Origin of the sequence: Methylobacterium sp. 174MFSha1.1 (assembly GCF_900116815.1) — a bacterium.
Classification (GTDB): domain Bacteria; phylum Pseudomonadota; class Alphaproteobacteria; order Rhizobiales; family Beijerinckiaceae; genus Methylobacterium.
The window spans coordinates 1-57,671 of record NZ_FPCB01000024.1 but is presented as its reverse complement, the minus strand read 5'-3'; the positions used below and the strand labels follow the sequence as shown (position 1 = coordinate 57,671).

Annotated in this window: 25 protein-coding genes; 14 read left to right on the top strand and 11 right to left on the bottom strand. The window is 69.4% G+C overall.

What is annotated here, in order from left to right; translation table 11 throughout:
* Positions 1–118: 118 nt before the first annotated feature.
* Complete coding sequence (locus tag BM430_RS20955) at positions 119–1,198, bottom strand: amidohydrolase family protein (RefSeq protein WP_244539590.1); 1,080 nt, start codon at positions 1,196–1,198, stop codon at positions 119–121.
* 204 nt (positions 1,199–1,402) lie between these two features.
* Positions 1,403–2,575: an MFS transporter gene (locus tag BM430_RS20950; protein ID WP_093569188.1), complete on the bottom strand. Its 1,173-nt coding sequence runs from the start codon at positions 2,573–2,575 to the stop codon at positions 1,403–1,405.
* A gap of 115 nt (positions 2,576–2,690) precedes the next feature.
* Here BM430_RS20950 and BM430_RS20945 point away from each other — a divergent pair, with 115 nt between their 5' ends.
* From BM430_RS20945 to BM430_RS20920, 6 genes are all read left to right on the top strand, one after another.
* The gene (locus tag BM430_RS20945) at positions 2,691–3,575 is read left to right on the top strand and encodes a LysR family transcriptional regulator (RefSeq protein WP_093569187.1); all 885 of its coding nucleotides are present in this window, start codon (positions 2,691–2,693) and stop codon (positions 3,573–3,575) included.
* A gap of 120 nt (positions 3,576–3,695) precedes the next feature.
* Positions 3,696–4,928, top strand: a complete 1,233-nt coding sequence (locus tag BM430_RS20940; protein WP_093569186.1) for an FAD binding domain-containing protein — start codon at positions 3,696–3,698, stop codon at positions 4,926–4,928.
* Positions 4,929–4,971: 43 nt separating this feature from the next.
* Positions 4,972–5,271: a DUF485 domain-containing protein gene (locus BM430_RS20935; RefSeq protein WP_093569185.1), complete on the top strand. Its 300-nt coding sequence runs from the start codon at positions 4,972–4,974 to the stop codon at positions 5,269–5,271.
* Positions 5,268–6,935, top strand: a complete 1,668-nt coding sequence (gene actP, locus BM430_RS20930; RefSeq protein ID WP_093569184.1) for a cation/acetate symporter ActP — start codon at positions 5,268–5,270, stop codon at positions 6,933–6,935. The genes BM430_RS20935 and actP overlap by 4 nt, the downstream gene beginning before the upstream one ends.
* Before the next feature lie 13 nt (positions 6,936–6,948).
* Entirely contained in the window at positions 6,949–7,392 is a 444-nt protein-coding gene (locus BM430_RS20925) for a cupin domain-containing protein (RefSeq protein ID WP_093569183.1), read from the top strand.
* Positions 7,393–7,507: 115 nt separating this feature from the next.
* The gene (locus tag BM430_RS20920) at positions 7,508–8,218 is read left to right on the top strand and encodes a TetR/AcrR family transcriptional regulator (RefSeq protein ID WP_093569182.1); all 711 of its coding nucleotides are present in this window, start codon (positions 7,508–7,510) and stop codon (positions 8,216–8,218) included.
* Here BM430_RS20920 and BM430_RS20915 read toward each other — a convergent pair.
* Entirely contained in the window at positions 8,215–9,108 is an 894-nt protein-coding gene (locus tag BM430_RS20915; protein ID WP_177303122.1) for a helix-turn-helix transcriptional regulator, read from the bottom strand. The two genes, BM430_RS20920 and BM430_RS20915, sit on opposite strands and share 4 nt — an antisense overlap.
* Positions 9,109–9,299: 191 nt before the next feature.
* Complete coding sequence (locus BM430_RS20910; RefSeq protein WP_093569180.1) at positions 9,300–10,196, bottom strand: helix-turn-helix domain-containing protein; 897 nt, start codon at positions 10,194–10,196, stop codon at positions 9,300–9,302.
* A 191-nt stretch (positions 10,197–10,387) separates the two neighbouring features.
* Here BM430_RS20910 and BM430_RS20905 point away from each other — a divergent pair, with 191 nt between their 5' ends.
* From BM430_RS20905 to BM430_RS20895, 3 genes are all read left to right on the top strand, one after another.
* A complete protein-coding gene (locus BM430_RS20905; protein ID WP_143132085.1) occupies positions 10,388–11,929 on the top strand; it encodes a sensor histidine kinase in 1,542 nt (513 codons plus the stop codon).
* On the top strand, positions 11,911–12,294 hold the full coding sequence (locus tag BM430_RS20900) for a response regulator (RefSeq protein WP_093569178.1): 384 nt from the start codon (positions 11,911–11,913) through the stop codon (positions 12,292–12,294). The genes BM430_RS20905 and BM430_RS20900 overlap by 19 nt, the downstream gene beginning before the upstream one ends.
* Before the next feature lie 87 nt (positions 12,295–12,381).
* Complete coding sequence (locus BM430_RS20895) at positions 12,382–13,005, top strand: response regulator transcription factor (protein ID WP_093569177.1); 624 nt, start codon at positions 12,382–12,384, stop codon at positions 13,003–13,005.
* Positions 13,006–13,012: 7 nt separating this feature from the next.
* Here BM430_RS20895 and BM430_RS20890 read toward each other — a convergent pair whose 3' ends face one another.
* The 3 genes from BM430_RS20890 to BM430_RS20880 form a co-directional block, all read right to left on the bottom strand.
* A complete protein-coding gene (locus BM430_RS20890) occupies positions 13,013–13,669 on the bottom strand; it encodes a hypothetical protein (protein WP_093569176.1) in 657 nt (218 codons plus the stop codon).
* 64 nt (positions 13,670–13,733) lie between these two features.
* The gene (locus tag BM430_RS20885; protein WP_093569175.1) at positions 13,734–14,798 is read right to left on the bottom strand and encodes an MBL fold metallo-hydrolase; all 1,065 of its coding nucleotides are present in this window, start codon (positions 14,796–14,798) and stop codon (positions 13,734–13,736) included.
* A complete protein-coding gene (locus BM430_RS20880; RefSeq protein WP_093569174.1) occupies positions 14,795–15,388 on the bottom strand; it encodes a carboxymuconolactone decarboxylase family protein in 594 nt (197 codons plus the stop codon). The genes BM430_RS20885 and BM430_RS20880 overlap by 4 nt, the downstream gene beginning before the upstream one ends.
* Before the next feature lie 863 nt (positions 15,389–16,251).
* Between BM430_RS20880 and BM430_RS34125 the strand changes: the two genes are divergently transcribed.
* The 3 genes from BM430_RS34125 to BM430_RS20875 all read left to right on the top strand — a co-directional run bounded on the left by BM430_RS34125 (position 16,252) and on the right by BM430_RS20875 (position 18,318).
* Positions 16,252–17,091, top strand: coding sequence for a hypothetical protein (locus BM430_RS34125; RefSeq protein WP_143132084.1), 840 nt, complete (start codon positions 16,252–16,254; stop codon positions 17,089–17,091).
* Between the two features lie 336 nt (positions 17,092–17,427).
* Entirely contained in the window at positions 17,428–17,907 is a 480-nt protein-coding gene (locus BM430_RS34120; RefSeq protein WP_143132083.1) for a hypothetical protein, read from the top strand.
* A gap of 171 nt (positions 17,908–18,078) precedes the next feature.
* Positions 18,079–18,318 (top strand): hypothetical protein, encoded by a 240-nt coding sequence (locus tag BM430_RS20875; RefSeq protein ID WP_093569173.1) that lies wholly within the window; start codon positions 18,079–18,081, stop codon positions 18,316–18,318.
* Positions 18,319–18,540: 222 nt separating this feature from the next.
* On the opposite strand, the gene BM430_RS20870 is transcribed toward BM430_RS20875, so the two are convergent.
* From BM430_RS20870 to BM430_RS20855, 4 genes are all read right to left on the bottom strand, one after another.
* Complete coding sequence (locus tag BM430_RS20870; protein ID WP_093569172.1) at positions 18,541–20,526, bottom strand: preprotein translocase subunit SecA; 1,986 nt, start codon at positions 20,524–20,526, stop codon at positions 18,541–18,543.
* Positions 20,519–22,666: a hypothetical protein gene (locus tag BM430_RS20865; protein WP_093569171.1), complete on the bottom strand. Its 2,148-nt coding sequence runs from the start codon at positions 22,664–22,666 to the stop codon at positions 20,519–20,521. The genes BM430_RS20870 and BM430_RS20865 overlap by 8 nt, the downstream gene beginning before the upstream one ends.
* A gap of 4 nt (positions 22,667–22,670) precedes the next feature.
* Complete coding sequence (locus BM430_RS20860; RefSeq protein ID WP_093569170.1) at positions 22,671–24,572, bottom strand: efflux RND transporter periplasmic adaptor subunit; 1,902 nt, start codon at positions 24,570–24,572, stop codon at positions 22,671–22,673.
* Between the two features lie 72 nt (positions 24,573–24,644).
* Complete coding sequence (locus BM430_RS20855) at positions 24,645–24,944, bottom strand: DUF3467 domain-containing protein (protein ID WP_093569169.1); 300 nt, start codon at positions 24,942–24,944, stop codon at positions 24,645–24,647.
* Positions 24,945–25,404: 460 nt separating this feature from the next.
* Here BM430_RS20855 and BM430_RS20850 point away from each other — a divergent pair, with 460 nt between their 5' ends.
* Positions 25,405–26,367, top strand: a complete 963-nt coding sequence (locus BM430_RS20850; RefSeq protein WP_177303121.1) for an efflux RND transporter periplasmic adaptor subunit — start codon at positions 25,405–25,407, stop codon at positions 26,365–26,367.
* A gap of 396 nt (positions 26,368–26,763) precedes the next feature.
* On the top strand, positions 26,764–57,671 hold a 30,908-nt coding region (locus BM430_RS20845), incomplete at its 3' end, for a CARDB domain-containing protein (RefSeq protein WP_093569167.1).

The following is a 57,671-nucleotide window of genomic DNA, read 5'->3' as shown; positions in this document are numbered from 1 at the left end:
CGCGGTCGCGAAGCCATACCGGGGCCGATGCTCTGGATCCGGCCGCCGCCCCTTCGGGCGGCGCGATCGTTGCCTTTCGTCCGGAGGCCAGCCCGCGTCGCGGCCAGGATCCGCCGCGTCAGGCACAGGCAATCCGCAGGGCGTTCCGGCCGGCGACGAGAGCGATGTCGTCCTGGGATAGGCCGCGCACCGCCCTCAGCGTCGCGACAGGACCGGCATCGGCCATGTCGAAGGGTACGTCGGACCCGAGCAGGACCCGGTCGGCCCCCATGGTGCGCACGAGGTAGCCGAGGGCCTCGGCATCGTGCATGATGGTGTCGAAGTAGAACCGCCGCAGGAGCGCCTTGGGCGAGGCCTGCGTCGTCTGGGTTTCGCGCCGCACGTTCCAGCCATGGACGAGCCGGCCGATCTGGTAGGGCAGGAAGCCGCCCCCGTGCGAGAGGCCGATCCTGAGCGCGGGAAGCTCCTCGAGCACGCCGCCGAAGATCAGGTTCGCCGCCATGACGGTCGTGTCGAGAGGGTTGCCGATCAGGTTCGTCAGGTAATACTGCTCGAGCCCGGGCTTCGGGCCGAAATACATCGGATGCGTGAGGACGAAGACGCCGAGCTCGGCGGCGCGGCGCAGCACCGGCCGGACTTGCGGGGCCGAGAGCTGGACGCCGTTGACGTGGGTCCCGATCATCACGGCACGCAGCCCGAGCCCGTTCACGAGATGATCGAGTTCCGCCACCGACGCCTCGGGCGATTGCAGCGGGAGCGCCCCCATGCCGTGCAGGCGTCCGGGCGCCGCGCGGACGAACGTCGCCACGGCCTCGTTGAGGGTGCGGACGAACGCGGCGTTCCGGGCCGCCTCGGCCCCGTAGAAGAACAGCGTCGGCGACGGCGAGACCACCGCCCGGTCGATCCCCGCCCGGTCGAGGGCACGCACCTTCGCCTCGGGATCGGTGAAGCCGGCGGAGAGCGGATAGGCGAAGCCCTCGCGGTGGACGAGCCAGGGCGCGCCGTCGCGTCGCTCGACCGAGACGCCGAAGGCCTCGGGATCGGCCGCGAAGCCATCGACGACCGCTTGAGGAATGACGTGGTTGTGCGCGTCGACGATCGTCGTCGACGCGCCCTCGGCGGCCATCGGCCGTCGCAGCGGCGTTGCACTCGCGGCCAGCCCGGCCAAGCCCCCGACCATCTCCCGGCGCGACGGCATCGGCACCTCCCGTTATTTATCGTATGATAATGATAGACATCCGTGCGAGCCGCCGTCAACGGCCTGATCGTACATCCGTCTGGCAGAGGAAACGGGATGGCGGTATCGAGACAGGGATCCGTCGATCCAACCGATCAATCGTTTTCGGACCCGATCGGCCGCGCGCCGGACCGGGGCGCGCGGCCGGGCGCTTCCGCCGCTGCCTCACCGGCCGACGCGCTCGGCCACCTGGAGCGCAATTGCGGCGGCTCCCAGCGCGAGGCCGAGGGCGACGACCGCCTGCCAGCCTCCGGCCTGCCAGGCCGAGGTGCCGGCGGCCGAGCCGAGGGCGCCGCCCAGGAACATCGCGCCCATCAGCACGGTGTTGAGCCGGGCGCGCGCCTCCGGCGCGAGGGCGAACACGATGTGCTGGTTGGCCACCAGCGCCGACTGCATCGCGAAATCGAGCAGAACAATGCCGGCCAAGAGCGCGGGCAGCGCCGCCCACAGGCCGAACACGATCCAGGAGGCCAGGGTCAGGATCGCCCCGATGAGGACGACGGGCCGCGAGCCGTAGCGGTCGGCGAAGCGCCCGGAGAGCGGGGCCGCGACGACGCCGACGGCGCCCACGATGCCGAATAGCCCGGCGATGTCGGCGCCGTAGCCGTAGGGCGGCTCCCTTAGCCGGAAGGCCAGCACGGTCCAGAACACCGTGAAGGCGGAGAAGACCAGCGCCTGCGTCCCGGCCGCGCGCCGCAAGGCCGGGTGGCTCCGCCACAGACCGGCGAGCGAGCGCAGGAGCGCGCCGTAGCGCATCGTCGCTTCGGGCCGCTGCCGGGGAAGGGCCAGTATCATCGCGGCGCCGGCAACGACCGCCAGGGGCGCGCCGAGCCAGAACATCGCCCGCCAGCCCGCATGAGTGGCGACGAAGCCTGCCAGGGTCCGGCTGAGCAGGATCCCGGTCAGGATGCCCGACAGGATCGTACCGACGGTGGCGCCGCGCCGCTCGGGCGCGGCGAGGTGGGCGGCCAGGGGGACGATCTGCTGGGCAACGGTAGCCGACAGCCCGACGACCAGGGAGGCCAGCACGAGCGCGGTCGCCGTCGGGGCGAGCGCGGCGAGGACGAGCGCTGCGGCAAGCCCGCCGAACTGGATCGCGATCAGCGACCGCCGCTCAACGACGTCGCCGAGGGGCACGAGCAGGAACAGCCCCGCGGCGTAGCCTGCTTGCGTCGCCGTCGGGACGAGGCCGGTGACCTCCCCTGGCAGGTCCTGCTCGATCAGGCCGAGCATCGGCTGGTTGTAGTAGATGTTGGCGACCGCGATCGCCATCGCGAAGGTGCGCCAGCGGGCGTCGGGAGTCGTCGCCGGCCTCTCGGCCACGGCTTGAGCGGACATGGTCCTTCTCCATCGGCCGGCCGATCCGTCGTGCCGGTTCGCCGACAAGCTATTTCGTCACGTCGGACGGTGTAGTAGCGTCTCGTGATATGCGATTGTAACGTGGCGCGTTATTTTGGACTTTCTCGCCCTCGCCGTCCTGACCGAGGCGGTCTCCGCCGGCAGCCTCGCGGCGGCGGCGCGGCGCCTGCACATCACCCCTATGGCCGCGACCCGCAGCCTGTCGGGTCTCGAGCGCGCGCTCGGGGTGCGCCTCCTGCACCGCACGACGCGCTCGCTCTCCCTCACGGATGAGGGGCAGGTCTTCCTCGCTCACGCTCAGGCCCTGCTGGAGGAGCGCGACGCGGCGCTCGCCAGCGTGCGTCCGGCCGACGCCGGCGCGACCGGGCGGCTGCGGCTGACCGCCTCGACAGCCTTCGGCCGCAAGGTCGTCGCCCCGGCCCTCGTCGGCTTCATGCGGGCGCAGCCGGAGGTCCGGGTCGACCTCGTCCTCACCGACCGCGTCGTCGACCTGGTGGGGGAGGGGCTCGACCTCGGGATCCGCATCGCGACCCTGAGCGAGTCGAGCCTGGTGGCGCGCCGATTGGCGACGAGCCCGCGCGGCCTGTTCGCGACGCCCGGCTACCTTGCCGCCGCCGGCACACCCGCGAGGGCGGCCGACCTCGCCGCCCATGAATGCCTGGCGCTGGCGGGCGCCGACCACTGGGCCCTCGGCCCGGCCGGGCAGCAGACGAGCGTGAGGGTGGCGGGCCGCTTCACCGCCAACACCATCGAGGGCCTGCACCAGGCCTGTCTCGGCGGCCTCGGGATCGCGCTCCTGTCGCGCTGGGACGTGGCCGAGGAGGTCGCGCGCGGGCTCCTCGCGGAGGTGCGGTTGGAGGAGGGCGAGCCAGAGCCGCTGGCGATCTGGGCGGTCTACCCGACGCGCCGGATGGTCCCGGCCAAGGTGCGGCTGTTCATCCGGTTCCTCGCCGAGCGGCTGGAGGCGTCGGGCTACTGATGATGTTCGATTGATAAATAGAACTTGACGAGCCACCAGGCCGCCTGCAAGTTATCCATCGATAATTAGTGAGCGAGACGGGCGGCCCCGCGGCGCGCCCGGCCGCCGGGGAGGACCATCATGACAGTCGAGGCGAAGCCCGCAGTCAAACGGGCGATCATCGTCGGAGGCTCGCTCGGGGGGCTGTTCGCGGCCCTGCTGCTCCGCCGATCCGGCTGGGAGGTCGAGGTGCACGAGCGGGTCGCCGGCGACCTGTCGGGGCGCGGTGCCGGCATCGTCACCCATCCGGAGCTGTTCGCGGTGCTCGCCCGCGCCGGCATCGGGCGCAGCGAGGCGGAGGTCGGCGTCGCGGTGAGAGGCCGCCGGGTTTTCGCCGCCGACGGCGCGCTCGCCGGTGAGCGGGCGCTGCCGCAGGTGCTCACCGCCTGGGGTCACCTCCACGGCCTGCTCCACCACGCGCTGCCGGCGGGCGCCTATCGCTCCGGCGTCAGCCTCGTGCGGGTCGAGGAGGCGTCGGACGCTGTCACGGCGCATTTCTCCGACGGCAGCACCGCCCGCGGCGACTTGCTCGTCGGCGCCGACGGCATCGGCTCGACTGTGCGGGCGCAGCGCCTCCCCGAGGTGGCGCCGCTCTATGCGGGCTATGTCGCCTGGCGCGGCCTCGTCGATGAAGCAGATCTGACGGCGCAGACCCGTGCCGCGCTCTGCGACCATTTCAGCTTCTCGCTCCCGCCCGGCGAGCAGATGCTGGGCTACCCGGTCGCCGGGGAGGAGAGGGGAGGGCGCCGCTTCAACTTCGTCTGGTACCGTCCGGCCGCGGCCGGAGCCGACCTCGCGGCTCTGCTCACCGACATCGACGGCCACGCCCAGCCCCTCTCGATCGCCCCGAACCGGATCCGCCCGGAGGTGATCGCCGGGATGCGCTCGGACGCGCGCCGGCTGCTCGCACCGCCCTTCGCCGAGGTGGTCGAGCGCACCGCCCAGCCGTTCCTGCAGGCGATCCAGGACCTCGAGACGCCGCGCATGGCGCTCGGCCGCCGGATCGCGATTCTGGGCGATGCCGCCTTCGTGGCAAGGCCGCATGTCGGCATGGGAGTGACCAAGGCGGCCGGCGACGCCGACGCCCTGGCCCGCGCGCTCGCGGCGAACCCGCACGATTTGCCCGCCGCGCTCGCGGAGTTCGAGGCCGCGCGCCTCGCCTTCGGCCGCGCCGTGGTCCGCCGGGCGCGGGAGCTCGGCGCCTACATGCAGGCGCAGATCCTCACCCCCCGCGAGCGGGCGCTCGCCGAGCGCCACCGGGCGCCCGAGGCGGTGATGGCCGAGACGGCCGTGGCGACCGGCCTCGCCGCCTGATCCCCGAATCGACGACCCCAACGAACATCAGGAGGACGACCCCATGGAGATCGAGCGGATCGAGGGCCATCCAGCCTTCCGCCGCCTCGCCTTCGAGCGCAGCTGCCTCGGGCGGGTGCTCGCGACGGCGATGGCCGGCGCCTATTTCGCCTACATCCTCACGATCGCGTTCCGCCCCGGCCTCCTCGGCCGGCCGGTGGCGGAGGGCGCGGTAACGACCTGGGGCATCGTCGCGGGGGCGGGGCTCCTCGCCCTCGGCTTCGTCCTGACGGCGATCTACGTCGCGGTCGCCAACACCCGGCTCGACGCCCTGAGCGACCGCCTGCGGGAGGACCTGCGATGATCGCCCGCCTCCGCCACTTCCTCGTCCTGCCGGTTCTCGCTCTCGCGGGACCGGCCGCCGCCGATGCCCTGTCGGGCCCGACGAGCCGCCAGGCCCTCAACCCCATCGCGATCGGACTCTTCCTCGCCTTCGTCGCCGTCACGCTCGGGATCACCGCGAAGGCCGCGCGGCGCGGCACCCGTACGGCCAGCGACTTCTACGCCGCCGGCGGTTCCCTCGGAGGCGTACAGAACGGGCTCGCCATCGCGGGCGACTACACCTCGGCCGCGACGTTCCTGGGCGTGACCGCCCTCGTCTACGGCTCGGGCTACGACGGGATGATCTACGCCGTCGGCTTCCTGGTCGGCTTCCCGATGATCCTGTTCCTGATCGCCGAGCCCCTGCGCAACCTCGGCCGCTACACCTTCGCCGACGTGGTCGCCTACCGCCTGTCCGAGGTGCCGGTGCGGCTGGTCGCGGGTCTCAACACCCTCGTCATCGTGCTCCTCTACCTGATCGCCCAGATGGTCGGGGCCGGCAAGCTGATCGAGCTCTTGTTCGGCCTGCCCTATGCCACCGCGGTCGCTCTCGTCGGCGTGCTGATGATGCTCTACGTCGCCTTCGGGGGCATGCGGGCGACGACCTGGGTGCAGATCATCAAGGCGGTTCTGCTGCTTGCCGGCACCGCCCTGATGGCGGGGCTGATCCTCGCCCGGTTCGGCTTCAGCCCGGAGGCGCTGTTTGCCCGGGCGGTCGCACTGCATCCGAAGAGCCACGCCATCATGGCACCGGGCGGCCTCGTGCGCGATCCGGTCTCGGCGCTGTCGCTCGGGGTGGCGCTGATCTTCGGCACCGCCGGCCTGCCGCACATCCTGATGCGCTTCTTCACCGTGGCGGATGCGCGCCAAGCGCGGCTCTCGGTGCTGGTCGCCACCGGCTTCATCACGGTGTTCTACACCCTGCTCTTCGTCCTCGGCTTCGGGGCGATCGCGCTGGTGCTCGGCGAGCCAGCCTTCACCGATGCTGCCGGTAAGCTGATCGGCGGGTCCAACATGGTGGCGCTGCACCTCGCCGACCGGCTCGGCGGCGCGCCGCTGCTGGGCTTCATCTCGGCGGTGGCCTTCGCCACCATCCTGGCGGTGGTCTCGGGGCTCGCCATCGCCGGGGCCTCCGCGGCGAGCCACGATCTCTACGCCCGGGTGCTGCGCCGCGGCCGGGCGAGCGAGGCGGAGGAGGTGCGGGTGTCGAAGGGCGCCACGGTGGTCATCAGTCTGTGCGCGATGGCGCTCGGCCTCGCCTTCGAGAACCAGAACATCGCCTTCCTGGTTGGGCTGGTCTTCGCCATCGCGGCGAGCGCCAACTTCCCGGTGCTGGTACTCTCGGTCTCCTGGCCGGGGCTGACGACGCGGGGCGCTGTCGCCGGGTCGCTGGCCGGGCTCGTCTGCGCGCTCGGCCTGATGATCCTCGGCCCCGGCATCTGGAGCACGGTCCTGGGTCTCGGCGCCGCGCCGTTTCCTTACGACAACCCGGCCCTGTTCTCGGTGCCGCTCGCCTTCCTGACGGCGGTTACGGTCTCGCGCCTCGACCGCAGCCCGGCGGCGGCCGCCGCCCGCGCCGCCTTCCGCGCCCAGCACGTCGCCGCCCAGACCGGCAGCGACCGGCCCCACCCCGTCGCCGCCCATTGATGAGGAGGATCCCATGACCGTACCCCAGAACACCGCATCCCAGGACGTCGCGTTCTACGCCTGGCCGGCCCCGCCCGAGGCCTGGCCCGAGCCCCTGCGCCGGGAATTCGCCGACCGCGCCGGCAACGGCGAAGTCGGCAGCCGGCTCGTCTCCGAGACGGACCGCGTCCGGGTCTGGCTGCTCAGCCTCGCGCCGGGCGAGCGGATCGCCTTCCACACCCACGTGCTCGACTACTTCTGGACGGCGGTGACGGGCGGGCGGGCGCGCTCGCACTACGCCGACGGCCGGGTCGCGGAGGTGACCTACGCCGCCGGCGACACGCAGCACCACCGCTACGCGGCGGGCGCTTTCATGATCCACGACCTCGAGAATATCGGCGACACCGAGCTCGTCTTCACCACCGTCGAGTTCCTCGACAGCGCCAACCCGCCCCTGCGGCTCGACCGCGCCGCGTGAGGGCACCGGCGAAGTGATCGCACGATCACGCCGCCGTCCCGTCCCCGGTCCGGGCATCGCAGGCGGCCGCGGCGCCCGGTGGCCAATCCGCGAGGCCGCGTGATAAGGGGCGCGCGTGGATGCGACGACGAAATTCGTGACGGCCCCCCGCCTCACGCCCCGAGGCCCCGCGAAGCCGTCCGAGATGGCGCGGCGGCGCCTGACTCCCGCCCAGCGCGAGGAGGAGATCGTGCGCGAAGCGGTCGGCTTCTTCGCCGAGTTCGGGTTCGAGGGCCAGACGAGGGAGCTCGCCAAGCGCCTGAACGTCACCCAGCCGCTGCTCTACCGCTACTTCCCGACCAAGGAGGCGCTGGTCGAGCGCGTCTACCAGGAAGTGTTCCTGCGCCGCTGGAACCCGTTCTGGGAGGAGACGATCCGCGACCGATCCCGGCCCCTGCGCGAGCGGCTCACCGCGTTCTACACCGACTATGCCGGCGTGATCCTCACCTATGAGTGGATCCGCCTGTTCATGTTCGCCGGCCTCAAAGGCCTCGACTTCAACACCCGCTACCTCGACCTCCTGAAGGAGCGCGTCTTCACCCTGATCATCGCGCAGATCCGGGACGAGCTGGGCCGGCCCCCGGTCGCCGAGCTGCCGGTCACGCCGCTCGAGATCGAGGCGATCTGGAGCCTGCATGCCGGCATCTTCTATCTCGGCGTGCGCAAGTTCGTGTACAGCATGCCGGTCGACGACGTGCCGGGGATCGTCGCCATGAAGGTGCGGCTATTCCTCGACGGGGCGGGGTCGGTGATCGGCGTCGCGGAGGCCGGGCCGCGCATTCCTTAATGCGGGATGCCGCCCTCCCGGTGCGTCCGCCGCCACTGCCCCGGGCTCGCCCCCACCGCCTGCGAGAAGGCCCGGGTGAAGTAGCTCTGGTCGCCGAAGCCGCAGAGCAGGGCCACCTCGGCCAGCGGAAGCGCGGTCTCGCGCATCAGGCGCTTCGCTTCCGTGATGCGGAGATCCGACAGGTAGCGGTGCGGGGACTGGCCGGTGCTGCGCCGGAAGGCCGCCGCGAAGTAGCTCGGCGACAATCGGCAGGCCTGCGCGACCTCCGCTATGGTCAGGGCGGTGGCGAAGCGGGCGTGAAGGATCTCCTGGGCGCGGCGCTCCTGCCAGGGCGAGAGGCCGCTGCGGACCGCCCGCGCCGTGGCGGCGCCGCCGCCGCCGTAGCGATCGAGCGCGTGGGCGAGGAAGGCCATGGCGGTGTGCTCGACGAACATCGCCCGCGCCGGATCGGGCTCGGCCAGCCCCGGGAGCAGCAGGGCGACAAGCCCTGCCGCGACCGGGTCGCGGTCCGCCCGCGGCCAGGCGAGGTGCGAGGGCGGCGGGACGTCGTTCTCCCGCGCAACGGTGTCGACGAGGGCGTGCGGCACGTAGAACTGGACCGCGTCGAGAGGCCCGCTCATGACCGAGCGCGGGCAATCGGCGAGGCTCACCACGCTGACGGCATCGGCCGGCACGGCGCCGGCATGAATCTGCCGCCCGCCCACGGTGAAGGCGTGCTGCTGCAGCGGCCGCACTTGCACCACGATGCTGTAGGCGGCTTCCTGCTTGAGCGGCGGGGTCTCGGTGCCGGGTGCGAGCAGGCCCTGGAGACGGGTGACGACCAGGGAATGGCCGGTCCGGTGCGCGGCCGTCAGCGTCCCGCTCGCGCGAACCCCGATGTGGTCGGCCATGCGCGCGCCGTTCAGGCCCGACATCCGGCCGGGGGACGCGCGCCCGGTCCGCGCCGGCAGCAAGGGCGCACGAGACGATGAGGAGATGTAATCGAGAATCATTCCAGCACCCGGAGGCTACGGGTGCATGATCCCAGATGTGCGGACGACCGTCTTTTCGAATCCTGCTCTGGTCTTTGCAGCGCTTGCTGTTACGCGTTCTGCTGTCGCCGATAGTCCCCCGGCGTGCAGCCGGTCGCCCGCTTGAAGGCAATATTGAATGCGGATTGTCCGGAGAAGCCCGAACGATGGGCAATCTCGCCGAGCGGCGTCGCGGTCCGGGACAGGAGGCGCCGGGCCTCCTCGAGCCGCGCGGCGCTGACGAAGCTGTGCGGCGTGCTCCCGGTGACCGCCTTGAACAGCCGCGAGAAGTGGAACGGGCTCAGGCAGGCGACGTCGGCGAGTTCGGCCACGGTGAGGTCGCGGTCGAGGTTGTCGCGGATGAACTCGGTCACCCGGCGGATCCGGGCCTGGCAGGTCGAGCCGGTCTCCGTGTCAGCCCGCTCCGGGCGGTCGTGCCCGTACCTCTGCGCCACCCGCGCCACCAGCGACAGCGAGGCCGCCTCGACCAGCATCCGGCCGGCGGAGGTCTCCGCCTGGAGCTCGCGGCCGATCGCGAGGCCGAGCTGGCGCACCAGGTCGTCGTCGACATCGGCGAGGTACCGGACCGCGTCGGCGCGGATGCGAGGGTCGCCGTAGAGGTCCGCCATATGGGCGAAGCGCTCGACCGGCAGGTAGACGTGCAGGATGTCGTGCAGGGCGCCGGAAATGCCGATGTCGTCCTCGGCCACGCCGACCGGGCAGAACCACACGGTTCCCGCCTCCACGGCGGTGCGCTGGCGTTGGCCCGCCCCCTTGCGGCTGACATAGGCGCCGGGGCTGCGCCGCGTCGCGATGGTGATCTCCATCTGCGTCGGCACGATCGCCGGCAGCTCTCCGGGCGGATGGCAGCGCAGCTCCGCCGCGACGCCCGACCAGCCCCGCCCCTGCGAGGAGGCGATGAGGCCTGCATTGGGAAACTTGAACGCGCCGTGCCGATGCAGATCCATGCGCGACAATGTCCAAGCCGAGGCACGGCTACGCTATTATACACCCGTATCGGCGACACGGGCGCCGGGTTCGCCTAGAGCCTCGCCGCTCATGACCGCCACAATAGGGCCGGCGCGCGCCGACGGTGGTCGGACGTCGCCGAGGCGGCATCGGAGGAGGCCCAGGAACCGGACCCTGGGCGGAGGACCGCATGAGTCAAGGCTTGGGGCATGGAGGCTCGGGGCAGGAAGGCTTCAGGCGGGGAAGCCTGGGGCAGGTCTTCTCGCGATGGCCGAGCCTCGCCTCCGCCAATGACGGCTCCCCCGCTGCCGACGCGCTGCCGGCCTGGATGCTCTCGGCCCCCCCCCGCCGCTGGCCGGACCTCGTCGAGGACGGCGCGAAGGCGGTCCTGGTGGTCCTGGTCCCGGTGCTCCTTGTCGGGTGGGGTCTGGCCGCCGGGCCGCCGACATCCGTCGCGATGGCGGGCCTCCTCGTCGCGGGCGTCCTGGCTGCGTTCCTCGGTACCTTGCACGTCGCGCGGCTCCGGCGCGCCCTGCGGGCGAGCGAGGCGCAGTTCTCCGCGATCTTCGAGCGCGCCGGGATCTCGATGTGGCGCGAGGACTGGAGTGCGGTGGGCGAGGCCATTGCCGCCTTGCGCCTCGCCGGCGTCACCGACATCGAGGGCTACTTCGCGGCGCGGCCCTCGGAACTGCGTGAGCTCTGCGGCCGGGTGCTGATCAAGGACGTCAACGCCTTCACGCTGGAGGAGACCGGCGCGCCGGACAAGGCAGCCTTCGTCGGCCCGCTCGACCGGCTGCTGCCGGAGACCGACCAGACCTTCGTGCAGTGGCTCGTCGCGCTCGGTCGCGGCGACCGCTTCTTCCGCTCGGAGGCCCATATCGTCCGGGCGGACGGCCAGCAGAGCGACGTGCTGTTCACCGCCATGCTGCCGCGCGAGCGCGCCGAGTTCTGCGACCTCCTCATCACCTCCCTCGACATCACGGCCTACAAGCAGGCGCAGGCGCGGCTCGCTGCCGCCGAGGGCGACCTCGCCCGGGCCGCCCGCTCGATCACCGTCGGGGCGGTGAGCGCGTCGATCGCCCACGAGGTCAACACGCCGCTCGCGGCGATCGCCGCCAACGCCCAGGCTTCCTTGCGCTGGCTGAAGCGGCCGGAACCGGACCTCGCCGAGGTGACGGCTGCCCTGGAGGATGTCGTCTCCGAGGCACGGCGGGCCCGCGACGTCGTCGCCCGCACCCGCTCGCTGTTCGGAACGGCCTCCCTCGCGCTCGCGCCCGTCGACCTCGTCGAGGCGGCTCGCGAGGCGACGCTGCTTGCCGAACGGGACTTGCGCGCCAACGGCGCCACGGTCCTCATCACCGCCGATCCCGACCTGCCGCCGGTCACCGGCGACCTCGTCCAGATCGAGCAGGTGCTCGTCAACCTGCTCGTCAACGCCGCCCAGGCGATGGCAGGGTCGAGCGGCCGCCGTGACATCGCGATCACCGTGCGGGGCGATCCCGGCGCGGTGCGCGTCACGGTGAGCGATACCGGGCCGGGCGTGCCCTCGGAGCAGCGGGCTCGCATCTTCGAGCCGTTCCACTCGACGAAGCCCGGCGGCATGGGCATGGGACTGGCGATCTGCCGCAGCTGCATCGACGCCCATGGCGGCGACCTCTGGCTCGACGACGCGCCGGGTGGCGGGGCCGCCTTCCACGTCCGGCTTCCGACCGCATGCCGGTCTCCGGCCTGACCCCCCGCTCCGTCGCGATCGTCGACGACGACCCGGCGATCCGCCTCGCCCTGACTCGGCTCGTCGGGTCCCTAGGCTACGCCGCGATGCCGTTCGAGACCGGCGGCCACCTGCTCGCCGCCCTCAGTGCCGTCGAACCGGGCTGCGTCGTCACCGACCTGCAGATGCCGGGCCTCTCCGGCCTCGACCTTCTGCGCCAGTTGCGGCTGCACCGTCCCCGGCTGCGGGTCATCCTCGTCACGGCCTATCCGAGCGACGCGAACCGCCGGCGCGCGCTCGCCTGCGGGGCTTTCGCGTATCTCGCCAAGCCGTTCGAGGCAGAGGAGTTGGAACGCTGCCTCGCTAGCGTGTTCGACACGCCCTGATTTCGTGTTAGACCCCGACGGCTCCGCTTCCGGCGCGAGCTCGCGATCGACGGGCCTTCCGCCGGCGACGCGCTCACCCCGATCCCGATGCAGACCGGCACTGTTTACATCGTCGATGACGACGCGGCCCTGCGAACGGCCCTCGTCCGCCTCTGCGGCTCGGCCGGGCTCAAGGCCGTCGGACGCCCCGACGCGTCGGGCCTGCTCGCCAATCCGGACGTCGAGCGGCCGGCCTGCATCCTCCTGGACGTTCGGCTGACGCACGACGACGGCCTCGACGTCCAGGCCCGGTTCCAGGCGTCGGGCACCACGATCCCGATCATCTTCCTGACCGGCTACGGCACGATCCCGATGACCGTGCGGGCGATGCGGGGCGGCGCGGTCGAGTTCCTGACCAAGCCCGCGGAGGACGACGACATCCTCGCGGCCATCGACCGCGCCCTCGCCCTCGACGCGGCGTCCCTGGCCGCAGAGGCCGCCCGGGGCGCGCTCGCCGGCCGGCTCGCCTCCCTCACGGGCCGCGAGCGCGACGTGTTCGGCCTCGCGATCGGCGGCCTGATGAACAAGCAGATCGCCGCCGAGCTCGGCGTCTCGGAGATCACCGCCAAGGTGCACAAGCGGCGGGTGATGGAGAAGATGGAGGCCCGGTCGCTCGCCGATCTCGTCCGGATGGCGGGCGAGCTCGGCATCGATGCTCCACGCCAGCGCTGAGTGGCCCTCATCCGGCGGCCCGCGGGCTCCCGGCAGGGCCGTGATGACTCGGCCCGCAGGAACTGTCGAGGCCATCTCCGTGAGCGCTTGCCCGTGCAAGGACACTGCCCGCCGCAGCCCGGGCCCGGCGCCTCCGCCCTGCGCCGCGACCCAGCCCCCGAAGACCGTCGGCGAGCGTCGGCGGCAATTCCCGCCGCAGCGACCGGGTGAGCGCCCGCGTCCGGGAGCGGGTGCGGTGGATGGCCTCCCGCTGGCCGGCGAGCCAGTCGGGCAGACCGTTCGTCCGTGCCATCGAGGCGTCGAGTTCGGTTCCTCGCTCCTCGAGCCAGCGGACTTGGTGGTAGAACTCGATGAGCTCGACCGCGGTGCGCGACGAGAACAGCCCGATGCGCCCGGAGTTGTTGGCGAAGACCGCGAGGTCATGGCGCCACAGGCGTAGGGCCGCGGCTTCCCGGCCCTCGACGATGGTCCCCGCCCGGTTCAGGCGTGCCTCGTAGCGCAGCAGGCTGCGCTGGATTGACTTGATCTCAGCCAGCAGGGCGAGTCCGTAGGTGCGGCGCTCCTGGCGCCGGACCCAGCCCTGGCTGAGCAGCGCGCCGAGGAAGCCGGTGACGATGCTGATCCCGGCGGAGAGCAGGACCGTCGTGAAGGCGAGGTCCGTCATACCCGCTCATCCTCGACCGAACCGGGGCTCCGGACCGATGCTGGGAGCGGGGACTCGCCTACCGTCACCGCGTGGCTCCGGGCGGCTGGGCATGGAACACGGTAGTGTAGTTGGCCGGGATCCAGCTGAACCGTCCGTCCTCGGCCCGGATGTGGCCGAGCCCAGGGAAGGAGATGTGGGCGGCGCCGATCCAGGCGCCGGTGCGGGCCGCCTCCGAGAAGAGCGTCTCGCGCCGGGCCTCGGCGCCCGCGCCGTCGGTATCGTAGGTCACCGTGACCTCCGGATCGGGGAACTGGATCGGCGCCACGTGGACGATGTCGCCCCAGACCAGCAGCGTCTCGGTTCCACTCGTCACGCGGTAGGAGTTGTGCCCCGGCGTGTGGCCCGGGGTCGCGACCGCGACGAAGCCGGGCAGGACTTCGCTCTCGCCGTCGAAGGGAATGAGCCGTCCGGCGTCGCTGTAGGGCTTGAGCGCGGCCTGGGCGCCCCGGAACATCGGCAGCAGGAACGGCGGAGCCGCCGCCTCGTTGGCCGGGTCCAGCCAGTAATCGGCGTCGCGGCGGCTGACCCGGATCGTCGCATGCGGGAAGACGGCCTTGCCGTCGTGCATGATCCCGCCGACGTGATCGGCATGCAGGTGGGTCAGCAGCACCTCGTCGACCGCCTCCGGCGCGTAACCGGCGGCGCGCAGGTTCGCGACGAGCCTGCCGCAGCAGGATCCATAGAGGTCGCCCGCGCCCGCATCGATCAGGACGAGCCGCGCGCCGGTATTGATCAGGAACGCGTTGATCGAGCCCTCGAAGGGCAGGGCGAGGAAGTCTCGCGCGAGCCGGCTCTCCGCCTCGCCCGGCCGGACCTCGGAGAGGAGGGCGCGCGGGCCGCCGTCGCGGGGCCGCTGGAGCACGGTCGGGATCGGAAAGGTGTGGGTGCCATCGAGGAGAGCCGTCACCTCGAAGCGCCCGAGCATCATGCGGTAAAAGCCCGGTGCCTGCTCTGCCACCCGGGGCGCCGCCGCGCGCGGGCCGCCGGACGGTCCTCCGACCAGGACCAGGCAGAGAGCCAGAGCGCAGGCGCCGCCGAGGCCCCGGAATTTGCCGGTCGACGCACCGTGGCGGCGAGGCCGGGTCATGCCCGCTCTCCCGTACCAGCAGGGTCTTCCTCAGGAACCAGGATCGCGAAGCCGTTTAGGGTCACCGAGACGAAGCAGTAGTGACCGACGAGGTAGATCAGTTCGTTGGCACCCGCCTGGCCGAACAGCGCCACGGCACGCCGGTAGGTCGGCTCCGGTAGGATCCCGCCGCCGGTGAGCGCGCGGGCGACGTCGAACGCCGTCGCCTCCTCGTCCGTGAGATCCGGCGGCCGCTCGCCCGCGGCCAACGTCGACAGGCGCTGGTCGCTCATCGCGTGGCGAGCCTGCGCGACCGCTCCATGCGCGTAGATCTCATAGGCCGCGCCGAACCGTGCGCCGACCGCCAGGATCGCGACCTGCCGCACCGCATCGGGCAGGATCTTGAACGCGGTCATCGCCTGGGTGACGGTCCAGAAGGCCGCGCCGACCTCGGGCTGGTGCAGCCACGCATTCCAGGGCCCGAGGAGTGCGCCGTCTGCCCGCGCGGTGGTGAAGAGGTCGTACTTGGCGCTCACACCCGACCTCATGTCGTCATAGAGCGGTCGCTGTAACGGGGAAAGGTCGGCGGGGGCGATCGGCGGAAGGCGCATCCGTGGACTCTTCTCGTCAGCGGCCGTGAGCGCGACCGTCCTCGTGGTCTAGCGGGGCTGCCACGAGCTGACTTGTACGGGATCGCGCTCGATTGGACGTTTCGATGGATGCCGGACGCCGGAGACATTGGCTTGGAGGAGAGGCGAGCCACCGGTCGTGAGGTGAGTCTGATACCGCCGGGCCTTCGAACGGATGCGTTCGATGGCGCAAGGCAAGCCCGAACGGACGTCGTCGCTGATGCGCCCAACACCTTGGCATCGACGTGCCGATGCCATGGCGCGACAGTATGAGGCGGCATGTCGCTAGAATTCGTGCGATCAGGCGTGCCAAGTGTCAGACCCTTGGCAGGGCGTAGACTGTTTGCGGAGGTGCGGAGGCTGCCGCGCTATCGGTGAATTTTGAAGGTCCGATGTTGGGCTAAAGGCGGCCATTCAGGCGTCCTCGCTTGAAGGTCCGCAATTGGCGCTATGCAGGCGGTTCGATCAATAAAAGCTCCTGCTCCGCGGCGAGATCGTTCCGGCCCTTTATGCGGCGGCGGGATCGCTGCCCGGGCGGGGGAGGGGGGACTGAAGACGACGAAGGGGTCCGGCAAACAGTGACGGTTGATCAGGTTGCATGCCGCCTACGTAGTTTACGCGGTTGCAGTGCGTATCCCAGAGATATAACACGATTTTGAGTTCCATGCGTGGGGCTCTAAGTGGTAGCTGCGCAAATCATTTCCGCCGCGTGATGAGAGATAGAAGCTCTATTGCGCACTGAGTGATGAATGCGTAAGTTGACAGGCCGTTCTATTCAGGACAGGCCCTGCGGCCACACGGTTTGATCGTTCAGCGCTTTCGCGCGCTGCCAATCCGTGGGACGCATGACCATGAAGACATCCATAACCCTGCAAATGGCAGCGCTGTCGCCTAAGCTGCGCAGCATTGTTCTTGATCTGGCCAATCAAAATAGGCCAGCTCTGCGCAAGGATGCGTATAACGCGCTTATCAATATTTCATTGAAAGAGCGCGGAGGCCTTTCTCTGGCAGAAGGGAGGAAGCGCCTTGCAGATTTGGCAAATGCGGTGAGATATTATCGAGTTAACCGGCAGCATTACTACCAGCGAAATCATGATCGTGGATCAAGATCGCCGCGAGCAAATGAGCGTGCAAAATTTGCTGATCGGCTCTCATCGTCGATTGCCGAGCGCATACGTTTGCATACACGATCTATCGTAATAGCGGCGGCAAAGACCATCATGCCTGGATGGGCAATCGATGGCGCAGGCTGGCTAGTCTACAGTGCCGATTTCAAAAAGCGACGCTATGTAAATTATAAGATGGCGATGGAGGTTAATCGTCGTTCAGATTCGCATATTCGGCCATTTGCAGCTTTACATACAATTGTTGTGAGCCAAGGCTGGTATCAGCAAGTCCGACGTATGGGCCTTAAAACCGGCGTTGTTGAAGGCTGCTTAATCTTATCCTCAAGGCGCGTCGCGCATACCGAATCAGGAGAACTTGAGATATTAGAGGTAAAATTTGCACGACTTCAGGAAAAAATTTTAATAAATGGAATTGCATACGTATCTTCCTGCCGTAATCAAAAGGTTAAGATGCATCAAAGTTTTGGGCAGGCGTGTGATGATTGGCGTCAAGATCATCTATTCGGAATGATTGATTGTAATGACAATAAAGTGTTATTTCCATCTATAATATGTTGATCTAGAACAGAGAAACACATTTTGAGGCTTCGCTTCGCTTCCGTCAAGATGAGTAGCCGATGGCGGACGCGGAGCCCCTCCGCAAGCCGCCGTCGCTGCCCGCTATCGCACCTCCCGAGCAGCCGGCGCCGGTCGAACAGCGCGGCAGGGCGTCCTACGACGACGACCAGTTCCGAGCCTGCCGCGCTCCGCTCCGGTCGCCCCCCTAGAGCGGTCGGGTGATCCCCTCCTCGAAGACCACGCCATAACCGACCGAACTCTCACATCGGTCATCGCCCGCATCCAGGCCGCCATGATATTGACAATGTACAATAAAATAACGCAGGAGCACCCTTTATGAATGCAATCGATATTGTTGCTACTATGTGCAACGCACCGAACGCAGTGGCACTAATGCGTGCCATTGACCGCGCCGTCCCAGGTAACGCCATTCGCGTTAAACGCTACCGGTCCACAAAGATCTGGGATGCGACAGACGGAGGCTACCTACTGGTCGGCCCCTGCGGCTTCCGCGACCTCAAATTCCGGCTTGCTCGCATTTGCCATGAGGGTCAGGACGTCTGGCACACGAAAGGACTATACTTGGATCCGGACTGCCGCAATCCGATTGATGGCGACTCCAGCTTGCCGAGCATCTTCTACTGGCCAAGAGTAAGCGAAGTTCGACGTTACTCGCATGTGGGTCACAAGATCTACGTGGTGTCGGGTTCTCGCGAAAACACCGCGTGGGGGCGCTGGTGGTTCGATTATCTATCAGTCCGGATTAATGACGACGTGACCGCTTCTGGATTCCTCAACGCGCGAAAGGCCGACTAAAATCATCGCAACCGGACCCATTTCCCTCTATGCGGAGCAGCCGCCGGACCGGCGGCCAGGCCCAACTCGGACGGCACTCGGACGGCCGAAGCCGCGCCACAGGGCGCTCGGACGGCGGCGGGTAGCGTTCGGAGCGTTGTCGGGGCCTGCGCGAGCTGAGACGCTGTCGGCATGGGTGATCCCACTAACCGCGAGGAGCTCGTCGTCGAGGTGCTTCGGCTGCTCGACCTCGCGAAGGCGATGCCCGTGCCGGCGCCCGCGGAAGGGGAGGGCTACGAGTCTGAGGGCATTGAAGTCTTGCGCGGCCTGCCCGGCATGAACAACGCTCCTCTACCCCTTGCAGGACGGCCTGGCGCCGGGCGCGTCGTCGAGGTCGCCGTCCGCTCTCCGTTAGACCAGAGCATACTTTAAGTCTGACCACTCTGCTGGGCGCTGACCATTGTTTGGCACGTAAAGCGCGCCGCCAACGGAGCAGCAGGCTGGAGTGCTGATCGTGCCGGCGAGTCACCTCTGAAGCGGACGTGTCGGAGTCGTCCGCTTTGGCCAAAGATGATGCGCTTGTGCGTGAGAGACCAAACGCAGTGCGTGCCTGCAACAATAGCTAGCAAGAACTATCGGTGGACGCTTCGACCCCTACTCGCCGAAACCAGCGAAAGCGAGTGTACGGTCCGCCTCGCTGTTCGACCTCACAGCGTTACGACGCTGGCGTGCATGCAGTCGCGCGGCGCTCTTTTGTGCCACGCAGCGCAAGACGGTCGCGGCAAAAGCCGGCAGTCGCACGCCCGGAAGCTGGCCGAGCACCGCAGCGAGGCGCGGGGCGTGCTGCCGGAAAAGTGTGTCGTCGAGGGCGACGATGGCCTCGTGGGTTCCGGGGTCGCCCTGGCGGCCGCAGCGCCCGAAGAGTTGGCGGTCGATGCGGCGTGAGTCGTGATATTCCGTCAGGATCACGTGCAGGCCGCCCCGCGCCGAGACCTCGTCCGTGATCTTGATGTCGGTGCCGCGTCCGGCCATGTTGGTCGCGACGGTGATCGTACCCGTACGACCGGCGCCGGCGACGACGTCGGCCTCCGCGGCGTCCTGGCGCGCGTTGAGCACCTGGTGGTCCAAACCCGCTCGGGAGAGTTCCCGGCTCACCGCCTCCGACGCCGCAACGGAGCGGGTTCCGATCAGGACGGGTCGTCCCTGTTCGTGGGTTCGCCGTGCCGAAGCCGTAACCGCCCGCCACTTCTCCGCCTCGGTGGTGAACAGGCACGTGCCGAGGTCGCGCCGCCGGGACGGCCTGTGAGAGGGGATGCGCACGACGGACAGGCCGTAGCCCGACCGCAATTCGCGCGCCGCATCGGCGGCGGTGCCGGTCATGCCGGCAAGGCGCAGGTAGCGGCTGAAGAAGCGCTGATAGGTGATCTTGGCCAGGGTCGTGCGCAGGCCGCTGATCTCGCAGCCTTCCTTTACCTCGATGAGCTGGTGCAGGCCGCGCTCCCAGCTGCGGTCCGGCATCAGGCGCCCGGTCGATTCGTCGACGATCACGACTTTGCCGTCGGCAATCACGTAGTGGACGTCGCGCCGGTAGAGATGCAGGGCCGAGAGGGCCTGGGTCACGCGCTCGTTGCGGGCGAGCCGCGACCGCCACAGCCCGGCACCGCCGGCCGCGAGCGCCCGCAGCCGGGCCTCGCCGCCCGACGTGAGGAGAATGGTCCCGTTCGGTTCAAGGGTGTAGTCCGCGTTCCGCAAGAGGCGCCGGGCGATGTCGAGAGCGACGGCGTAGGGTGCCCGCCCGTCCGGGTCGTCGCTCGTGCCCGACAGGATCAGCGGCGTCCGGGCTTCGTCGATGAGCACGCTGTCCGCCTCGTCCACGATCGCGAAGTGCAGGCCGCGCATCAGCAGCGGGCGCGTGCCGCCGGGGTCACTCGCCAGGTCGCGGATGCGGCACTGGGCACGGCCGCGCCGCCGGCCGAGGGCGATCCGGTCGCGCAGGTAGTCGAAGGCGATGTCCTTGTTCGTGCAGTAGGTCACGTCGCAGGCATAGGCCGCCCGACGGGACGCGGGGTCCTGCTCCGGGCGCGTCAGCCCGACCGTGAGGCCGAGGGCCGCGTAGACGGGGGTCAGTGTCTCGGAATCGCGTTTCGCCAGATAGTCGTTCACGGTCACTACGTGGACCGGCACGCCCGCGAGCGCGGCGGTCGCGGCGGCGAGGAGCGCCGTGATGGTCTTGCCCTCGCCCGTCTGCATCTCGGCGAGCCGCCCGTCGAGCATGGTCCAGGCGCCCATGATCTGGACGGGATGGTGCCGCATCCCGAGCTCGCGGCCCGAGATCTCGCGCACGAGGGCGAAGGCTTCCGCGACGAGGGACGGCGCGAGCCCTCGGCGCAGAAAGCGGGGTCGCAACGCCTGCGCCGCCGCCCGCAACTCCGCATCCGACAGCTTCGCGAAGCGCTCATGATGGGCGGCCACGCGGCGCACCCGGCGCGCCAGACGCCGGGCGGAAGCGAGGCGGGGCGAGACCGCGACGAGCACCGTCTCGCAGAAGCGGTCGAACGCCCAGGGCCGACGGTCCTCCCGCTCCGCATAGGGACCGGAGGTGAGGGCGCCGCGCGCGTCCGTGAAGAGGCTGCTATGCATGAAGGCGCGTCAGGAAGAGCTGCCGCAGGCGCCGCCACGCCTGCATGGCGATGGGCTCGGGGGCGTGCTCGAAGCGGAGGTAGGCCCGCGCCCCAAATCCGTGCTGCGCCAGATCGTCCGGCATCTCGACATCCAGCTGGAACACGCGGTTGAGGGTCTTCAACTCCTTGGTGTCGCGGGGATCGAGCGGAAAATGGCCGCCGCCGGCGGTGCTGAGCGCCCGGCTGGGCAACTCGTCCCGGCCCGACGGCACCTCCCGGGCGAGCCGTCCCTCCACGATCTCGCCGAGGCTGCCCGCGAACTGCACCCGTGTTCGCTGCACACCTTGCCGTAGGAGGCCGATATCATCCTGGGAGACGACGGCGCGAATGATGGTCGAGCGCGGCGGCAGGACGTAGCCGAGAAGGTCGCCCTCGCGGACGAAGCGGCCCCTGAGGTCGTCGGCGCCCGGCACGACGACGTGGCCGCTGGTCTGGCTGAGGGACGCGAGCCGCCGGTCCTTAACGAGGTCCCTCTCCCTGGCGGCGAGGACCTGCTCGATCTCCATTCGGGTCACCTCGGCGGCGACGCGGTCGGTGAACTGTTCGGAGACCAGGCGCCGCTGCAACTCCTCATGGCGCCATTGCAGAGTCTCGAGGCGCGAGCGCAGAACCGGATCGTCTCCGCGTACGAGGAGCGTGCCGGGTTCGACCCGCTCGCCGGACCGCACGGGGATCTCTGCGACGAACCCCTCGGTTCCCGCCCGCACGAAGGCGGTGTCGGGCAGCCAGACGATCCCCTCGGCATTGGTATGGAGGGGCAGCGGGATCAGGGTGAGGGCCGCGAGGACGACCGCGAGCGCGCCGAAGGTGAGCCCGACCGCGCGGCCGCGCCGGGCCTCGTAGCGCGGCCCATGCAGGACCGCCCAGACGGTCTTGGCCCAGGGAATCGCGATCGCCGTGGCCACGCTCCAGAGGGCGAGCATCACACCTACCGCCAGATATTCGTTGGCGACGAACAGCGCGATGCCGAGCGTCACGCCGAGCCGGTAGATCAGGGCGAGGGGAGCGTAGACGAGGAACCACCGCGCCTCTGCCCGGGTCGCCGGGAAGGGCGCCGCGAGCTTCACCCCGAAGGCGTGACGCTCCACGAGGTGGACGTAGTACTTGTTCGCCCGCGTCCCGAGGTTGGGAACGTCCGCGAGATCCGTCAGGGCGTAGTAGGCGTCGAAGCGCAGGAGCGGGTTGCCGTTGACGAGCAGGGTCGATACGCCCGCGATCAGCATGACGTTGAAGGCTGCCGAGCGCACGAGGCCCGGCTCGACCGAGATCCAGACGAACAGCGCCAAGGCTGCGAGGAACAGCTCGACCAGGATGCCGGCGAGGCTCACGAGCACCCGCGCGCGCCGCGAGGCGAAGGCCGCCGCCGCGCTCGCGTCCACGTAGGGCACCGGATAGAGGACGAGCAGCATCACCCCCCATTCCGGGACGGTCCCGCCGAAATGCCTAGTCGCGACGCCGTGGCCGACCTCGTGAAGGCCCTTCACCACCACGTAGATCGCGGCCATCAGTACGAGGTTGTCGGCCGCGAGCGCCCGGTCGGACCAATTCTCGGTCAGCTCGCTCCAGTGCATGCCCGCGAGCGCGACGGCGCTGCCGACCGCGAGGAGCCAGGCCAAGGCTGCCCAGGGGCCGAGGAGCGGCGCGACGAACGGCGCGAGCCGCGAGATCAGCCGATCGGGATTGCCGAGCGGCAGCTTGATCGAGAGGGGGTTGAGGATCGGCTGCAGCAGCTTCGTGCGCTCGCGCTTGCGCGCGCGTTCCATCGCCTCGGCGATGTCGGGCGGCAGGTCGCATCGGAGCACGTCCGCCGCATGCAGCTGACCGAGGAGCTGGATGACGTCGTCCTGCGACGGCGCCTCCTCCTCCAGCCGCGGGAGCGCCTCCGTCCACAGGGCGTCTAGGGTGCGTCGCCCGTCCATCCGCGCGACGATCTCGTAGGCGGCGCGGGTCAGCCGGTGGTGCTGCCCGCTCAGCTCGTCGCTCAGGACGTACCACACCTTGCCCTGCGACACCTGCCGGGCGACGCGGACATGGCTGCGGAGCGTCGGGGTGAGGAGACCGACCCGGTACCAGGCCGCGGAGAGGAAGGGCGCTGCCATGACGTCAGGGCCACCATTTCCAGACGGTGATACGGACCCAGTCGATCGCCGGACGCAGCCAGACCCAGACGAGCGCTCGCTCGCCGATCCGGACCTTCGCCACGCCCTCCATGCCGGGGCGCAGGCGCTCGTCCGTGGCGTCGAGCTGTGCCTCGACCCGGAACACGTTGCGGCCGTCCTCGACATTCGCCACCGGGGTGAGCTTGGTCACCACGAAGGGCAGCACCCGGTCCGGCATGCCGGTCAGTGCGAGGTCGCCGGCCTGGCCGATGCGGGTGAAGCCGATGTCGCGCTCGTCGACCCGCAGGACGATGCGGTAGGCGGCGAGCGGAGCCACCTCGAACAGCACCTTCCCGCGTTCGACCGGCGAGCCGATCATCTGGCTCAGGTCGCCGGACACGACCAGGCCGTCGAACGGCGCGAGGATGCGGGCGCGGGCGAGCTTCTCGTCGACGAGTGCGAGCTCGGACTCGGCCTGCCGGGTCTGGGCGGCGAGCACGGCGACCCCGGATCGCTCGTGCTTGGCCATCGCCTCGGCGAGCTTCTGCCTCAGCTTCTCGCGTTCGCCGGTCCACTTGGCGCGGTCGAGGCGCAGGTCCCGGTCGTCGAGCACGGCGAGGACCTGCCCCTCGCGGACGCGGTCGCCGGCCCGCTGGGGTGCCTGGGCGATGAAGCCGTCGAAGGGGGCGACCGCGGCCTGCTGGATCGAGCCTTCGAGGACGGAGCGCGCCGTCACCCGGTGGGTGCCGGTCGCGAGCGCCAAGGCGACGGCGGCGGCCACGACCGCAAGGACGACGAGCTTCAGGCCCGGCCGGCGCCGGCCGAGAAGCGCGCGCCCGGCATCCGCGACGGCGTCGCGCAGGCGCCCCCCGATCCAGCGCCGCGCCTCGGCCTTCGCCTCGATCAGCGGGCCGATCACCGTCGCGCCGAGTTCCAGGCCTCTGACGGCCGCGGGGTCGAGGATGCGGCCCGCCCCGCACTCGATCGTCAGCGCCCCGAAGACGCGCTCGCGTCCGGGAATCAGCAGCGTGAGGAGGCCCGAGGTCTGGGTGAGCCGTGCGAGATGGCGGTTCGCCCGAGCGATCACGCCCGCCTCCTCGGCGGGGGCCGGCAGCCCGATCGTGCTGCCCTGGTCGAGAGCCTCCTCCATCGCCGCCTCGATGGCGACGACGAGTTCGCCCCGACGGCGCAGGCTCGCGGAATGCGAGAGCGTGCGGATCCGCATGCGGCGCCCGTCGAAGCGGCCGAGCGCGACCCGCTCGGCGCCGGTCCGGGCGGCGATCTCGTTCACGAGGGCGAGCGCGGCGGCCGGAAACGCAGCCTGCCCCTGCACGAGCGCCAGGAGATCGAGCGCCTCCGCGACGGGATCCGGTCCGGCCGGACCCTTCCCCGACCTGCGGCGCCAATACAGGCTCTCGAGCCAGCCGATGCCCCAGTGCACCTGGCGCAGGGCGTCCTGCAGGGCGGCGCCGGCCCGCGCGGTCGCCGCAAGGGCGACCACGCCGAACAGGCTGCCCTCGACGTCGATCGGGTAGGCGACGTGGACGCCCGGAGCTCCCGCGGCCTCTCCGGGTGCGAGCCTCGCGGTCTCGACGATTCCCCGCCGCCCGCGCAAAGCCCGCTCGGCGGGGCCGACGAGCTGATCCGCCGCAGGCACCCCCGCCGGCCAAGTGGCGGCCGGCGCGAAGCTGCCGTCATTCTGGACGAGCAGCAGAAGGCCGGCGACGGCCCCCGGCACCGCCCGGCACTGCAGATGCAGCCATGCCTCGCAAAAGGCTGCGGAGGTTTCAGCCTCCGCGAAGAGGGACCACATCCGCGCGTCCAGTTCGGCCATATCGACGGGAGTTGCCGGTCCCGCCTCGTCGGCCTCGCGCTTGGCCGCGCTCCCCTCGTTCCGCGGCGCCATCGATGCCTCGTCCTCCAATCCGGCACGGTCGTTCGCGAACGACCTCCGCCGGCCATCCTCGTTCCCGATCGCCTATTTCAGCTCGCCGTAGCGCGCCTCGTGCTCGCGGATGAGAGTCGAGACCACCTCGGACAAGCGCTTGGCTGCGAACGGGCTCAGGATGATGCGGTGGTGGAGTTGCACGTCGAGGTCGCGCTCGCCCTGGTCCCAGCCGTGGTTGACGCCGAAGTTCAGGACGACTTCCTCGCGGGTGCTGACCGCGTTGCAGACGTTGCAGTAACTGCTCTTCAAGTTCGAGGTGTCGACCCGCATGCCCTGCTTGACTTGGGTCGGTCCCACGCCGGCGGCGTCGGCCGGTTCGTTCGCATCCATCGTCCCCTCCCAAGCCTCGCCCGCCCACGAGGATGTCTGGCCGATCGTACGGAGGTTCGCCCTCCGCGGAGACTGCGCACTCGCCCGCATGTCCGGATGGGTCTTGCGGCTGCCGATCAGTCCTTCAAGCCTTTATGAACGCTATCATATGGGCCAGGAGCCGTGTCAATCGGAGGTTCGATGCTTGTGCAAGGCCGAGCTTTCGATGGCACGGACTGTCGTCGATTTGCCACCCAGATGAACAATCGGTTCAGGGTGGTGGCTTGCACCTGTTCATATGGTCGAAGGGCGGCATCATCGGGATTGCCGTCTTGCGCGTGCCGGGTTAGGGCGTATCCAGCTTGTCGAATGCGTAGATCGTGGCTGCAAGGTCTCGGCCCTGCTTTGCCCGGAGCCACGCTTCGGACAGGGCGCAGGCTGCACCGGCGGGTGGGACCTGACGAGGCTTCGGAGAGTCGTCGTGCAACTTTGCGGCAAGATGCGGCAGCCGGTCGAGACTGCGGAGGGGCGACGATCTTGTCCGGCGCTGCGGATCCGCTCGGTACGTCGCCGCATGTCCGGTTCGTATCGCGCCGACGCCGCCCGGGCCTTCGCGATCGCGGTGCTCGTCTGTCTCGCCGTCCCGGCGCGCGCGGGCGAAACACCGTCATTGGCGACCGGCTCGTTCGACTGCTTGGTGGAGCCCCACCGGACGGTGAAGCTCGGGGCGTCGGTCCCGGGCCTACTGAGCCAGGTCCACGTCGATCGCGGCGACCAGGTCGCGGTCGGGCAGGTCGTGGCGACCCTCGAATCCAATCTCGAGGAAGCCAATGCGGCGCTGGCTCGGGCCAAGGCCGGCAACGAGACTCAGGTGATCTCGACCCGCGCGCGGGCGGAGTTCCTGCGGCGCAAGACCGAGCGCAACAGCCAGTTGCGGGAAAAATCCGTCGTCTCGGAGGCAGCCCTCGACGAGGTCAGCACCGATGCCGGCATGGCCGACCAGGTTGCCAAGGAGGCAATTCTTAATTTCCAGGTCGCCAAGCTGGAGGTCAAGCGCGCGGAGGAACTCCTGCGCCAGAGAACGGTCCGCAGCCCGGTCCGAGGCATCGTCATCGAACGGGTCCTGTCGGGCGGCGAGTACCGCCATGACACGAACCACATCCTGACGATCTCCGAACTGGATCCGTTGAACGTCGAGGTCTTCCTGCCGCTCGCCCTCTACAAGCAGACGTCGGTCGGCCAGCAGGTGGAAGTGCTGCCCGAGGCGCCGGTTGGGGGCCAGCACAGGGGGCGCATCGCTGTCATCGACCGGGTGCTCGACGCGGCGAGCGGGACGTATGGGGTGCGCATCAAGCTGCCCAACCCGAATTTCCTCATCCCTGCCGGGATCCGCTGCCAAGTCCGTTTCCTGACCCAGGAGGTCAGCGCCGTCCCTCGCCGGTGAGCCACGGTGCGAAACCTTGGGCGAGCATCGTGATGTCCGCCGGAGCGGGCTACGCAGTTCTGCCTCCACCGGAGGGCGAGTCGCCCCCTCTGTCACGGATCGGTTTGGCAAGCAGTTCAGCCGCCGGCCATCGAGCCATCAAATTAATATTGATCAGAATTTGATATTCTTAATGTTTCAACCCACAAAAATAGGCGAATATTTTGGTTAATATTGTCGACAAATCATATCAAATAAATGCGACATACCGAATCGAAGGGCGTTTTGCGCGCATCAAATAGCAGCAATACAAAATGGTCTATGTCGGATATTTTTCGGATATGACTGTGCCGCAAGCTCTGACTGTTGCTATCTCGACTTGCGTCGATTACAATCCAGAAAAATGGGGAATGCGCGATGAGCACGGCGCATCGTGGGCAGGGCGGCGAGATCATGACGAGTGGCAGCAATGCCGCGGCGGGGGCATCCGATCGCAAATCGACCGAGCGTGGCGCCTCCGGGCGCCTGATGCTGGAAACGCTCGAACCGCGCGTGCTGCTGTCAGCAGATCTGCTTCCGGCCAGCAATCCGGCGGTTGTTGTCGACGAGACGCCGCCCCCGGACGTCACGGTCGCGGAGTTCAAGCAGGTCTACCTCGGCGGTTCTGCCGATTTCCCCCTTTCCCAGGCTGCGACACCGACCGATTTCGCGCAGGTGCAGGGCGACTACACCCTGAGCGTTGCCGGCAGTAGCGCGGCCGGAGCCTACGCGTTCCGCGTCCAGGATTTGTCGGCCCCCGCGCAGACCGCGCCGATCCTGAATGGCCGGATCGAGGTTCCGGGTGAGGTCGACCGCTACGCATTCTCCTTGTCCGAGGACAAGCGGGTCTACTTCGACGCCCTGTCCGGGCCCGACATGACGTGGTCGCTCCGGACCGGTGCCGGTACGCCGATCGCCTCCCGGTCCTTCTCCGGCGGCGATGCCGCTCCGTTCGAGCTCGTGGCGGGCGACTACACGCTGAGCATCGCCGGCCAGGGCGACGCGACCGGCGCCTACGCGTTCCGCCTCATCGACCTCGCCAACGCCGCGACGGTCGTGACCGGCAGTCCCGTCTCCGGAACCCTCGATCCGGGCAGCGGCACCGACATCTACACCTTCGAGGGGAAGGCCGGCGAAAGCTACTACTTCGATCGTCCGGCGGGCGCGGGTTACGATTACTACAATCGCTGGCGCCTGATCGATCCGAGCGGACGCGAAATCTTCAACCAGAGCTTCAGCAACGAGCCGGAGCCACAGCAGCTCGGCCTTGACGGCACCTACACCCTGCTCGTGGAGGGTGGTCCCACCCGGAGCGAAGCCTTCGATTACACCTTCACCATTTCGAGGATCGAGACGCGCCCGCCAGTGGCGGTCGCCCTCGGCGAGAGTGTGAGCGCCGCGATCGACCAGCCCGGCGAGAGCCGCGACTACACGTTCTCCTTGCGCGCTGCCACCGTGCTCTACGTTGACGGCCTGTCGCGCGACAGCACGCTGTCGTGGTCGCTGGCCGGTCGCGGCGAGCCGGAGAGATTGCGGACCGGCTCGTTCTCGTCCGACGTCGGTCAGGCCCCGCTGAGTCTCGGGCCGGGCGAGTACACGCTGACGGTTGATCCCAGCGGCGACACGACCGGCGCCTTCAGCTTCCGGCTTCTCGATCTCGGCGCCGCCGCGCCCATGACCCTAGGCCAGCGCGTCGCGGGCACCCTCGACCCGTCCGCCCGCACCGACGCCTACCGCTTCACGGCAGTTGCCGGGGACAGAGTCTCCCTCGACCTGGCCGCGCGACCGTCCGGGAACTACTACGACGTCCACCTGCGGGTGATCGACCCGCTCGGCAACACCATCCAGGCCGGCTATCAGGGCAGTACCGGCCCGCTGCTCCTCCAGCGCGGCGGCTCCTACACAGTGCTCGTCGAGGGCAATGCCCCGGCGGGCCAGACCGCGCCGTCGGACTACGCCTTCACGCTGCGGGCGGAGACCCCTGCGGTTCCCGCCGCCTATGCGGGATCCGCCCTGACGCTCGGCGCCACGGCGCGCGGCAGGATCGAGGCGAACGGCGAGCAAGACGACTACGTCTTCACGCTCGCCTCTCCCGCGCAGCTGCGCTTCGACGGCCTGTCGAACACCCCCCATCTCTGGCGCCTCGACGGCCCGTTCGGGGTGGCGGCCAGCGAGCACGCCTTCCAGTCCGACGAAGGGGAGGACTACGCCGTCCCCGGCCCGGCCGCGTCGCGCAACCCCCTCGCTCTCGAGGCCGGCAGCTACCGGCTTCGGGTCACGCGCAGCGGGACCGACGGCACCGGCGAGGGCTACGCGTTCCGGCTGCTCGACTTCGCCGCCGCGACCGACCTCACCCTCGGCGCCGCCATCACGGGCGAGCTCAATCCGGGCTCGTCGACCCAGCTCTACAAGTTCACGGCCGCAGCGGGCGAGCGGTTCTTCTTCGATGTCGACCGCCTGTCGGGCGGCCTGTACTATAACACCCGCTGGCGCCTGTACGATCCCACCGGACGACAGGTCTTCTCGCAGGGCTTCTCCGACGTCGAGCCGCGCAGGCTGGCGCAGGCCGGCACCTACACCCTGGCGATCGACGGCTACAACCAGACCTACTCGGCCGAGCCGGTCAGCTACGGCTTCACGGTACGCAAGCTGGCGGATGCCGCCCCTCGGCCGCTCGCCTTCGGGACGCGCGTCGACGGAGCGGTCGCCGCACCCGGCGAACGGCAGCTCTACACCTTCACGGTGGCGCAGGAGGCGAGCCTCGTCCTCGACTCCCTGACCGTCAGCTACGACCTCCTGTGGAACCTGACCGGCCCGGACGGCCAGGTGGTCTCCGACACCTACCTCGCCACCGACACCTCCTCCCAGACGGCCCTGCGCCGGCTCGCGCCCGGCACCTACACCCTGACGGTGCACGGCAGCGGCGACAGGACCGGCGCCTACGGCTTTCGCGTCCTCGACCTTGCCGCCGCCACCCCGGTCTCTGCGGACAGCACCGTCGCGGCGACCCTCGATCCAGGCAACGGCATCGCGGTCTTCTCCTTCGAGTCGCGCGCCTACGATCGCTACTATTTCGACGCGCAATCCTCCGCGCGGGCGACGTGGCGCCTGATCGATCCGCGCGGGCAGGACGTCTTCTCGCGGTATTTCGGCGATGCGGGCGAATACGTCCTTCCGACGAGCGGTACCTATCGTCTGCTGATCGAGGGCTACAACGACAACGCGTCCGACCCCCTCAGCGTGCCCTTCGCGATCAACTCCGTCACCCCGGCAGTCCCGAGCGCGATTACGCTCGGGACCCGGGTCGACGGAGCGCTGGCGCGGGCTGGGCAGGAGAAGGCGTACACGCTGACCCTCTCCGAGGCGAAGCGCGTCGCCTTCGATGGTCTGTCGGACGCCAGCAACCTCGACTGGAGCCTCGTCTCGGCGGCGGGCACGACGGTCGCAGGACGGTCGTTCTCGAGCCCGGACTATACGGCGTTCGCGAGCGGGACCCCGGGCCTCGATCTGCCGGCTGGGACCTACACGCTGCGCGTGTCCTCGACCTCGGGCTACACCGGCCCGTTCAGCTTCCGGCTGCTTGACTTCGCCGCGGCGACGCCGATCGCACTCGACGCGGAGGTCTCCGGCGGCCTCGGCGATGCCGGCCGCGCCGCCGACGCGGCCCGCGTCACCTCCGGCGCGCCGATCCAGGGCTACGGCGCAGGCGAGCGCAACGGCGCCCTGCGCACGTCCGGCGCCGCGATCGAGATCGCCGACGCGGCCGCGCTGCGGCCGCAGCAGCTGACTGTCGAGGCCTGGATCTACCGGCGCGCCGATCACAACACCTACGACACCGTGCTGATGAAGAGCAGCACGAGCTCCTGGTCGGACGGTTACGGACTCTACGAGCGACCGGACGGCACCCTCGCGTTCTTCGTCAACAACTGGAGCAGTGGCTTCGTCTCGGCGCCGGTGGCGAACGAGACCTGGACGCACGTCGCGGGCACTTACGACGGCGCGAGCCTGAAGCTCTACGTCGACGGCACCCTGGTGGCGACGCGGGCCTATTCGGCGCCGATCACCCACAGCCTGCAGCCGCTGAGAATCGGCATCGACGCGGGGCAGTCCACCTCTTACGCCTGGTCCGGCGACATCGACGAGGTGCGGGTCTGGTCCACGGCCCGCGACGGCGCGGCGATCCGGGCCGACAGCACCCGCCGGCTCGCCGGGACCGAGGCGGGGCTGGTCGGGAACTGGCGCCTGGACGAGCCCGCGGGGACGGCCGTCGTCGATGCCTCGCCGAGCGCCGCCACCGGCGCGCTGACCAGGGGGCCGGCGACCGAGACCCTGCTGTACCGGTTCGACGGCCTGGCCGGCGACCGGCTGTACTTCGATCTGCTTCGGTCAAGCGGCGCCGGTGCCACCGTGCGCCTCGTCGATCCGCAGAACCGCCTGGTGTTCGGGCCGAGAAGTCTCTCCGACGTCGACACCGTCTCCCTGCCTGTCGGCGGGACCTACACGCTGGTAGTGGATGGCAATACCTATGCCGGTTCTCCGACGGACTACGCCTTCGTCCTGCGCAAGGTCGAGGACATCACGGCGGGCCTCACCCTGGGCAGCGACGTCTCGGGCGACTTGTCGCCGGGCCAGCGCCGCTCTTACACCTTCGCCCTGGACGAGGCGAGAACGCTCTACCTCGATGGCCTGACCGACCGCTCGGACCCGCGCTGGACCCTGCAGGCGGAGGACGGGACCGCCATCGTCGCCGGCCAGACCCTGACCTCCGATGTCGGCAGCCGCCTCCTCGCCTTGCCGGCCGGCCGCTACACGCTCGTGCTGACCAGCGGCACCGGGGCTGCCACGCCGTTCGCCTTCCGCCTCGGCGACATCGCGGCCGCCGTGCCGCTCTCCCGCGACACCATCGTGACCGGCAGCCGCGCGCCCGGCAGCCGCACCGATGCCTACGCGCTGGCGGCCCAGGCCGGGGACGCGATTTCCCTCGACTGGATCGCAGGATCGACCAACGGGGCATGGCGCCTGATCGCCCCGGGCGGCCAGACGGTGTTCTACCGCAGTCTCGGCTCGGACGTCCCCACGTTGACCCTGCGCGAGACCGGCATCTACACGCTGCTCCTCGAGGGCTACGCCTACGCCCCGGCGACGGCCGCGTACAGCTTCGCGGTCAAGACCGAGGCGCGGCCGCAGGCGCCGACCTATGCCGGTACCCCGCTCGCGCTTGGCGCGACGCAGTCGGGCTCTGTCGCCCAGAACGGCACCGACGCCTACCTCGTCACCCTGACGGCGCCGACCCGCCTCGTCTTCGATGGCCTGGGGGCGGCCGCCGGGATCGATTGGCGCCTCGACGGGCCGTTCGGCGAAGAGACCGGATGGCGCTCCTTCGCCACGAGCGACACGACGGATTACACCGGCGAACCCGGCACGCGTTCCGTCCTCGACCTCGGCCCAGGCCAGTACCGGATCCAGGTCCGCGGCGCAGCCTCTGCCGCCGGGGCCTACGCGTTCCGGCTGCTCGACCTGCGGCAGGGAACGCCCCTCGCCTTCGGCCAGGCCGCCACCGCGGCGCTCGCGCCAAACGGCCGGAGCGCGGTCTACACCCTCGACGCGCAGGGCGGCGAGCGGGTCTTCTTCGACGTCAGGACACTGACGGGCAACTCGCCCTATTATGGCCGGTGGCGGCTCATCGATCCGCTCGGCGCGGAAGTGTTCGAGACCGACTTGTCCTCCGACCCGACGGTCCAGACCCTGACGCGGGCAGGGCGTTACGCCCTTGTGCTCGACGCCGTGGGTCAGGGCGCCGATCTCAACGTCACCTTCGCGGCCAATTTGGCCACGCAGACCACCACGGCGATCGTCCCGGGCAAGAACCCGGTCGCCGGCCAGATCGCCTCGCCGGGGGACCGTGCCGCCTACACGTTCACGCTGGCGCAGGCGAGGACGCTCTACTTCGACAGCCTGACCTCCGAGAGCCGGTACTCCTGGAGCCTGCGCGGCCCGGGCGGGCTGGTGGTGGATTCCCGCGCCCTCAACAACGACAGGGGCGCGGCGTCGCTGCTGGACCTGCAGGCCGGGAGCTACACGCTCGTCGTCGCCGGCAACGGCGACCAGGCCGGGGCCTTCGCGTTCCGCCTCCTCGATCTGGCCGCCGCCGATCCGGTCACGCTGGGCCAGCCGCAATCCGGCTCCCTTGCGCCGAGCAACCGGACCGACGCCTACCAGTTTACCGCCGCCGCCGGCGACCGCCTCTACTTCGACAGTCAGAAAATAACTGGAAACTATTATTATAATGCGACGTGGCGCCTGCTCGACCCTCGTGGTCGCGAGGTCTTCAGCACTTCCATGATGAGCGACGTCGAGACGCAGACGCTCGCCGTCGCCGGAACCTACACGCTGCTGATCGAGGGATACGTCTACGACACCTCGGCGAGCGCCGACTACGCGTTCGAAGTCTATCCCAACCCGCTCACCGCGCCGGTGCGGATCTCCAGCCTTGAGGCGCGGCCCTCGCCGGACCTGCAGGTGAGGAATCTTGCGGTCTCGGGCGCCGACGGCCGGGTGGAGGCGGGCGGCAGCGTCACCGTGACCTGGGCCGACGCCAATACCGGCACCCGCCCGACCGGCGGCGGGTTCACGGACCGCCTCATCGTGCGCAATCGCAGCACGAACCAGGTCGTCACGACCCTGCTCCTGCCCTACGACGCGGCGACGGAGGGCGCGATCGGGGCGGGCGCGGAGCGGACCCGCCAGGCCACGCTGCAACTCCCGGTAGGCTTGCCAGGTGCGGGCGAACTCGAGTTCACCGTCACGACGGACGTCACCAACGCGATCCCCGAGGAGACCGTGGACGCGTCCGGCGAGGCGAACAACGCCGCGAGCGTCGTCGTCACGTCGGTCCTGCCGCCCGTCGCCGACCTCACGGTCGCCGACCTCGCGGTCTCGCCCCCCACCGGATGGACGCCCGGCAGCACCGTCTCCCTCACCTGGACAACCCGGAACCTCGGCACCAAGGCGGCCACCGGCGCCTGGACCGAGCAGGTGCAGGTGATCAACCAGAGTACCGGCCAGCGCATCCTTCTCCAGACGATCGAGAACGCGGCGACCCTCGACCCGCAGGGACGCGTCGCCCGCAGCCTTGCCCTGACCTGGCCCGCCGGCCTCTCGACCACCGGCCGCTTCCGGTTCCTCGTGACCGCCGACGCGTCGAACGTCGTGCCGGAGGCCAATGCCGACGAGACCGGGGAGAGCAACAACGCGGCGAGCCTCGATCTCGACTCCGTGCCCGACCTGACGGTCCGCAACCTGGCCGTGACCGGTGCGCCGCTGCGCTCCGGCGGCGAGGTGACGATCGCCTGGGACGTGACCAATGCCGGGACCGTCCGCACGCCGAACGGCTGGAACGACCTCGTGCGCATCGTCAACGAGACGACCGGGGAGACGATCCTGTCGCGGTCGGTGGCCTACGATCCGGCGCTGCCGGGCAACGGGCCGGTCGGGGTGGGGGAGAGCCGCTCCCGCAGCCTGACGGTGCAGCTCCCGGACGGCGCCCGGGGCGCGGGGACGCTGCGGGTCACGGTGACGGCCGACGCCGCGAACGACCTCGTCGAGCGCGACGCGCGCGGGAGCGGGGAGGGGAACAACGAGGCCACGACCACGGCCCAGTCGGCCCTGAGCATCTATCCGGACCTCGCGGTGCGCGATCTCGTCGCCCCGGCGACCGGCCGCGGCGGCGAGGCGCTGGACGTGACCTGGACGGTCGCGAATCTCGGCGACGCGGCGACCGCCGAATCCGAGTGGTTCGATCGCGTGATCCTCTCGCGCAATGCGACGATCGGCGACGCGGACGACGTGGTGCTCGCCACCGTCCCACGCAGCGGCGCGCTCCCGGCGCAAGCGAGCTACACGCAGACCCGGTCGGTCACGCTGCCGCCCCGGCTCGACGGGACCTACACCCTGGCGGTGGTGACGGACGCGGCCGGGCAGGTGACCGAGCCGGACCGCCGCGGAAACAACGTCGCGACCGTGCCGATCGCGGTGAGCAGCGCCGCCGGCGACCTCGCCGTCGAGGCGGTCACCGGACCGGCCGCAGCCTTCTGGGACGATGTCGTCCCGGTCTCGTGGCAGGTGCGCAACCGGGGCGACATCGCCACCGATGCCACCTCCTGGCGCGACGAGGTCTATCTCTCGGCCGACGCTACCCTCGACGGCGGCGACCTTCTCCTCGCCAGCGTCCGGCGCGACGGGGCGCTGGCGCCCGGCGCCGATTATACGGGTCGCGCCGACATCCGGCTGCCGGCCGGGCGCAGCGGCACGTTCCGTCTGATCGTGCGCACCGATGCGGACGCGCAGATCTACGAGCGCGGCCGGACGCAGGACAACGTCGCGGCGACCGGCCCGTTCACCCTCGCGCGGGCGCCGGCGGCCGACCTCGAGACGACCGAGGTGATCCTGCCGGCGGGGGGCGTTCCGGGCGAGGAGCGCCGGGTCGCCTGGACCGTGCGCAATGCGGGCGAGGCCGCCGCGCAAGGCCCGTGGGTCGACCGGATCTACCTGTCGACCTCCGGCGCGCTCGCGGGCGCCACGCTCCTCGCCGAGGCGCGGCGGGACGGGGCCCTGGCGGCGAGGGAGAGCTACACGGCGGACGCGACCGTCGTGCTGCCGGTGCTGCCGGACGGCGAGTACCGGGTGATCGTCGTGAGCGACGCGGGCGGCGCCGTGGCCGAGGCCGATCGCGAAGCGAACAACGCCCGCGCGACCGCGACCGGGCTCGCCATCGTCCATCCCGACCTCGTGGTGAGTGCGGTGACCACGCCGGGCCGCGCACTCTCGGGTACCGAGGCGACGATCACCTACACGGTGCGCAACGCCGGCACCGGCCCGGCCCTCGGCGACTGGACCGACCGCGTCTACCTCTCGGCCGACGGCGCGATCGACCCGTCGGACGTCGAGATCGCCGCGCTGGCGCGCAGCGGGCCGCTGGCTGCCGGCGCGACCTATGCCGGCACGGCCATGCTTGCCCTGCCGCTGGGCCTCTCGGGCGCCTACCAGGTGCTGGTCGGGAGCGACGTCCGCGACACCGTGCGCGAGGGCGCGGGGGAGGGCAACAACCTGGGCAGCGCCGCCCTCGACGTGATGCTCGCGCCCTATGCCGACCTCGCGGTCAGCGCCGTCACCGCTCCCGCCCTGACGGTGCGCGACCCGGCCCGCATCACGGTGGGCTGGACGGTCAGCAACCTCGGCACCGGTGCGGGTCGCACCGGTGCCTGGACCGACGCCGTGATCGTCTCCGGCGACGCGATCCTCGGCAATAGCGACGACGTCGTGCTCGGCACCTTCGCGCATGACGGCGCCCTGCAGGCGGGCGAGAGCTACGCCCGCGCGGAGACGCTGGTGCTGCCGCCGCGCTTCACCGGCCGGTTCAACCTCTACGTGCTGACCGACCGGGACGGCAAGGTCTTCGAGAACGGCAGCGAGACCAACAACGCGGCGGGCCCGGGCCACGTCGTCGACGTGATGCCGGTTCCCTATGCCGACCTGACGGTCGTGTCGGCTTCGGCGGACGAGCGGGCGCGCAGCGGCGGCACGATCAAGGTCGCCTGGACGGTGCGCAACGACGGCATCGGTCCGACCGACAGCGAGAGCTGGGCCGACACGGTCACGCTGAGCCGCGACGCGGCCGGCACCGACGTGGTGGGGCGGACCGCCTTCGACCATTTCGGCACGCTCGCCGCGACGGGGAGCTACCAGCGCTCCGCCGAGATCGCGGTGCCGGAGGGCCTGAGCGGGTCGTTCTTCGTCACGGTTGCGACGGGCGGACCGTTCGAATTCATTCATACCGGCAACAACCGCTCGGCGGCGCTGCCGGTGAGCGTCGCGCTCTCGCCCTCGCCCGACCTCCAGGTCACCGACATCTCCGCGACCATGGCGGCCCTCGAGGGCAACTTCATCGACGTCGCCTGGGAGGTCACCAACGCGGGCACGGCCGACGTGACCGGCCGCTGGACCGACACCCTCATCCTGCAATCCCTGACCGCGAACAAGCCCAGCATCGCGATCGGCAGCTTCACCTCGGACCGCACCCTCGAGGCCGGCAAGAGCTACCGGCGCACCGAGCGGTTCCAGCTCCCGGCCAAGGTCGAGGGCGCCTACCGGCTCACCGTCACGACGAACGCCGACCCGGATGCCGGGATCTACGAGCACGGCGCGGCCGCGCTGAACAACGTCGCGGGCGACGACGCCGTGCTCACCATCGGCCTGAAGCCGCGACCGAACCTCCAGGTCGCCGCCATCACGGCGACGCCGCGGGTGACCGCCGGCGGCACCGTGACGGCGAGCTTCGAGGTCATCAACCAGGGCACCGCCGCGACCGATCGGCCGTCCTGGCGGGACAACGTCTACCTGTCCCTCGACGCGACCCTGTCCACCGACGACATCCTGATCGGCAGCTACGAGAACGGCTCCGCCCTGGCGCCGGGCGAGCGGTACGCGACCCAGGCCGGCTCGACGACCGTGCCGCTGCGCTTCGGAGGCGACGCCTTCGTCATCGTCAGCACGGACGGCAACAGCCAGCTCGACGAGTACCCGAACGAGCGCGACAACATCCGGGCCGAGAAGATCTACGTCGAGCCGGTGCCGAAGCCCGACCTCGTCACCTCGGGCGTGATCGCGCCGTCGCAGGGCGTCTATGGTGGCGAGATCGAGGTTCGGTTCACGGTCTCCAACAAGGGATCGCACGCGACCTATGAGGGCGCCTGGCTCGACTCGATCTGGCTCGCCCGCGACAAGCTCCGGCCGAACTCCGCGCCCTACAAGGCGCCGGACGACGGCGTCGATTTCGAAAAGGGCAACGGCGCCGTCCTCCTCGGCACGGTCGCCCATTCGGGCGTGCTCAAGGTCGGCGAGAGCTACGAGGTCACCGCGCGGGTCCGCCTGCCGTCCGACCTCGCCAGCGGCGTCTACTACGTCACGCCCTGGAGCGACGCCTTCGACGCCGTCCTGGAGGACACCCTCGCGGTCAACCTTAATCCCGACGATCCGAACGAGATCGACAACAACAACTACAAGGCGCGGCGCATCGACGTGCTCGGCGCGCCCCCACCCTTGAGACCCGACCTGGTGATCACGGACGTGACCGGCACGCCGGCGGTGGTCGCCGGCCGCGACACCCTGACGGTGAGCTGGACGGTCGAGAACCGGGGTGTCGGCAACGCCGACGCCTCCGCCTCCTGGATCGACCGCGTGATCCTCTCGGACCGCCCGGACCTCGACGATCCGCAGGCACGCAAGATCGAGCTCGGCCGCTTCGAGCACCAGGGCGGCCTGCCGCTCGACGCCCGCTACACCGAGACCCGCACCTTCGACCTGCCTCCCTCCGTTCAGGGCCGCTACCTGTTCGTCATCACCGACGAGGACAGGACCCTCGCGGAGGAGAAGGAGACCAACAACCTCGGGCGCGGCACCACCGCCGTCACCCGGCAAGCCGCGGACCTGCGGGTCGAGGGCATCACGGCCGCGTCCCCGACCTTCTCGGGCGAGCCGACCACAATCACGTTCACCGTCCGGAACGACGGCGCCGACGCCTATGCGGGGACGCGCTACTGGACCGACTCGGTCTGGCTCTCGCCCGATCCGGTCTTCGACCCTCGGCGCTCGACGCAACTCGCCGTCGTCACGCACTCGAACGCCGTGCCGCTCAAGGCCGGCGAGAGCTACACCGTGAGCACGGAGGCGACGCTGCCGGCGGGCCTCGACGGGCCGTACTACCTGTTCGTCATCGCCGACGCCGCGCCCAGCTTCTACTCGTCGCCGTTCCTCGACCAGGACAGCGGCGACGTGGCGGAGCTGCGCAGGTGGTACGAGAAGACCCTGTTCGAAGGCTTCCGGTCGGAGAACAACGTCGGAGTCGGCGGGCTCGACGTCATCTACCGCGAGCCGAACCTGACTGTCACGGCGGTGACGCCGCCGGCCGGCCCGCTCCTGTCCGGCGACACCATGACGGTGAAGTGGACGGTCGCCAATCTCGGCACACGCGAGACGCGCGAGAACGGCTGGACCGACGAGGTCTTCCTCTCGCGTGACCCCTCCCTCGACAGCCGCGACATCAAGCTCGGCGCGATCGGCCACCAGGGCCGGCTCGCCGCCGGGGCGAGCTACGAGCAGAGCCTCCTCGTGACGCTGCCGGAAGGTTTCGGCGGCAGCTACTACCTGCTGGTGCGCACCGACAGCGTGACGCGGCCCGGCTCTAAGGTGACGAGCGACATCGTCCCCGAGCTGCCCGGCCTGCGGGAACCCGGCGACGGCGTCCCGGAATTCCGGGACGAGGGCGACAACCTCGCCGCCGTCCCGCTCGCGGTGACGCAGCGCATTCCGCCGAACCTGCGGGTGACCGCGGTCCAGGCCCCCGAGCGTCTGCTCACGGGCGCGTTCTTCGAACTCACCTACCGGGTGACCAATACCGGGGCGGGAGCGACGCCGGAGACGCAGACCTTCTGGCGGGACCAGATCTTCCTGTCGCGCGACCAGAGCCTCGACCCGCGCAGCGACATCTTCCTCGACGAGGTCGCACATGTCGGCGCGCTGGCCGCCGGGGGAAGCTACGAGCAGACGCGCCGCCTGCGCCTGCCGGCGGGGCTGACCGGCGCCTACTACGTCTTCGTGGTGACCGATCCGACCAGCGCCGCCTCGGGCCTGCGCGGCGCGGTCTACGAGGGCGGGGCCACCGACCAGGACAACGCCGCCGCGAGCGCCCAGCCCGTCCTGATCGCGCTGCCGCCGCCCGCCGACCTCGTCGCCTCCGACGTGCGGGTCTCCGGCGGCGGGACCGTCGGCAGCCCCGTCAAGGTGACGTTCCGCGTCACCAACCAGGCCGAGCCCCCGGCCGAGGGCCAGTGGGCCGACGCGGTCTACCTCTCGGCGGATGCGAAGTGGGACGTCGGCGACCGGCTCGTCGGGCGCGTCACGCATACCGGAACCCTCGTCAAGGACCAGTCCTACGAGGCCACCCTCGACGCCATCCTGCCCCCCGTGTGCGAGGGCCAGTACCGACTGATCGTGCGGCCCGACATCCGCAACGAGGTCTACGAGGCCCAGAACGAGGCCAACAACTTCACCACGTCCGAGAACCCGATCTACGTCTCGGTGGAGGACCTGCGCGTCGGCGTACCGCTCTCCACGACCCTGACCAAGGACCAGGTCGGGCTCTACAAGGTCGAGGTCGCCCAGGGCGAGACCCTGCGCGTGCGCCTGACCTCCCCGGACGGCAGCGCCGACAACGAGCTGTTCCTGCGCTACGACGATGCGCCGAGCGGCGCCCTGTACGACGCGATCTACCAGGACCAGCTCCAGGCCAACCAGACGGCGGTCATCCCCTCAACGAAGCCCGGCGTCTACTACGTGCTCGCGCGGACGCTCGCGGCGCCGAACGGGCCGGTCCCGGTGACCCTGACGGCGACGTTGCTGCCGTTCTCGATCACCGCCGTCACGCCCGACCAGGGGGGCGATTCCCGCTACGTGACCCTGACGGTCGAGGGCGCGCGCTTCCACAAGGACGCGATCCTGAAGCTGTCGCGCCCGGGCGTCGCCGAGTACGAGCCGGTGCGCTACGAGGTGCTCGACTCCACCCGCATCAAGGCGATCTTCGATCTGCGCGAGGCCCCCCACGGCCTCTACGACGTCAAGGTGATCAACCCGGACGGGGCGGTCGCCGTCGAGCCCTACCGCTACCTCGTCGAGCGGGCGCTCGAGACCGATGTCACCGTCGGCCTCGGCGGCCCGCGGGTTGTGCCGGCGGGCGATGCGGGCACCTACAGCGTCGCGCTGCAGAGCCTCACCAACATCGACACGCCCTACGTGCGCTTCGATCTCGGGATTCCCGAGATGGGCTCGAACGCGATCATCCACGGTTTCCCCTACCTCGCCTTTGCCAGCAACGTCACCGGTACGCCGGACGGGACGGCCGGGACGGGCGTGCCGTGGGCGACCCTGGATTCCGCGGTCAACACCACCGGGCAGCACCTCGCCCCGGGCTACGCCTTCGACGTGGGGGCCGGCGGCTATGTCGGCCTGACCTTCAACGCCCAGACCTATCCGGGCCTCAAGGCGCTGATCACCCGCAACTTCGAGTTGTTCCGCGAGTTCCTCTACGACCGGGACCCGGCGCTCAAGGCCAAGGGCACTCTCGACGTCGGCGTCGAGGGCCTCCGGGAGGTCAGCCGTTTCTTCTACCAGGTGTTCACCGATCCCGAGGTCGAGGTGATCGGCAAGGGGATGGACCTGTTCATCCCGTTCCAGTTCAACGCGGTGGCGGCCGCCACCCCGATGACCCGGGCGGAGTTCGTCGCCCAGCAGAGCGCCGCCGCGGAGGCCCTGCGCAAGGCCGTGCTCACCGACCCGCTCGCGGTGCCCGCCCTGATGGTGCTCGCCGCCGACGGGGAGGCCTGGGTCAAGGGCTATCTCGGCGCGCTCGAGGAAGCCGGCCTGCTGCGGCCGGAGGGCGAGGCCCCGCCGATCCGGCGCGACCAGAAGGTCGTGAGCCTGATGGGCACGCTCGGCATGGGCCTGCTGCTCGGGCCAATGGGCGAACAGATCCGCACCACCACCAGCCTCGCGGGGTTCTTCGAGAAGATCCGCGAGTGGTACGGCGACGATGCCAAGAAGCTCGCCCCGATCGCCCGCTACGACCACCGCGAGAACGAGTACTACAGCTACGACATCCCGGTGCCGAAGCTGCCGGCCCTGAGCGACTACGACCAGTTCCTGTCGCACAAGACGCATCTCCTGACGTTCAACATCTTCTCGCCCTGGCTCGGGGTCGGCGACGGCAAGACGCCGCTCGCGCTCCCGGATTTCGGCTCCGACGCCACGGACGGGAGCTTCGAGGATCTGAACCTCGGGCGCTTCCTGCAGGAGGCCGCCGCGTCCGGCCAGGTCGGCGCGGTGATTGGGCCGCAGGGCTACGGGGCGGCGGAGTTCCTGCCCGTCGGCCAGCCGCTGCCCTACCAGATCCGCTTCGAGAAACCCGGCTCGGCGCTCGGCACCAACGAATTGCGCATCGTCTCGCAGCTCGACGCCGACCTCGACCCGCGCACTTTCCGCCTCGGCAGCATCAAGCTCGGCGACATCTCGATCCAGGTGCCGGGCGAGCGCACGGTCTTCCAGGGCGACTTCGACTTCTCCCGCGCCAAGGGATTCATCCTGCGCGTCTCGGGCGGCATCGATCCCGGCACCCGCACCGCCACATGGCTGTTCCAGGCCATCGACCCGGCGACCGGCGAACTGATGCAGGACCCGGCCAAGAGCCTGTTGCCGGGCGGCAGCGCCGGGAAGGGCTTCGTGACCTACTCGGTCAAGCCGATCCAGGACGTCGCCACCGGCACCACCGTCACCGCCAAGGCGCGGGTGCTGTTCTCCGGCGCCGCCCCCGTCGACACCGCCGAGATCACCCAAACCCTCGACGCGGCGGCGCCCGTGACGACGCTCACCGCCACGAGGCTCGCAGGCTCCGCCACCGACTACGACCTGCGCTGGAGCGCTCGCGACGAGGCAGGCGGCTCCGGCCTGCGCCACGTCACGGTCTACGTCTCGGAGAACGGCGGCGACTTCAAGATCTGGAAGAGCCAGACCACGGAGACCGGTGGCGTGTTCACCGGCGCGGCCGGCTCGGCTTACGAGTTCCTGGCCCTCGCGACCGACAATGCAGGCAACCGCGAGCGGCCTCCGGCGGGCCTGCTCGCGCCCGCCGACGGGTTCGACGCCAACCTCGGCGACCTGCCGAACGTCGGCCCGACGACGCAGGACCTCGGCGACGCGCCCGCCCCGCTGACGCGGCCGTCGACCAATCCGCTCTTCATCGAGGCGCAGAAGGGGATCCCGGCGCCCGCGCCGCTGACGCGCCCGTCGGGCTTTACCGCGACCCTGAATCCCTTCACCGCGCAAGCCTTCGCCACGGGTATCCCGCAGAGCGACGCCGGCATCGGCCCGCTCGCCGTCGTGGTCAACCCGGACGGCTCGGTAACCGCGAGCGGGGGCGCGAACCGCGGTGCCCTCTACCGCATCAAGGCGGATGGAGGCGCGGCGGGCGTGCCCTTCGCGCAGCTCGACGGGCCGGTCTTCGATCTCGCCTACGACCGCCAAGGCCAGCTCTGGGCGACGACCGGCGGCGGGGCGCTGCTCCTGCTCGATCCGGCCACAGGCGCGGTGCAGGCCCGCTTCGGCAACAGCCTCACCCAGGCCCTCGCCCTCGATCCGGCGACCGGGAACCTGTTCGTCTCCTCGGCCGACGGCATCGAGGTCTTCGACCCGCTGACCCAACGCTTCCGTCACTTCAGCGACGTCCGGGTGGACGATCTCGCGGTCTCGCCGGCCGGGCAGCTGTGGGGCACGACCTGGCCGGATCGCGGCACGGTCGTCACCTTCGACGCTAAGGGGAGGGCGCAGGCCAGGCTCACCTTCGACAGCAAGGTCGACTCGCTCGCCTTCGGACGCCCGGGCACGAAGCTCGACGGGCTCCTGTTCGTCTCGAGCAACCTCGACCGGACGGTGGCGGGCGGCACGATCCTACGGATGGTGGACGTCGCCACGCTGCAGACGGTCGCGGTCGGTCGGGGCGGGCCTAACGCCGAGACCTTGCTGGCGACGGCGGACGGGCGCCTCCTCATCGCGCACAGCGACCAGATCGACGTGCTGAGCCCGCTCCTCGCGCCCGCGGTGGTGGCCTCCAGCCCTGCCGATGCGGCGACCCTGGCGCTGCCGCTCGGCGTCGTCACCGTGACCTTCGACCAGGACATGCTGACGGGCGATCCGGAGGAACCGGGCTCCGTCCTCAATCCGGCGAACTATGCGCTGTTCCGCTCCGACGGCCAGGCCGTCGCGCTCCGGGAGGTACGCTACGAGGCCGCTAGCCGCACCGCCTTCCTGAGCTTCGACCCTCTCGGCGCGGACGAGTACGATCTGCGTGTCGCCACGACGCTGATGAGCGACAAGGGCCTCCTGCTGTCGCAGGCCTACGAGGCGCGCTTCACGGCGCTGTTCGACTTCTCCTCGGTCGTGTCGTTCACCTTCACGGCGACCCGCTCGGACAGGGTCAGCGGCACCGTGTCCTACGACCTCGTCGTGACGAATACCGGACCCGACGACCTGCGGGCGCCCCTCACGCTGATCTTCGATCCGTCGCAATATTTCGCCGGCGCCCCGGTGGGCGCGAGCCTCGACGGGCGCGGCTTATTCGCGGTCGACCTGAGTGCGGCCATGGGAGCGGACGGCGTCCTGGCGCCGGGCGAGGCGACCACCGCACGCACCATCACCATCGCTGTGCCGGACGGTCAGCGCGTGGCGCTCGGGCATGGCATCTACGCGTTGCCCTATCCCAACACGCCCCCGGTGATCGAGGGCGAGCCCGTGACCTCAGCCAGGGTGGGCGAGGCCTACACCTACCGGGTCGCCGCGCGGGATCCCGACGGCACCGTCCTGGGATACGTCCTCCTCGACGCGCCGGACAGCATGCGGGTCGACGCGAGCACCGGCATCGTGACCTGGACGCCGACGGCTGACAGTCCGTCCCAGGCCTCCGTGATCCTGCGGGTCTACGACCGCCGCGGCGGCTACGCGCAGAAGGTCTTCGCGATCGACGTCGCGGGCGGCGACGCGCCGCCGCTGGTAGGCGAGCTCTCTTCGACCTACGCGCTGGCCGAGGGCGTGCCCTTCGAAATCGGGCTGCTGGCCAACGATCCCGAAGGCCGGCTGCTCACCTACTATGCCGACAACCTTCCCCCCGGGGCCGTCTTCGACCCGGCGGGCAACGTCCTGCGCTGGACGCCCGGCTACGACCAGTCCGGGATCTACGCCGACGTCACCCTGTTCGTAACCGACGGGGTGCACACGGTCTCGCGCGCCTTCGCGCTCGAAGTCGCGCAGCGGAACGCGCCGCCGACCCTCCGGAACGTGCCGAGCCACACGGTGCGCGAGGGTGACCCCGTCCGCTTCGTCCTGCGCGGCGCGGATGCGGAGGGCGACGCGCTCACCTATGCGAGCCCGTTCCTGCCCGCCGGCGCCACCCTGGATCCGAACACCGGCGTGTTCGAGTGGACGCCCGCCTATACCCAGGCCGGCACCTACGCGATCCCGTTCTTCGTCTCGGACGGCGTCGACACCGCCCGGATCACGACTACAATCACGGTGCTCAACGCCAACGGCGCGCCGGTCTTCGACCGGCTGGGTGCCTGGGAGGTGCTGGAGAACCAGGTCCTATTCTTCCGGGCCTTCGCCTTCGATCCGGACAACCCGCTCTTCAGCCTGCCCGAGCGGGCGGCGAACGGCAGCCTCGTCTTCACTGACGGGGCGGACCGGCCGAGCGTGACCTACGCGGTGAGCAGCCTGCCCGAGGGCGCCGTCTTCGACCCCGACCGCGCGCTGTTCATCTGGCGCCCGAGCTACGCGCAGGCCGGGAGCTACACGGTTCGCTTTTCCGCGATCGACGACGGCGACCGCACCGGCACGCCGCTCACCAGCGTCGTCGACGTGCCGATCCGCGTCGTCAACGCGAACCGGCCGCCGGAGCTCGCCGAGATCGCCAACAAGGAGGTGTCGCGCGGCGAGGTGCTGGAGGTACCGGTCCTCGCCACCGACGCGGACGGCAATCCCCTGACGCTGACGGCAAAGATCCGGCGGGCCGCCTCGGCCGACCTCCTCGACCTCGACCCGAACCCGGTCGCGCTCGGGGCGGAGAGCGGCTTTGCCACCTTCGTCGACCGCGGCGACGGCACCGGCAGCCTGCGCTTCGCGCCGCTCGCCGGCGACCGCGGCAACTACGTCGTCACCGTGACGGCGACCGACGACGGCGACGGGCGGCGCTCGCCCGTGCAGCGCGACGAGGTCAGCTTCGTGCTGACCGCGAAATCCGCGAGCGAGGCGCCGCGGCTCGACCGGATCGGAGACAAAGTCGCGGTGATCGGCGAGGCGCTCCAGATCGCGGTGCGCGCCCGCGACCTCGACCAGGACGGCCTTTCCTTCGCGGTGACGCGCCTCCTCGACGGTGCCGAGGCGGCGCTGCCCGAGGGCATGACCTTCACCCGCCAATCCGTCTACGGCACCGGCCTCCTGACCTGGACGCCGGGGGAGGCCGATGCCGGTACCACCCTCATCCGCGTGCGGGTGCAGGACGACGGCAATGGCGGCGCAGGCGCGGTCGGCGCGGCCGAGGAGACCATCCGGATCGTGGTGCGGCCGGCCAACCAGGCCCCCCGGCTCCTCCCTGTCGGCGACCGCACGGTCCGGGAGGGTGAGCGCCTAGAGATCCGCCTCGCGGCGATCGACCCGGACGGCGACCCGGTCACCTACGCGGCCGAGAACCTGCCGCCCGGCGCCTACCTCGACGCGGCGACGGGCGTGCTCAGCTGGGTGCCGGACCAGTTCGCGCAGGGCACCTATCCGGGCATCGTGCTCTCCGCGAGCGACGGCTCGCGGACGAGCCGCGAGACCATCGCGATCACGGTCGATAACGTGAACCGCGCCCCGGTCATCGCCGGGATGTACCCGCAGCTCGGCCGCGAGGGCGAGACGCTGTCGTTCGGCCTGACCGCCGGCGACCCGGACAACGATCCGGTCGTGTTCTCGCCCCTCGGCGCGCTGCCGCGCGGAGCCTTGTTCGACCTGCGGACCGGCCGCTTCGAGTGGACCCCCGACTTCACCCAGGCCGGCGAGACCGTGCTGCGCTTCGCGGCGATCGACGTGAACGGCGCGCGCAGCGAGAACGAGGTCGTCCTGCGCATCGCCAACGTCAACCGGGCGCCGGTGCTGACGGTGGACAACCACGCCGCAGTGCTCGGGCAGGCGCTCGTCTTCCGGGTCGCGGGCCGCGACCCCGATGCCGGCACGGTCCTGACCTACGCGATGACCGGCCTGCCGGAAGGCGCCACCTACGACGCCGCGACCGGCGAGGTGCGCTGGCTGCCCGGGCCCGGCCAGACCGGCGACTACCTGGTGAAGGTCTCGGCGAGCGACGGCGAGAGCACGGTCACCGAGCCGCTGGTCATCCGGGCGGGCGTCGAGCCGGCGACGCCGGCGGTCCGCATCGAGCTGACGCCGAGCTTCCCGGCCCTGCCGGGCCAGCAGGTGCTGCTGCACGCGGTGGCCTCGAGCGTCTCGCGGATCGTTCGCCTCGCGCTCACGGTCGACGGGCAGCCGATCGCACTCGACGAGCGCGGCCGCGCCCGCTTCACGCCGGCGGCGCCCGGCAAGGTGACCATCGTCGCCGAGGCCACCGACGCCGACGGCGTCACCGGGCGCACCACGACGGTGCTCAAGGTGCGCGACCCCGCCGACACCGCCGCGCCCGTGGTCGCCTTCGACGCGGCCCGAGGCGGCCTGCTCCTGACGGCCCCGGCCGGGATCGTGGGTAGCGTGCGGGACACCGACCTCGACCGCTGGACGCTGGCGATCGCCCGGGCGGACGGCGATACCTTCACGGTCCTGGCCGAGGGCGAGACCGCGGTCGAGGGGGCGCTCGCCATCCTCGATCCGCGGACGCTCGAGAACGGCCTCTACCGGCTGCGCCTGACCGCGACCGACGTTGCCGGGCGCAGCACAGAGGCGGAGGCGCCGGTCGAGATCAACACGGCCGAGAAGACCGGCCGCTACCTGCGCACCGACGCCGACCTCACGGTCACCCTCGCGGGCCATGCCGTCACGCTGGCGCGCCAGTACGACTCGGCGCGCGCGGACGTCCCGGGCGCCTTCGGGCTCGGCTGGCGCCTGCCGCTGCGCGACACCGCCATCGCCACCGACGTGCCGGCCACCGGCCGCGAGAGCGAGGGCGTCCACGGGGCGTTCCGCGAGGGCACCCGGCTCTACCTGACGCTGCCGGACGGCAGCCGGGAGGGCTTCACCTTCACGGCCGACGAGACCAAGGTCGCCGGCCTGACCTACTACACGCCGCGGTTCGTCGCGGATGCCGGCTCGCAATGGTCGCTCGATCTCGCCGGCACCATGCTGGTGCGGGCGGGCGTTCGCTACTACGACCTCACCACCGCGCTGCCGTACAACCCCGTCGGCCAGCAGGGTACGCCCTTCACCCTGACGGGGCCGGACGGCACCGCCTACGCGATCAACGGGCAGAGCGGCACGCGCCTCGTGCGCTTCACCGACGGCACGACGCTCACCGTCTCGGACAGCGGCATCCTGGCCTCGACCGGGGAGGGCATCCGCTTCGTCGCCGGGGAGGGCGGCCGGATCGCCCGAGTGATCGCGCCGAACGGCGCTCACATCGTCTACCTGTACGACGCGGCCGGCCACCTGGAGGTGGTGCGCCACCTCGTCGAGGGCACGACCGCGAGCTTCGGCTACGGCGCCGACGGCCGCCTGGCGATCGCCGGCTCGGGAACGCCCGCGGCGATCCTGTACGGCGCGCAGCCGCAGGAGGTGCCGCTCGCCGGCGACCTCGGGACGGCGCTGCAATACCTGACGCGCGACGTCGCCGGCACCCTCGGCGTCGGGGAGACGGCCCGCTACGCCCTCACGGTGCGGCCCTCTGAGGTCACGTCGGGCGCCGGCGAGGCGCTCTATCTCGGCGTCGTGGTCGAGGGGACGGACGGGCTGTCGCCGGCCCTGCCGACCCTCGGCGGCCTCGCGCCGGTGGCCTCGCGCGTCGAGGACGGACGGGCCTTCGCCCTGTTCAAGCTCGATTCCGCCGGGGTGAAGCTGCTCTCGGTGTCGGGAGCGGGCGCCGGCGGCTACCGGCTCGACCTGTTCGCGGCCGGAGACGTGAACCGCGACGCGACGGTCGACGGCCTTGATGCGGCCCTGCTCGCGGGTGCGATCGGCAAGGCGCGCGGCGAGGCCGGCTACATCGTGCAGGCCGATCTCGACCGCGACGGCGTCGTCACCGCCGCGGATCGCCAGCTCCTGTTCCAGGCTCTCGGCTTCTCGGCCAACCGGGCGCCGACGATCGCCGCCGACGGCGCGTTCAAGACCCACGAGGGGCTCGAGGTCGCGGTGCCGATGAGCGGGCTCGTGAGCGACCCGGAGGGCGATCCCGTCTTCCTGCGCGTCGTCGGCGCGAGCCACGGCACCGCCCGCCTGTCGGGAGACGGGCGCTCGGTGATCTTCTCGCCGGAGGCCGGCTACACGGGTACGGCGAGCTTCCGCCTCGTGGCCGACGACGGCCATTCGGCCTCCACCGAGACCGGCGTCGCCGTCGCGGTCTCAGGGGCGCGGCTGATCGCCCTCGATTTCGAGGTCCGCAAGCCGCGGCTGGCGATCGGCGAGCGGCAGCAGCTGCAGCTCGTCGGCGACTTCGAGGATCAGCTCGGCGTCGTGCTGCCGGGGTCCTACCTGTCCTGGTCCACGACCAACCCGGCCGCCACCGTGACGGCCGGCGGATTGCTCGTCGGTGAGCGATTTGGCTACGGAGCCGTGGTGGCGAACCGCAACGGGCTGACCGCCGCCACCGCCTTCATGGTGGGAGAGCCCGCCGACAGCGGTGAGATGCTCCTCGACCTGCTCGGCACCGACGTCTATCCGGACGCCGTGACCCTGTCGGCCGAGGGCGGCACGCGCCAGCTCAAGCTGTTCACCGATCCGTTGGACGTGGCGACCAACGTCGCGACGGCGGCCCAGGGTACGCGCTACTGGGTGAGCGATCCGTCCGTGATCGAGATCACGCCGGACGGCCGGATCATCGCCAGGGCGCCGGGCGAGGCGATCGTCACAGCCGTCTACAAGATGACCGAGACGCTGGTGGCCGTGCGCGTGATGGTGCCCGTCACCGGGACTGCGAGCGTCACGGCGGACGGTGCCCTCATCCGCAACGCCGACGGGTATCAGGTCGCCATCGCACCGGGCGCGATGCCCGGTACGACCCAGGTCGCGATCCGCAGCCTCGCCCAGTCCGACCTGCCCGCTCCGTTGCCCCCGACCCAGCTCGGATGGACGTTCGGCGCCGCCTTCGAACTCGACATGCAGGGCGCGAGCCTCAGCGTGCCGGCCCAACTGGCGATCCCGACCGGACTCGCCCCGGGCCAGACGGTGGTGTTCTACCGCCTCGACGACGTGGCGACCGAGGACGGCGTCCGGAAGGTCTGGATGGAGGACGAGACGGGCGTCGTCGACGCGAACGGCGTCGCGCGCACCACCTCGCCCCCGCATGACGGCGTGCGCCGCTCGGGCACCTACGCGGTGATGGCGATCGACGGGGCCCTGGCGGGATTGGCCGAGTTCGTACCCCAGATCCGCGGTGCCACAGCGGGCGTCATCCGGACGGTCACCGCCGTCGGCGGTGCGCTCGTCGGGGGGATCGTCAACGCCTTTAACTCGATCCTGGTCTACCTCCCGTTCGGCGCCAACGACGTCAAGATGGTGTCGATCGAGCCGGAAGGCGGACTCACCACGGTCGACATGTCGGTCAGCGTCCGGAAGGACGTCGTCAACCAGTTCAAGCCGACGATCTTCCCGAAGAGCGTGAGCATCGACAACGCGCCGGTCGTCGTCTCCGCCCAGGTCCAGTTCGACAAGATCGATCCCGAGACGGATACGGTCGAGCCGGTGCTGATCGTCAAGGGCACGAACTTCCGACCGATCCACTCAGGGGAGAACGTTCCCCAGCACGGCTACGAGAGCGCCGCCACGCAGGACAGCGAGCACGTCTGGGTGGTGTTCGGCGAGCCCCCGCCCGCCGCGGAGTTCAGCCGCCAGATCTCCACGATCGGCGACACGGGCAGCGACATCGTGGAGATCGTCTTCACGGACCCGAAGACGGGTCTGGAGCGCGTCTCGGTCGCGGTGCACGCCTCGCAGCTCGGCCAGGACGGCGCGCTCGACGTCGCGAAGTTCCGCATCCCGGACCGCGTCGCGGTCGGCGCGATGCCGATCTCGCTGTTCCAGGTCACGCACGTCTTCAACGGCAGGCAGATCTACACCGGCGCGCAAGCGGGCCTCGAGATCACGTTCAACGGACGCGACTACAAGGGCAAGTTCGACACGCGGGCGAAGGCGAGCGACGCGCGCTTCGTGGAGGTCACCGGGGAGAGCGTGTTCGGCGCCGTCGCGAACGGCCGCATGACGCTCGAGAACGGATCCTCCGTGTTCGCCGACCAGATCGTGGCGGTGACCGCGGTGAAGGACCAGGCCGGCAAGGAGCTGCCCCAGCTCATCGCCCGCATCCCGATCGGCACCCTGGGGGAGAACGGGCTGCCGACCGCCCCGGCGAGCGGCGGACTCCAGAAGATCATCCTCACAGGGCTGCAGGATCGCGCCTACGTGACCATGCGCGGCTCGGGGAGCATCGCGGTGGTCGACACGATCGCCATGCGCCAGGTCGATGCGACGCCGAGCACCCCGAAGACGAACGACGTCATCGCCATCAAGGGCGCCTCGCCGTTCGGCATCACCTTCGACAAGACCAACAAGTACGCGCTCGTCAGCGATTACGCCTCGCGCTCGATCTACGTCGTCGATGTCGATCCGGCCTCGCGGACCTACAACCAGCACGTCCACACGTTGAGCCTCGGGATTGCGGCAACCGGGCTGCGCGACCTCGCGCTGACTCCGGACGGAACGCAGCTCGTCGTCGGTTACACGCTGTCCAACGGCCCGCAGGGCGCGGCGGGCGGCGTCGCAATCTTTGATCTGCCGCCCATCGCCAGGATCATCGCCGACAAGGCGGTCACGCTGACGCTCGCCGCCAACGTCGACGCGATCCAGGGCGCGCAGATCCGTGAACCTACCACGGTGAAGACGCTCTACGGCCCGGACGGCGCTCCCTACATCGTATTCGCCGACCGCGCGAACGATCAGGTCGGGCTCGCCTTCCTCGTCCAGAAGGACAAGGCCTGGAGCGCCAGCCACTCCGTCGCCTTCAACATCCCGCCGCAACTGTCGCGCGACATCAACGACTCCTTCGAGGTCAACGACGCTTACGACTTCGTCCTGACGAACAACGTGTCGTCGGATAAGAAGTGGTACGCGTTCGTTCAGTCCTACAACCGCTATCAGTACGATATTCCGCAGCGCGACCCGAACTACGAGCCGCTGGCGCCGGCCGGCGGCAGCGTCGCGGTGATCAAGGATCCGTTCCAGAAGGGTGCGCAGGTCACGGGCGCCACGCGGATGATCCCGGAATCCTGGGGCCAGGGCGTCACGATCTCGCCGGACGGCAAGTATCTCTACGCGGCAAGCACCGGCAACGGCGCGATCTTCGGCTACGACGCGACCGAACTCGTCAAGCAGCTCGAATTCACCCTCGCCAACCCGCTCCTGAGCGGCGACCTCGCGCGACGAGGCATCGACGACCTGCAGGGGGCAGTCCCGCTCGCAAGCCTGCTCAACGGCCAGCGCCAGGGGGTGAACTTCCTCATCGACGTGCGGGCCGATTACGCCGGGTATCGCGACACATTCCGCGATCTCGTGTTCCGCCCTACGGAGCACGGCGCGGACGGCGTCGGCGCCTCCGAGAACGCGCCGATCGGCACGGGCGGGCTGCCGCGCGGCCTCGCGCATCAGGACGCGTTCCTGACGCTGAAGGAGCCGGGCATCTACGACCCGGGCGAATACGCGAGCACCCTCTTCCTGAGCACCTTCGGACCGGGCAGCGGATTGTTCCCGTCGGACACTCCGGCGGACGTGCAGCTGGAACTCGCCAAGCAGTATCGCAACGATCAAGACCTGAGCGACGACGAGCTGATCGCCCTCGATCGATCGATCCTCTATCCCGACCTGAATCGCAATAGGATCCTGGCGAAGCGGTTCGCGGCCCCCAGGGACGGGCAGGACATCAAGCTGGACATCGAATCGCTGCATCTCACGGCGGGACAGACGTACTGGTGGGGCGTCGAAGTCGAGAGGGACGGCAAGATCTATAGAAAATCTGCTTCCTTCGTCTACAATCCGCAGCCTACGGTCCTGAATGCTTTCAAGAGCGTCACGGTGCTGACGCACGGTTACCAGCCGCCGGTCCCCGGTTCGCTGAACTGGGACAACGATCTGGCGGGCAGCACGGCGATGGCTACCATCGCCCGAACCATCGCCGAGAAGAACAACGGCGCCGTGTTCCGCTACAATCCTAACTTCAGCGCCACCGATGCCATCACGAGCGACCGGCTATGGATGCCGGTCGGTGACGTCCCGACGGTCGAAGCCGCCGCAGCGCGCGGGATGGCGCTCGTGCTCATATCGGACTGGGTCGATGAATCCCGCATCAGCGATTCCGGCTTCGCGGAAGCAGCCGGCGACGCCCTGTTTGCCGGCCTCGTCAACCTCGATGCGCAGCTGAACGGCAAGGTTTTCGCCGCGCCGCTGCACCTCATCGGTCACAGCCGGGGTACGGCAGTCAACAGCGAGATCGCCCAGCGCATCCTCACCTACGTCTACAAGCCGAACGATCCCCGCGATCTTCAAGTCACCACTCTCGATCCGCACGATTTCCCGCAGGCGACGTTGGACATCCCGATCCGCGATTTCGTGAAGGCTGCGGGACTGATCGGCCAAGCCGTTGCGGTAGCGATCAATCCTGCGAGCATCCTGGCTGTGGAGAAGGCAAGCCAAGTACTTACGAATGTTGATTATGCACTTTCTCTTCTTCAATATGGAACAATATCTTATGGCGATTTCGAAGATCCCCGCGTAACGGTATGGAACGGAATCGATTTCTTCGATAATTATTATCAGGAAACGGCGAAGGAGAAGCCTAAAGCTGTTGCAAGCTTGCTGCCGGCCTTCGGAAACATTGCATTCAACTGGACGATGACACCGAATGGGCGCTCCCTGGCGATGGGCGCGCTTCCGGCTACGGATCCCCTTGCATACAAATACGGCACTGATGATGGGCGCGCGGACGTCGATATCAACCTGACCGGGCGCCCTGGCTTCGTGAGCGACGACGCCCTCGGGATCGGGCGCCCGCACGGCCGCGTTCAGAGCTGGTACTTGGGAACGGCAGATCTGTCGCAGCGCGACAACCCCGACGCGGAGAGCCAGGGCTTAATCCCCGGGGATCGTATCTGGCGAAAGATTTCAGATAATGATTATGATGAAGAGCCAGATGTCATCAAGCAGTTCCTGCTGGACAAGCTCGGCCTCGCGCGTTACCGGCCCGACGAGAGCGTGAACGAACCCTGGTATCGAGCCGGAGAGGTGCTCCGGTCGGTCGATCCCGTCACGAAAAAGAATAACGAGGCGACAGCTGGCGGCGCCTTCGCCGACGACGTCAGCTGGGAGGGCGTCGGCACCGGTTGGGCTTATTCGAGCCTGGGTAGCGGAGGACGGACTTCCGACTACCGTCCGGATCCCGCCAACGCTGCCGAAACCCGCGTTCCGCTCGACGGACAGGACCTCGCTCTCGTCTTCAACGGCGACTTCCAGGCCAGCACCCGGCCGATCCTCGGCCGGTTCCCGATCTTCTGGACCGGGACGATGTGGGAAGTGCCAGGCTGGTCTCACCAGGGCGGCAATAGCGGCGTTTTGGACGGCCTCTTGAACCTGAAGGTCAAGGTCAGCGCGGACCAGTTCGTCACCTGGCTCAAGGATCAAGGCATCGTCGGTTTCGGCAAGCCGATCACCGAGACGGTTGCCCAATCGGCCTTCGGCTTCGTCAACGGTCTCATCGAGGGCGTTCTCTTCAACCCGAGCGTGATCGGGGCCGCCGCGGATGCGCCGAACCCGATGGGTGCATTCACCGTCGTCATCGAAAAATCGGCGGCGCTCATCAAGTCGCTGCTTACATCCGGTCAGGACAGCCTGGAGACGCTCAATTCATGGTACCGAGTGCTGACGGCACTCGACGAAGCCGGCAAACTTGTTGATTTCAAGAAGGGCGTCAAAGAGGCTGGTATCGGGGCCGGCGTCGATCTACTGGCCGCGTTCATCGGTCTGATGCAATCGAGCCTCTTGGATTATTCTTATCGAATGCTCCCGGGGGCTGAGATTGTTCATAACAGAATGTATTTTCCTGAGGATATGGATCGACTAACTTTCGAAGTTGCCAATGAAGAGCTCATACAAATTCCAGGATTTCAGCGCAAGTTGTCTGTATGGGTGGACTTCGAAAATGGAACTAGCCAGCAACTTGGGGATGATATCAACGTTCCTGCCGGGGTCGGCTACATCTTCGATCGATACACCGTCGATATTCCCGATAGCGTGCGCGGCCGCAGCGGTAAGCTGATATTTAAATACGATGTCAAGTTGCCGCTCGTCGACCTGAATGTCGTGACGGATCGGATGGGTATTCTTATCGACAATATCGGACCCGGCGGCCTCGTCGTCATGGATAGCAGCTACAAAGCGAAGGACGGCCTCGTCTATCTCGATGACGCAGTGAAGACCGGGTTCGCCGGCCTGGGCCGCGACGTTGGAATGGGGACGCAAGGCGTGCTCATGTCGAAGCTGAGCGCTAACGGCATGCACGAAGATGGTCATAACATTCAAACCATTACCATCACAAACCCATTGAAAAAATCGCTCAGCTTCAGGATCGAAGCTGATAAGAATCAATTTCTCATTCTGGAAATCGACGGCGACACCTACGTTCTGAACGATGGTGAGAAGAGCGGCGACGTCGTCGGCACAACGCTGACCCTTGCGGCCGGGGCCTCGAAGACGATCACGGTCTACGCGGCCCTGCGTGATGCCTACGTCGATCAACTCGGAGACAAGGGCGCGCTGCTCCTGCCGGCGACCATCACCGTTTCGGAGATCGGAAACGGCGGCACCGCCAAGAGCCCGCAACAGGTGAAGCTGTTCTACTTCGTCGACCTCGCGGACGACAGTAGCATCGACGGTAGGCTCAGACTCGCTGACACTCGGGAGACTACGACCCGAACCATTGATATCTACAATCCCGGCGGGGCGGGCGCAGCCATCAACTTCTTCAACGTCAATCTGCTGGGCGTCAACACGCTCGGTGGCCCAGGGGACTTCTCGACCGGCAAGATTTCTGTCGATACAGGCAAAGACAAGGAGAATTTCATTAGGGTAGCTTTCGCACCCAAGCTCGTTTCAGGAGTTGTCGCCGAATCAAAGAACCTGGAATTCAGCTATAATGGCAATTATCTCGGCCGTACGATCGTCGAGGCGCGCGCGAACAGGACGCAGACCGTCGGTCTCGATCTGAACCGATTGCGGCGGGATCTCACCAGCTTGCTGGCCAGCTACAAGGCCGGGGCCTTGGCGTCCGAGCCAGGCTACGACGTCTTCGCCAACCTCTTCCCGGACGGGATCACGGATGCGGCGTGGAAGCAGTTCGAGACGGGCCTCACCGCTGCTTTCGATACCGTCTACGAGAAGTCGATTGCCGACAAATCCCTCGTTCGCCGAGACAGCGGCGACAACCCGATCCGAATGGTGCGGATCGCCGATGTCGGCGTACAGCGGAGCTTCGCGGGCCAGGACTTCGACGACGCGAACCTCGTCGACCTTCTGGTCCTTGCGAACGGCAGCGACTCGGATGCGCCGGTCAAGGCTCGGCAGACGATCGCCTCCACGCTCACCGCGGCGCAGGTGCTCTATCGCCTCGATAGCCTGATCAACGGGACCCGCACAGGCTCGTTCAACGGTCCCCCGATGACCCTCGTGGTCGACGGCATGATCGAGCAAATCGACAGCCGCACGGCCTCACGCGCGGATCTGGGCGCCCTGTTCGGCTGGGTGATCGCGCACGAGCTCGGACACAACCTTGGGCTATTCGACGAGTACGTCGACGATAACGGTACATCGCGGCCGATCACGCGACCCGAAAATTTCATGTCCACCTTCGGCGAAGCGAGCGCTTTGCCGATCCAAAACTCCGCCCTGTCACTCGCCCTCGATCAGCCCGAGCATTTGACGAAGCAGAGCATCGATCAATTGGCGAACTTGTTCCTCTACCTCGCGCAATACCGCGACGACGCAGCTGGCATGGTTGCGCAGGCCGGCAGCAAGGCGATGCAGAAGGCCATCGATGCCTTTGCTCCCCTCCTCAGCGGCGGTGCACTGGGATGGTTGGAGGGGCTCGCCGGTCCCGATGCGTCCAACGCGGGGAGCCCGGCTGCGGGCGCGGCGCTGACACGGCTTGCCGCTCACGCTCCGCCGCCGCTCGCCAACGGCGACTTCTCGGCGATCGATCTCGGTTGGACCTTCCTCGGAGGTGCGTCGGTCGAGAACGGCGAGCTCGTCCTGCGCGAGACGACCCGCCTTGCCACCCGGGCAACACAGGATTTTGCTGCCCCGGACGGCGGCATCCTGCGGTTCACCCTCTCGGGTCTCGGGCTAGCCGCCAATGGAGCTGGGCCGCAAGACGCCTTCGAGGTGGCCCTGCTCGGCACGGACAGGCAGCCCATCGCCGGCGCGGTGGCTCTGGCGGGTACCGACGCGCTCCTCAACCTACAGACCGACGGGACGCTTCGCACCGCATCGGGGGTCACCGTCTCGGGGCTCGGGACGGACGGGCGTGTCACCGGGGCCCCGCTCACCGTCGAGATCGACCTGTCCTCGATCCCGGCCGGAACGGTCGCACGGCTCTACTTCGACCTCATCGGCTTCGGCGCAACGGCCTCTGTCGTGCGCATCGACGATGTGAGCATCGTGGCGAAGCCGCCGAAGGCGGCAGACGACGCGGTCTCCGTCGCGGAGGACAGGGTCGTGCGGGTGTCGGTGCTTGCGAACGACACCGGCCTGCTCGGTCGCACCCTCGCGCCGGAACTGGTCGCTGGACCGGCCCGCGGTACCGTCGGGCTCAACCCGGACGGCACGTTCACCTACACACCCGAGGCGAACTTCCACGGCACCGACAGCTTCCTCTACCGGGTGACCAGCGGCGGCTTGGCGAGCAACGTGGCGATGGTGCGCATCACCGTGACGCCGGTCAACGACGCGCCGGAGGTGTCGGACCTGGCGCTGCAGGTGAGCGAGGACGGGCCGGCAGCCAGCCTCGCCCCGGTCTTCACCGACGTCGATGCCGGCGACAGCGCCACCATCGGCATCGACACCATCGGCACGCGCGGCCGCGTCACCCTCACCGAGGACGGGCGGCTTCTCTACGATCCTGCCCGTGCCTTCGAGGCGCTGCGGGCCGGCGAGACCGCCACAGACCGCTTCTGCTACACCGTCACGGACGCGGTCGGCGCCAGTGCCTCGGCGTTCGTCACCGTCACCATCGTGGGCCAGAACGATCCCGTCGTGGCCCTCGCCGACGCCGCCCGCACCGACCAGGACACGCCCCTCGCGGTGTCCGCCGCCGAAGGCGTGCTGGCCAACGACGCCGACCCGGACGCGGGCGACACCCGGACCGTGGTGGCGGTCGAGGGCGAGGCCGCGGCGGTCGGCCGAGC

What these genes read in the sequence shown, in the direction of transcription:
- BM430_RS20935 (WP_093569185.1), top strand. Translation starts at nt 4,972, where the DNA reads ATGGAGATCGAGCGGATCGAGGGCCATCCAGCCTTCCGCCGCCTCGCC.
- BM430_RS20870 (WP_093569172.1), bottom strand. Translation starts at nt 20,526, where the DNA reads ATGCATAGCAGCCTCTTCACGGACGCGCGCGGCGCCCTCACCTCCGGT.
- BM430_RS34125 (WP_143132084.1), top strand. Translation starts at nt 16,252, where the DNA reads ATGACCATGAAGACATCCATAACCCTGCAAATGGCAGCGCTGTCGCCT.
- actP (WP_093569184.1), top strand. Translation starts at nt 5,268, where the DNA reads ATGATCGCCCGCCTCCGCCACTTCCTCGTCCTGCCGGTTCTCGCTCTC.
- BM430_RS20890 (WP_093569176.1), bottom strand. Translation starts at nt 13,669, where the DNA reads ATGACGGACCTCGCCTTCACGACGGTCCTGCTCTCCGCCGGGATCAGC.
- BM430_RS20940 (WP_093569186.1), top strand. Translation starts at nt 3,696, where the DNA reads ATGACAGTCGAGGCGAAGCCCGCAGTCAAACGGGCGATCATCGTCGGA.
- BM430_RS20900 (WP_093569178.1), top strand. Translation starts at nt 11,911, where the DNA reads ATGCCGGTCTCCGGCCTGACCCCCCGCTCCGTCGCGATCGTCGACGAC.
- BM430_RS20925 (WP_093569183.1), top strand. Translation starts at nt 6,949, where the DNA reads ATGACCGTACCCCAGAACACCGCATCCCAGGACGTCGCGTTCTACGCC.
- BM430_RS20905 (WP_143132085.1), top strand. Translation starts at nt 10,388, where the DNA reads ATGAGTCAAGGCTTGGGGCATGGAGGCTCGGGGCAGGAAGGCTTCAGG.
- BM430_RS20910 (WP_093569180.1), bottom strand. Translation starts at nt 10,196, where the DNA reads ATGGATCTGCATCGGCACGGCGCGTTCAAGTTTCCCAATGCAGGCCTC.
- BM430_RS20855 (WP_093569169.1), bottom strand. Translation starts at nt 24,944, where the DNA reads ATGGATGCGAACGAACCGGCCGACGCCGCCGGCGTGGGACCGACCCAA.
- BM430_RS20880 (WP_093569174.1), bottom strand. Translation starts at nt 15,388, where the DNA reads ATGCGCCTTCCGCCGATCGCCCCCGCCGACCTTTCCCCGTTACAGCGA.
- BM430_RS20915 (WP_177303122.1), bottom strand. Translation starts at nt 9,108, where the DNA reads ATGGCCGACCACATCGGGGTTCGCGCGAGCGGGACGCTGACGGCCGCG.
- BM430_RS20860 (WP_093569170.1), bottom strand. Translation starts at nt 24,572, where the DNA reads ATGGCGCCGCGGAACGAGGGGAGCGCGGCCAAGCGCGAGGCCGACGAG.
- BM430_RS20875 (WP_093569173.1), top strand. Translation starts at nt 18,079, where the DNA reads ATGGGTGATCCCACTAACCGCGAGGAGCTCGTCGTCGAGGTGCTTCGG.
- BM430_RS20895 (WP_093569177.1), top strand. Translation starts at nt 12,382, where the DNA reads ATGCAGACCGGCACTGTTTACATCGTCGATGACGACGCGGCCCTGCGA.
- BM430_RS34120 (WP_143132083.1), top strand. Translation starts at nt 17,428, where the DNA reads ATGAATGCAATCGATATTGTTGCTACTATGTGCAACGCACCGAACGCA.
- BM430_RS20885 (WP_093569175.1), bottom strand. Translation starts at nt 14,798, where the DNA reads ATGACCCGGCCTCGCCGCCACGGTGCGTCGACCGGCAAATTCCGGGGC.
- BM430_RS20955 (WP_244539590.1), bottom strand. Translation starts at nt 1,198, where the DNA reads ATGCCGTCGCGCCGGGAGATGGTCGGGGGCTTGGCCGGGCTGGCCGCG.
- BM430_RS20865 (WP_093569171.1), bottom strand. Translation starts at nt 22,666, where the DNA reads ATGGCAGCGCCCTTCCTCTCCGCGGCCTGGTACCGGGTCGGTCTCCTC.
- BM430_RS20950 (WP_093569188.1), bottom strand. Translation starts at nt 2,575, where the DNA reads ATGTCCGCTCAAGCCGTGGCCGAGAGGCCGGCGACGACTCCCGACGCC.